Raw genomic sequence first — 57,366 nt, forward strand, 5'->3', positions numbered from 1 at the left:
CTGGCACGGCAACGAGATGAACACCTACGCCGACGACCTCGCCACCCTCATCGACACGCTCGACCTGCGCGACGTGACCCTCGTCGGCTTCTCCACCGGCGGCGGCGAAGTCGCCCGCTACATCGGGCGGCACGGCACCGCCCGTATCGCGCAGCTCGTGCTGGTCTCCGCCGTACCGCCCTTCATGCTCAAGACCGACGACAACCCCGCGGGCGTACCGATCGAGGTGTTCGACGCGATCCGCGCCGGGTCGCTCGCCGACCGCTCGCAGCTGTACCGGGACCTGGCGGACGGACCGTTCTTCGGCCACAACCGACCCGGCGCCGACGTCTCCCAGGGCATCCGGGACGCGTTCTGGCGCCAGGGCCTGCAGGCCGGGCACCGAGGCGCATACGAGTGCGTGGCGGCCTTCTCGGCCACCGACTTCCGCGCCGACCTGGACGCCGTCGACGTACCCACGCTGGTCATCCACGGCGACGACGACCAGGTCGTGCCCTTCGAGGTGGGCGGCAAGGCGTCGGCGGACCGCGTCAAGAACGCGACGCTGAAGGTCTACCCGGGAGCGCCGCACGGCATCACGGACACGCACAAGGAACAGCTCGGCGCCGACCTGCTGGACTTCCTCAACTCCTGACCACGGAAGGAACCGCCGCATGACTCCCGAAGGTCAGCCGCGCCGTCGCGTTCTCGGCGGCCTGCTCGTGGCGGGAGCGGTCACGCTCGGCGCCGCCCCCGCCTCGGCTTCCGCCCGCTCGGGCGGCGGTACGAAACCGACCGTCGTGCTCGTGCACGGCGTGTTCGCCGACTCCTCCGGCTGGAACGACGTCATCGCCCGGCTGCTGAGGGCCGGGTTCACGGTCATCGCCCCGGCCAACCCGCTGCGCGACCTGGCGGGCGACTCAGCGTACGTATCCAGCGTCATCGACGCCATCTCCGGCCCGGTCATCCTGGTCGGCCACTCCTACGGCGGCGAGGTCATCACCAACGCCGGGCGCGGGCACGCCAACGTCAAGGCACTGGTGTACGTCGGGGCGTTCGCGCCTGACGAGGGCGAGAGCGCGCTGCAACTGGCTGGCATGTTCCCGGGCAGCAAACTGCCGGACGCACTGGTGACCCACCCGTTCCCGCTGCCCGACGGCACGACCGGCACGGACGGCTACATCGACCCGGCGAAGTTCCACGAGGTCTTCGCCAAGGACCTGCCGACCTCCGTGACGCGGCTCATGGCGGCCACCCAGCGCCCCGGCAGCGTAGGGGGACTGGCGTCCGCCAGCGGCGTGCCGGCCTGGAAGAGCCTGCCGTCCTGGTACGTGATCCCCTCCGCAGACAACGTCATCCCGGCCGCAGTGCAACGCTTCATGGCCAAGCGCGCCGGGAGCACGACCGTCGAGGTGAAGGGCTCCTCCCACGTCGTGATGATGTCCCACCCCGACGCCGTCGTCCGCCAGATCCTGGCCGCTCACGCCGCCACCCGTTGACGCCCGGGAAGGAACACCGATGACCGCACCGGACACCATCGTCCTGATCCACGGCTTCTGGGTGACGCCACGCAGCTGGGAGCACTGGATCGACCGCTACGAGAAGCAGGGCTACCGCGTGCTCGCGCCCGCCTACCCCGGCTTCGAGGTCGAGGTCGAGTCCCTGAACGCCGACCCGACCCCGATCGAGAAGGTCACTGCCCCGCAGATCATCGAAAGCCTGGCGAACGTGATCCGCGGGCTCGACAAGCCGCCCATACTGATCGGCCACTCGGCGGGCGGGGCGTTCACCCAGGTCCTGCTCGACCACGGCTTCGGCGCGGCGGGAGTGGCCATCAACTCCGCGCCCACCGAAGGCGTGAAGGTGGTCCCGCTGAGCCAGGTGAAGGCCACCTTCCCCGTGCTGAAGAACCCCGCCAACCACCACAAGGCGGTCGGCCTCAGCCATGAGCAGTGGCACTACGCCTTCACCAACACCTTCTCCGAAGACGAGTCCCGGGCGCTCTACGAGCGTTACGCCATCCCCGCGTCGGGCCGCATCCTGTGGAACAGCGTGCTGGCCAACCTCCAGCCCGGCCATCAGGACGTCTGGGTGAACTACCACAACGACGACCGCGCACCGCTGCTGTTCCTCTCCGGCGAGCTGGACCATCTCATGCCGCCCCAGGTCCAGCAGTCCAATGCCAAGCACTACATGTCGAACACCGTCACGGAGGTCAAGGTGTATCCGGGGCAGCCGCACCTGATGCCGGCCTCACCGGGCTGGGAGGAGGTCGCGGACCACGCACTGTCGTGGGCCCTGTCGCAGGCCCGGTAGCCACCAGCACGCCCGGGACGGCGGCCCTGCCCGCCGTCCCGGGCCATCGGAAGGGATCACCGCATGACCGACGTCCGCGTCACCCACATCGGCGGCCCGACCACACTGATCGAGGTCGGCGGCTGGCGGCTGCTGACCGATCCGACATTCGATCCGCCGGGGCGCCGCTACTCGTTCGGCTGGGGAACCTCCTCCCGCAAGACGTCCGGCCCCGCCCTCGCCGCCGCGGACCTGCCGCCGGTCGACGCCGTCCTGCTCACCCACGACCACCACGGCGACAACCTCGACTCGGCCGGGCGCTCCCTGCTGCCGACCGCGGACGTCGTACTCACCACACCGTCCGGAGCACGACGACTCAGCGGCAATGCCCGTGGCCTCGCACCCTGGTCGAGCACACGCCTGCAGGCCCCAGGACGCACGACGATCGATGTCACCGCGACCCCCGCCCGCCACGGACCGCCGCTGTCCCGGCCGATCACCGGGGACGTCACCGGCTTCGCGCTCCACTGGACGGGGCAAGAACACGGGGCGCTGTGGATCTCCGGAGACACCGTCCTCTACGACGGCGTACGACACATCGCCCGTCGCCTGAACGTGGGCACCGCCCTGTTGCACATGGGCGGCGTACGCTTTCCCCTGACGGGTCCGATCCGCTACACCATGACGGCCACTCAAGCTGTCGAACTATGCCGTCTGCTCACTCCGCGAACCGCCTTCCCCATCCACTACGAGGGCTGGCACCACTTCCGCGAGAACCGTGAAGCCATCGAACGGCACCTGGCCTCGGCCCCGGCCGAGATCCGGGACCGCTTCTGCTGGCTGCCTGCCGGAACGGGCATTGACGTCAGCGTGTGACGGTGCCGGTCAGTTCTGATGAAAAACAATCCCCGCGCCGAGGACCCTGACGACCTTGTTCACACCGCCCGCCTGCCGCTGTCGACCTCTACCCTGAACTACTCCGCCGACCTGATACGCAGCCACCTGAAGAAGATCGGCTCCCGGTGGCGGACCCTGGCCGCCGGGAGAATCGCCGCCATCGTGCTGGCGGTGCTGCGCTGTGACCAGCAGCCCGGCGACCTGGCCGGCGGCAACGAGATACACCGCACCACCGTCACCCGCTGGGTGCGGGAAGTCGTCGTCCTGCTGGCAGCCCGCGCCCCCCGACCGGTAAAAGGCCAGTTCAGTGGGGGCCTCGCTGGCCTTCCTCGGCTCCGCTTCCGGGATTCGAACCCGAGACTTACGCATTACAAATGCGTAAGCCACTCCGGTCCCGTCTTGGACCCATCCAGCCCTCGAGCGGGCCTCGCAGGGGCAGTGGTATAGACCGCGAATCAATCAAAGAAATGAGAAAAGCCCAGGTCAGATGGGGTCCAACCTGGCTTTCCATGGAGCCGCTTTCGGGATTCGAACCCGAGACCTACGCATTACGAGTGCGTTGCTCTGGCCATCTGAGCTAAAGCGGCGCGTCGCCCGCACTATGGTGCGATCAGCGACTTCGGTAAGTCTACACAGTTTCCGGGGGTGCTCCGTACACGCCCCGGAGCAGGGGCTCCGGGGCCCGGCGCAGGGGTTATGAGCAGCGCTTTCCCTCTGCCGGCGGGGTGCCGTGGAGGAGGTAGGTGTTGATCGCGGAGTCGATGCAGGTGCTGCCCCGGCCGTAGGCGGTGTGGCCGTCGCCGACGTACGTGAGGAGGCGGCCCGAGGAGAGCTGGCGGGCCAGGGACTGCGCCCAGGGGTAGGGGGTCGCCGGGTCGCGGGTGGTGCCGACCACGACGATGGGGGCGGCGCCCTTCGCCACGATCCGGTGCGGCTCGCCGGTGGCCCGCACCGGCCAGTACGCGCAGTTCAGCGACGCCCACGCCAGGTTCGGGCCGAACACCGGGGACGCCTTCTCGAACTCGGGCAGCGCCTTCTCGACCCCCTCGGGGCTGGTGAAGGCGGGCGGCAGGTCCAGGCAGTTCACCGCGGCGTTGGCGAACATCAGGTTCGAGTAGCGGCCGTCGGCGTCCCGCTCGTAGTAGCTGTCGGAGAGGGCGAGCAGACCCGCGCCGTCGTTGTCCTTCATCGCCGCGTGCAGGGCGTCGCGCAGCTGCTCCCACTCGGCCTGGTCGTACATCGCCGCGATCACGCCGGTCGTCGCGAGGGACTCGGTCAGCTTGCGGCCGTCGGGGTCGCCGGTCGGGACGGGGTGTGCGTCGAGCTTCTTGAAGAAGGTGCTGAGGTTGTCGGCGATCTGCGTCGGGGTGCTGCCCTTGTCGCCGAGCGGGCAGTCGGTGCGCTTCGCGCAGTCCCTGGCGAAGGACTGGAACGCCGTCTCGAAGCCCGCCGTCTGCTGGAGGTTCAGCTCGCGCGCCGACAGGGACGGGTTCATCGCGCCGTCCAGGACCATCCGGCCGACCCGGTCCGGGAAGAGGCCGGCGTAGGTCGCGCCGAGGAAGGTGCCGTAGGACGCCCCGACGTAGTTCAGCTTCGGGTCGCCGAGGACCGCCCGCAGGATGTCCATGTCCCGCGCCGAGTCGACGGTGGAGACATGGCGCAGCAGCTGGGCCGAATGCTTCCCGCAGGCCTCCGCGAACGTCTTGAACTCCTCGACCAGCCGGTCCGTCTCCTGCTGGTCGTCGGGGGTCATGTCGGTCTCGGTGAACGTGTCCATCTGCGGCCCGTCCAGGCACTCGACGGGCTCGCTGCGGGCGACTCCGCGCGGGTCCACGGCGACCATGTCGTAGCGCGCCCGCACCTCGGCGGGGTAGCCGATGCCCGCGTACTGCTGGAGGTAGTCCACCGCCGAGCCGCCGGGTCCGCCGGGGTTGACCAGCAGTGATCCCAGCGGTTTCGCCTTGCCTGTGGCCTTCTTGCGGGCGACCGCCAGCCGGACGTCACCCGCGCCGGGCTCGGCGTAGTCCAGCGGGGCCTTCATCGTCGAGCACTGGAAACCGGGGACGCCGCAGTCGCGCCAGGTGAGCTTCTGGTCGTAGTACGGCGCCAGCGCGGACGGTGTCGAGCGGGGCAGCGCGGCCAGCTGGGCGGTGCCGGCCGACGCGGACGTGGACGCCGACGTCGCCGTCGACGCGCTCCCCGCGGAGGAGCACGCGGAGGCGAGCAGGGCGGCGGCCGAGAGCAGGGCGGCCGCCATGGTCCGGGTGCGGGCCCGGGGTCGAATTCGGTGCTGGCGGGGGATTCGCCTGATGTGCATCAATCGAGCGTAACGCCGAGAAATGATCTCCGTGCGGTGCGTGGTGACTGTGGCTCGTACGGGTGACCCCGGTCAACGCCGTGCACGCCAAAGGCGCCGGAGGCCGCCGGAGGTCCGGGGGGCGCCTCCGGATGCCGCCGGATGCGCCGTCAGCCCGCTCTGAGGGCCATCGTCATCGCCTCCACCGCCAGCAGCGGCGCCACGTTGCGGTCCAGGGCCCCCCGGCAGGCGGCGATCGCCTCGATCCGGCGCAGTGTGGCCTCGGGCGAGCCGGCGCGGGCGAGCCGCTCCAGGGAGTCCTCGGCGTCCGCGTTGGCGATAGCGACCCTGGAGCCCAGCTGGAGCGCGAGGACGTCGCGGTAGAAGCCGGTCAGGTCGGTGAGGGCGACGTCGAGACTGTCGCGCTGGGTCCTGGTGCGGCGGCGCTTCTGCATCTCCTCCAGGTCCTTCATCACGCCCGCCGTACCCCGCGGAAGGCGACCGCCCTGGGCCGCGCCGAGCGCCGCCTTCAGCTCCTCGGTCTCCTTGCCGTCCATCTCCTCGGCGAGCTGCTTGGCGTCCTCCGCCGCAGCGTCCACCAGCTCCTGGGCGGCCTTCAGGCACGCGCCGACCTCGTCCAGCCGCAACGGCAGCTTCAGCACGGCCGCGCGGCGCTCGCGGGCGGCCGGGTCGGTGGCCAGCCGGCGGGCCCGGTCGACGTGCCCCTGGGTGGCACGGGCCGCGGCCGCGGCGGCCTGCGGCTCGACGCCCTCGCGCCGGACGAGCATGTCGGCGACCGCGTCCACCGAGGGCGTGCGCAGGTTCAGGTGGCGGCAGCGGGAGCGGATGGTGGGCAGCACGTCCTCCAGCGAGGGCGCGCAGAGCAGCCAGACCGTGCGGGGGGCGGGCTCCTCGACTGCCTTGAGGACGGCGTTGGCCGACTTCTCGTTCAGCCGCTCGGCGTCCTCGACCAGGATGATCTGCCAGCGGCCGGTCGCCGGGGCCGTGTACGACTTGCGGACCGTGTCGCGCATGTCCCTGACCAGGATCTCGGCGCCGACGGCGGCGACCGTGGCGACGTCCGCGTGGGTGCCGACCAGCGCGGTGTGACATCCGTCGCAGAAGCCGCAGCCGGGGACACCGCCCAGGGCGCGGTCGGGGCTCACGCACTGGAGAGCGGCGGCGAAGGCCCGCGCCGTCCGGTTGCGGCCGGCGCCGGGCGGGCCGGTGAACAGCCAGGCGTGCGTCATCTTCGACGACTCGGGCGGCGGCTGGCCGGTCGCGGCGGCGGTGACCAGGGCGTCGGCGTCCCGGGCGGCGGCGGTGAGCACCTCACTCACCCGCTCCTGCCCGACCAGGTCGTCCCACACGGTCATGGGTCACGCCGCCCTTTCGTCACATGTGCCGAATACGTACCGGTTCACATGTACCGGTTCATTTGTGCCGGTACGAGGATCCGGGCCCGGGCCCGTCGGTCTCCGTGGGCCGAAGTCCGCCGGGTCCGTGGTCCGGCCCTCACAGGCCGGTTCCGTGATCCGGATTCCACGGGCCGGATCAGTGCTCCGGCCTCCATTGTGCGGGTGCCCACTGACAACGGGGGGCGGCGCCGGCCGGCATCCCCGACCCGCACCGCCCCCGCGGCAGAACCCTCAGCCGCGCCGGCCGCGGCCCCGGCGGCCCCGCTCGTCGTCGTGGTCCGGCTCCTCGTACGACCCCAGCAGCTCGTCCGCCAGCGACGGCAGGTCGTCCAGCGGGGTCTCCTCGGCCCAGTCGGGCCGGGGGCGCCGGCGCCGGGCCGAGCCGTCGGTGCCTGCGTCCGCGTCGACCTGGGGCATCTCGCGGGTGCGGCTCTCGGAGCCGTCGGGGTTCCCGCCCGCCCGCTCGTCCCGGAAGAAGCCGGGCGGCATCCGGTCCGCCGGGGCGTCGGCGGGAGCACCGGCGTCGTCGCGCACGGAAGGCAGCACCGCGGTCTCGTCCGCCGCTCGCGGCGGCACCGGCGGCAGTACGGCCGTCTCGTCGGCGGCGCCCACGGGAGGCAGCACCGCCGTCTCGTCGGCGGCGCCCGGCGTCACCGGCGCCAGGACCGCCGTCTCGTCGGCCGCGCCCACGGGCCGCACCGGCGGCTGCGGCAGCTCCGCCGTCACCTCGGCGTCGGACTCCGTGGCGGACTCCCGGGGAGCGGGCGCCCGCTCGTCGCGCACCGGGCGCAGCACCTTCGTCTCGTCGTCCCGGGCCTCCGGCTTGCCGTGCCCTGCCGCTGCCTCCGGCTTCACCACCGGCGTCGGCATGGTCGTCGCCTCCGGGGTGACGCCGGGAGCCGTCGGCGGGCGGGTGGCGGACTGCTGGGCGGCCACGTCGGCCGCTGCCGCCGCCTCCGCCGCGGCGCGCCGCGCCTGCTCGGCCTTGAGCAGGGCCTCCTCGGCCTTGCGCTGCTTCTCCAGGCGCCGTTCCTCGGCCTCGGCACGCAGCCGGGCCTCCTCCTCGGCCTGCCTGCGGCGCTGTTCCTCCTCGGCCTTGCGGCGGGCCTCGGCCTCCGCGCGGGTCTTCTCCTCGGCGAGCAGCCGGGCCTGCTCCTCCTCGGCCCGCCTGCGCGCCTCCTCGGCCCGCAGCCGGGCCTCCTCCGCCTGCCGTTCGGCCTCGCGGCGCTGCGCCTCCTCCAGCTCGCGGCGCTTGCGCTCCTCCTCCTCGGCACGGAGCTTGGCGAGCTGCTCCTGGCGCTCGCGCTCCAGGCGCTCCTCCTCGGCCTTGCGCGCGGCCTCTTCCTCGGCCTTGCGGCGGGCCTCCTCCTCGGCCTTCTTGCGCGCCTCCTCGGCGGCCTTGACCTCGGCCTCGGAGAGCGGCAGCACGGTGTCGAGCCGGGCCCGGATGACGGTGGTCACCGACTCGGGCTCCTGGCCGGCGTCGACCACCAGGTAGCGGCCGGGGTCGGAGGCGGCGAGGGTGAGGAATCCGGCCCGTACGCGCGCGTGGAACTCGGCGGGCTCGGACTCCAGCCGGTCGGGCGCCTCGGTGAACCGCTCGCGGGCGGTCTCCGGCTCGACGTCCAGCAGGACGGTCAGGTGCGGGACGAGTCCGGCGGTCGCCCAGCGGTTGATGCGGGCGACCTCGGTCGGGGACAGGTCGCGGCCCGCGCCCTGGTAGGCGACGGAGGAGTCGATGTACCGGTCGGAGATGACGACCGCGCCGCGCTCCAGGGCGGGCCGGACGACGGTGTCGACGTGCTCCGCGCGGTCGGCGGCGTAGAGCAGGGCCTCCGCCCGGTGCGAGAGGCCGGCGGACGAGACGTCGAGGAGGATCGAGCGCAGCCGCTTGCCGACCGGGGTGGCGCCGGGCTCGCGGGTGAGGACGACCTCGTGGCCCTTGGCCCGGATCCACTCGGCGAGGGCCTCGGCCTGGGTGGACTTGCCGGCGCCGTCGCCGCCCTCCAGGGCGATGAAGAAACCGTTGGCCGTGGGGGCCTGCACCGGGTCGTCGCCGCCGAGCAGCGCGTCCCGCAGGTCGTGGCGGAGCGGTACGCCCGCGCGGTCGTCGACCTTGGCGAGCACCAGGGCGGCCACCGGCAGCAGCAGCGCGCCGACCAGCATCAGCGTGAACGCTGCACCGCCGTGCGCGAACACGAACCTGCCGTTCTCCAGGCGGTGCGGTCCGATCAGCGAGGCCACCAGGGGCGCGATCAGCGCGCCGAGCGCCACGGCGACCCGGACCACAGCGTGCAGGTGCTCGGTCGTCCGCGTCCGGCGGGAGTCCTCGGTCTCCTGGTCGAGCAGGGTGTGCCCGGTGTTCGCGGCCACGCCCGCGCCGATGCCGGCCAGCGCGACGATCAGCAGCACGCTGGTGACGTCGGGAACCAGGCCCGCGGCCAGCAGTGCGACGCCGGTGAAGGCGATCGCCAGGAACAGCAGGCGCCGGCGGGAGAGCGTCGGGAGCAGTGCGGGGGCCGTACGGATGCCGACGGCGACGCCGCCGGTCAGGGCGAGCACCAGCAGGCCGTACAGCACCGGGCCGCCGCCCAGGTCCGCGGCGTGCAGCACGGCGACGGCGACGGCGGCGGAGATCGCCCCGGCGACGGCCGCGCAGGCCAGCACCAGGATCGGGATGGCGCCGGTGCGGCCGGTATCGGTGCCGGCGGCGGTCTTGGGGCGGCGCAGGCCCTCCAGCGGCGACCGCGCGCGCGGGGTGCGCGTGCCGGGCACCTCCAGGTAGACCAGGACCGAGAGGGACGCGGCGAACAGGCCCGCCGCCAGGTACGAGCCGAGGGCCGCCTGGTGCTGGGCGAACCAGGCGATGCCGGTGCCCAGCAGGTTGTTGACCAGCGACGCGACGACCAGGGCGGCGGCCGCGACCGGGACCGTCAGGAACGTCGTCCGCAGCGAGAGGCGGCGCAGGGCGTCCAGGTGGTCGGGCAGCGGTCGTACCGTCGCGCCCTCCGGGGGCGGGGCGGGCAGCAGCGCGGGGGCCGCGCTCTCCCGGCAGACGGTCCAGAAGCGCTCGGCGATCCCGGTGACGAAGGCCGTCGCCAGGACGAGCGTCAGGGCGTCCGCCGGGGTCCAGTCGATCCACAGGGGCGCGATGATCAGCAGGACCGTGCGCAGGCCGTCGGCGCCGACCATGGTCCAGCGGCGGTCGAGCGGACCGTCCTGCGCGGTCAGCGTGGTGAGCGGGCCCAGCAGGACCGCGCCGAAGAGCAGGGTGGCGAGAATGCGCACCCCGAAGACGACCGTCACGGCGAGCGCCGCACCGCGGTAGCCGCCGCCGAAGGAGCCCTGGGCGACGGCCGCCTGGAGCGTGAGCACGACAAGGACGAGCAGCGCGAGGCTGTCGCCGATCCCGCTCACGAGCTGGGCGCCCCACAAGCGCCTCAGGTCGGGTCGGCGCAGCAGCGCACGGACGGCGCGCTCGCGGGAATCCGCTACCAGCGCGTCGTCCGGGTCTGTCTGGGGGGCCGTTGGCTGCTCGGCTCGCGTCATGCTTTCAGCCTATCGGCAGCCGCAGACAGCCTGTCGCGACCGTCCACAGGTAGACACGCCCCGACACCAAGTTGATGCCGGGGCGTGCACAATGCGAAGCCGACGTGAGGACCCGAGAGCGCCTCGGCCGTCCCGGGACGGCCGGTTCGGCGACTCCGCGACCGCCGCTCGAAGACGGGCCGACGGGTCGGCTCAGTCCTCTCCGACCGTCTTGGCGGCCGTGGCCTTCTTGGCGGCCGTCTTCTTCGCGGCCGTCGCCGTGGTCGTCTTCTTCGCGGCGGTCTTCTTGGCCGCCGTCTTCTTCGCCGGTGCCGCCTTCTTGGCAGCCGCGGTCTTCTTCGCGGGCGCCTTCTTCGCCGTCTTCTTGGCGGGCGCCTTGGCCCGCTTCTCGGCGAGCAGCTCGTAGCCGCGCTCCGGGGTGATCTCCTCGACGCTGTCGCCGGAGCGCAGGGTCGCGTTGGTCTCCCCGTCGGTGACGTACGGACCGAAGCGGCCGTCCTTCACCACCACCGGCTTCTCGCTGACCGGGTCGGTGCCCAGCTCCTTCAGCGGCGGCTTGGCGGCGGCCCGGCCGCGCTGCTTGGGCTGGGCGTAGATCGCCAGCGCCTCTTCGAGGGTGATCGTGAAGAGCTGGTCCTCGGAGGTGAGCGAACGCGAGTCCGTGCCCTTCTTCAGGTACGGCCCGTAGCGCCCGTTCTGCGCGGTGATCTCCTGGCCCTCGGCGTCGGCGCCGACGACGCGCGGCAGCGACATCAGCTTGAGCGCGTCCGCCAGGGTGACCGTGTCCAGGGACATGGACTTGAAGAGCGAGGCCGTGCGCGGCTTGACCGCGTTCTTGCCGGTCTTCGGGGTGCCCTCGGGGAGCACCTCGGTGACGTACGGGCCGTAGCGGCCGTCACGGGCGATGATCTGGTGGCCGGTCTCCGGGTCGGCGCCCAGCTCGAAGTCGCCGCTCGGCTTGGCGAGCAGCTCCTCCGCGAGCTCGACGGAGAGCTCGTCGGGGGCCAGGTCCTCCGGGACGTCCGCGCGCTGGTGGCCCTCGGAGTCCTTCTCGCCGCGCTCGATGTACGGGCCGTAGCGCCCGACCCGCAGCACGATGCCGTTGCCCACCGGGAACGACGACACCTCGCGCGCGTCGATCGCGCCCAGGTCGGTCACCAGCTCCTTGAGGCCGCCGAGGTGGTCCCCGTCGCCGTTGCCCGCGTCGGCCGCGCCGCCGGTGGCGGTGTCCTCGCCGCCCTCGCCGAAGTAGAAGCGCTTCAGCCACGGCACGGCCTGGGCCTGGCCGGCGGCGATGCGGTCGAGGTCGTCCTCCATCCGGGCGGTGAAGTCGTAGTCGACCAGCCGGCCGAAGTGCTTCTCCAGGAGGTTGACCACGGCGAAGGAGAGGAACGACGGCACGAGGGCCGTGCCCTTCTTGAAGACGTAGCCGCGGTCGAGGATCGTGCCGATGATCGACGCGTACGTCGACGGGCGGCCGATCTCGCGCTCTTCCAGCTCCTTGACCAGCGAGGCCTCGGTGTAGCGGGCCGGGGGCTTGGTGGCGTGCCCGTCGACCGTGATCTCCTCGGCGGACAGCGGGTCGCCCTCGGTGACCTGCGGCAGCCGGCGCTCGCGGTCGTCCAGCTCGGCGTTCGGGTCGTCGGCGCCCTCGACGTAGGCCTTGAGGAAGCCGTGGAAGGTGATCGTCTTGCCGGAGGCGCTGAACTCGACGTCCCGGCCGTCGGCGGCGGCGCCGGCGATCTTGACCGTCACGCTGTTGCCGGTCGCGTCCTTCATCTGGGAGGCGACGGTCCGCTTCCAGATCAGCTCGTAGAGCTTGAACTGGTCGCCGGTGAGACCCGTCTCGGCGGGGGTGCGGAAACGATCTCCCGAGGGGCGGATCGCCTCGTGCGCCTCCTGCGCGTTCTTCACCTTCGCGGCGTACGTCCGCGGCTGGGCCGGCAGGTAGTCGGCGCCGTACAGCTGCGTGACCTGGGCGCGGGCCGCCGCGATGGCGGTCTCGCTCAGCGTCGTGGAGTCCGTACGCATGTACGTGATGTAGCCGTTCTCGTACAGCTTCTGGGCCACCTGCATGGTGGCCTTCGCGCCGAAGCCGAGCTTGCGGCTCGCCTCCTGCTGCAGCGTCGTCGTACGGAACGGGGCGTAGGGCGAGCGGCGGTACGGCTTGGACTCGACCGAGCGGACCGAGAACCGGGTGTTCTCCAGGGCGGCGGCGAGCGCGCGGGCGTTCGCCTCGTCGAGGTGGAGGGTGTTCGCGCTCTTGAGCTGCCCCAGCGAGTCGAAGTCACGGCCCTGGGCGACGCGCTTGCCGTCCACCGCCTGGAGGCGGGCGACCAGCGACGACGGGTCGCTCGGGTCACCGGCCCGGCCGGTCCCGAAGGTGCCGGTCAGGTCCCAGTACTCGGCGGACCGGAACGCGATGCGCTCGCGCTCCCGCTCCACCACGAGCCGGGTCGCCACGGACTGGACACGGCCGGCCGACAGGCGCGGCATGACCTTCTTCCACAGGACCGGCGAGACCTCGTAGCCGTAGAGGCGGTCGAGGATGCGTCGGGTCTCCTGGGCGTCGACGAGCTTCTGGTTGAGCTGGCGCGGGTTGGCGACGGCGGCCCGGATCGCGTCCTTGGTGATCTCGTGGAAGACCATCCGCTTGACGGGGATCTTCGGCTTGAGGACCTCCTGGAGGTGCCAGGCGATGGCCTCGCCCTCGCGGTCCTCATCGGTGGCGAGGAAGAGCTCGTCGGACTCCTTGAGCAGGTCCTTGAGCTTCTTGACCTGCGCCTTCTTGTCGGCGTTGATCACGTAGATGGGCTGGAAGTCGTGCTCGACGTCCACGCCGAGGCGCCGGACCTCGCCGGTGTACTGCTCGGGCACCTCCGCGGCGCCGTTGGGAAGGTCACGGATGTGCCCGACGCTCGCTTCGACGACGTATCCGGGGCCCAGATAGCCCTTGATCGTCTTCGCCTTGGCAGGGGACTCGACGATGACGAGTCGGCGGCCGCCCTGTGCGGTCTCGCTGGTCGGGGACAACTTCGCTCTTCTCTCCGGTCGACGCTGGGGCCTCCCCAGGCCTTGCTCCCGGGGTCGTGGCACGGGCACGGATGCCCGCTCACTTGGTGACGCTGCGGAGTGTGACGGTACATCCCGCCCCCGTGTCAAACGGGAAAAGCCCACAACGGCCACTCGAACGGTAACCCGACTACCGCCATTCCTGCCGCCCGGAGTCCCGGGTCGCCCCCCGGGCCCTGTCCGGAGCGTGATGCTCCGATTACCGGCGGGGCGCCTTCAGAGGCGGGTCAGGCAGTACGTCCCGAGGCCCAGCGCGATCACCGCGGCGAGGCTCGCGAGGGTCGCCGATGCGACTTGACTCACACCCTGGGCGACGGGTTCGCCACGCCGGATCCGGATGCCGGTCCACACCAGCAGCGCACCTCCGAACAGGGCGAACACCACCCCCGCGAAGATCGCCGGTCCGCTCTCCATGGCCCGCGCGCCCCTTCCCTGCCGCCCGTGACTGCCCAGCGCCCGGAGACTGGCACGGGCGGGCGGCGGGTGGGAGGCCGACGGGCGAAATCGAGGTGAACGAGCGGCCGGAGGTCACTCGAACATCCGATCTGCGGACGAGTCGCGGACCGGCGATGGACCGGCGCGGGACCGGCCATGGACCGACCGTGGACCGGCGACGGACCAGCGACGAACCGCGGTGCGAACGTTCCGACCAGATTTTTCCGGCCTTTTTCTTCTCCCGGCGTGTCTCGCGGGCCGCCGGACACGTCTTCCGGTCCGTCAGACCGCCGGCTCCAGGAACCCCTGCTCCACCAGCAGCCGGATCTGAGCGGGCGTACGGTCGCGCAGCAACACCGGATCCTCGCCCGTCAGTTGCGCGATGGCGTCGAGAATCCGCCCCGCGCTCAGCGAGCCGTCGCACACCCCTGCGAACCCGGCGCCCACCGTGTCCACCTTGGTCGCGCGGCGCATCCCGCGGTGCTGGCGCAGCACCACGTGCTCCGGGTCCTCGGCGCCGGGCAGCCCGACCTGCTCCTGGACCACCTCGACGGCGAGCCTGAAGTGACCTTCCAGGAGGTCCGCGTCGTCGTGGTCACGGAGGTAGTCGAGGCGGTCGAAGTGCGCGCGGATCGCCTCGCCGAGCGGCTGTTCGATCGGATGCGGCCACTCCTCGACGGTGACCGAGGGCACGGCGGCGCCGGTCCTGCGCAACGTGATCCAGCCGAATCCCACCCCCTTCACCTTGCGCGCCTCGAACTCGTCCAGCCACGCGTCGTACCGCGCCTGGTACTCCGCCGGGTCGCCGCGGTGGTCGCCGGAGTCCCGGAGCCACAGCTCGGCGTACTGGTTGACGTCCTGCACCTCGCGCTGCACGATCCACGCGTCGCAGCCGCGCGGCACCCACGACCGGACCCTGTCCTGCCAGTCCTCCCCCGCGACGTGCTGCCAGTTGGCGAGGAACTGCGCGAACCCGCCCTCGTTCAGCCGTTCCCCGGCCTGTTGAACGAGCGAGCGGCACAGATCGTCCCCGCTCATCCCGCCGTCCCGGTATGTCAGCCGGACTCCGGGAGAGATGACGAACGGCGGGTTGGACACGATCAGGTCGTACGTCTCGTCCTCCTTCACCGGCTCAAACAGCGAGCCCTCGCGCAGGTCGGCCGCCGGTGCGCCGGAGAGCGCCAGCGTGAGCGCCGTGATGTGCAGCGCGCGGGGGTTGAGGTCCGTCGCCGTCACGCGCGTGGCGTGCTGGGCGGCGTGCAGCGCCTGGATGCCGGAGCCGGTGCCGAGGTCGAGGGCGGCGGCCACGGGCGTGCGGACGGTGATGCCGGCCAGGGTCGTGGACGCGCCGCCGACCCCGAGGACGACGCCTTCGTGCCGCTGGCCGATGCCGCCCGCGCCGCCGACGGCGCACCCGAGGTCGGAGACGATGAACCAGTCCTCGCCGTCGGGCCCGCCGTAGGGCCGTACGTCCACGGTGGCCGTGACCTCGTCGCCGCCGACACGGGTCAGCCAGCCGCTGTCCAGGAGGTCGTCGACGGGCAGGACGCCGGCCACGCGCGCGTGCGGCACGGGCTGCTGGAGAAGGAACAGCCGGACGAGCGTCTCCAGCGGCGTGTCCCCGCGGGTCGCCCGCAGCGCGGGCACCGTCTCGCTGCGGGCCAGCGCCGCGTAGGCGGGCGCGCCGAGCAGGTCGAGCAGGCCGTCGGCGGTGAACGAGGAGCCCAGCAGGGCGGCGCGCAGCCGGGCGGCGGCGTCGGGGCGGTCGGAGGCGGGCAGGGTGGCGAGGCCGGAGTCAGTCACGCCCTCCATTGTGGCCCGTGGCCGGGCCCGGCCACGGGCTCAGCACACGGCCGCAGGCCACCGGAGCCGGTACGGCACACCGCCCCGGTTCCCACCTCTGCCTCTGCCTCGGCCCCGGCGCGGTCCCCGGGGCTCGGCCTCGCCTCAGCCCGAGGTCGACGCGGAGGACGAGGCCGACGACGAAGCGGTCGACGACGGAACCGACCCTCCGGTCGACGTCGTGGCGGAGACCTTCTTGCAGCTGGCCTGCTCGGCGATCGCATCCTTGACCTCGCCCTGCTCCAGGGCGTTCAGGGCCGCGGTCCCGCTCTTGCTCTGTGCCTCCAGCTGTGTCGTCTGGGAGGCGATGTCCTGCAGACCGGAGGCGAACTTCGCCTGGTTCTTGGTGTCGAGCGCGTCGACCTTCTTCTTCAGGTCGGCGTAGGACGCGGAGAGGCTGTTGAGGGTCGTGACGACGTTCTGCTGGCGCTTGGCGCCGTCGTCCACCCCGGGGGGCGCGCCGGCGCTGCTGATGGCCGCGGCGAGCGCCTTGTAGCCGTCGGACATGTCCTGGAAGGCCTGGGAGTCGGTCTTCTGGATGGTCGCGGCCGAACTCGTGGTGTCCGAGGCCGTCGTGGAGATCGCCTCGTTCGCCGCCTTGATCTTCGCGTCCTGCGCCGGAACCGCGTCGCACACGGTCTTGGCCCAGGCGATCAGCTTCGGGTCGGGGCCCTTGTCACCGCTGCTGCACCCGGACAGCGCTCCTGCCAGTACCGCACCGCCGGACAGTGCGGCCGCGAGCTTCTTGTTCACCGGATCGGTCCCTTCCATGGCTCTCGGCCCCCGGAATCTACACGGCGGACGGACAGCACCATCATGGAAGCACCCATTAAATATGCTTTTGGGTAGATTCGCTCCAGGGAGAGAAGGCTCACGACGAGACGACGCGCACACCCCCGCCCCCAGGCACGAGCGCGCACGACCGCGCTCCGGCACACTCCGGCGCGCTCCCGCGTGCGGCAAACCGGAAGCGCCCCGGCACACGAAACGGGCGGACGGCGTGTCAGCACGCGCCGTCCGCCCGCTCCTTGGCCGGTCCCCTCTCGCGAGGGACCGGTGGGCGTCGTAAGACCGCCTACGAAACCACCGCGGGATCGGCCGACTTGGCCACCCGTTCGGCACTGTCCTCGTCGTCGCCGACGGCGATGCCGCGCCGCTTGGAGACGTAGACCGCACCGACGATCACGAGCAGCGCGAGGACCGCGATCACGATCCGGACACCGATGCTCTTGTCATGGCCGTAGGAGAACTTGATCACCGCGGGAGCGATGAGCAGGGAGACCAGGTTCATGACCTTGAGCAGCGGGTTGATCGCGGGGCCCGCGGTGTCCTTGAAGGGGTCGCCGACCGTGTCGCCGATGACCGTGGCGGCGTGGGCCTCACTGCCCTTGCCGCCGTGGTGGCCGTCCTCGACGAGTTTCTTGGCGTTGTCCCAGGCACCACCGGAGTTGGCCAGGAACACCGCCATCAGGGTGCCCGCGCCGATCGCGCCCGCGAGGTAGGAACCGAGCGCGCCGACACCGAGGGTGAACCCGATGAAGATGGGCGCCATCACGGCGAGCAGTCCCGGCGTGGCCAGCTCGCGCAGGGCGTCCTTGGTGCAGATGTCGACGACCTTGCCGTACTCCGGCTGCTCCGTGTAGTCCATGATCCCGGGGTGCTCGCGGAACTGCCGCCGCACCTCGTAGACCACCGAACCCGCCGACCGCGACACGGCGTTGATGGCCAGTCCGGAGAAGAGGAAGACGACCGCCGCGCCGGCGATGAGGCCGACCAGGTTGTTGGGCTGCGAGATGTCCATCGACAACGTCAACGGGGAGCCCGCACCACTGAGTTTCGCGCCCACGTCCTGCACGTTCGTGGTGATCGCGTCCCGGTACGACCCGAAGAGCGCCGACGCCGCGAGGACGGCGGTGGCGATGGCGATGCCCTTGGTGATGGCCTTGGTGGTGTTGCCGACGGCGTCCAGGTTGGTGAGCACCTGCGCGCCCGCGCCCTCGACGTCCCCGGACATCTCGGCGATGCCCTGGGCGTTGTCGGAGACCGGCCCGAAGGTGTCCATGGCGACGATGACACCGACCGTGGTGAGCAGGCCGGTGCCGGCCAGCGCCACCGCGAACAGCGCGAGCATGATCGACGTACCGCCGAGCAGGAACGCGCCGTAGACGCCGAGGCCGATCAGCAGCGCGGTGTAGACGGCCGATTCCAGACCGACCGAGATGCCGGCGAGGACCACGGTGGCCGGGCCGGTCAGCGAGGTCTTGCCGATGTCCATGACCGGACGCCGGTTGGTCTCGGTGAAGTAGCCGGTCAGCTGCTGGATGACGGCCGCGAGCAGGATGCCGATGGCGACCGCGACGAGCGCGAGGATCCGCGGGTCGCCGTCCTTGGCCCGGATGGCCGCGTCGGAGATCCCGTCGAGGTCGGAGTACTTCCCGGGCAGATAGACGAAGACCGCGATCGCGACCAGCACCAGCGAGATCACCGCGGAGATGAAGAAGCCGCGGTTGATGGCGCTCATGCCGCTGCGGTCGGTGCGGCGCGGGGCGACCGCGAAGATGCCGACCATCGCGGTGAGCACGCCGATCGCCGGCACCAGGAGCGGGAAGGCCAGTCCGGAGTCGCCGAAGGCCGCCTTGCCGAGGATCAGCGCGGCGACCAGGGTCACGGCGTACGACTCGAAGAGGTCGGCCGCCATGCCCGCGCAGTCGCCGACGTTGTCGCCCACGTTGTCGGCGATGGTCGCGGCATTGCGCGGGTCGTCCTCCGGAATGCCCTGCTCGACCTTGCCGACCAGGTCGGCGCCGACGTCGGCGGCCTTGGTGAAGATGCCGCCGCCGACACGCATGAACATGGCGATCAGGGCGGCACCGAGACCGAAGCCTTCGAGCACCTTCGGCGCGTCGGCCGCGTACACCAGCACCACACAGGAGGCGCCGAGCAGGCCGAGCCCCACCGTGAACATGCCGACGACGCCGCCCGTGCGGAAAGCGATCTTCATGGCCTTGTGCGAGACGGCGGTGAGATCCTTTTCCGGTTCGCCTTCCGCCGGGGTGGCTTCCCGGGCCGCCGCGGCGACGCGCACATTGCTGCGCACGGCGAGCCACATGCCGATATAACCGGTGGTCGCCGAGAACACCGCGCCGATCAGGAAGAAGATCGACCGGCCGGCGCGCTGATTCCAGTCGTCCGCGGGCAGCAGCAGGAGCAGGAAGAACACCACGACGGCGAATACGCCGAGCGTGCGCAACTGCCGGCCCAGATAGGCGTTGGCGCCTTCCTGGACCGCCGCCGCGATCTTCTTCATGCTGTCGGTGCCCTCGCCCGCCGCGAGTACCTGGCGCACCAGGATCCAGGCGACCACGAGCGCGGCCAGCGCCACGACGGCGATGACCGCCACCAGGACCCGGTTGTCGTCGGTCAGGACTGCGGCTGCGAGGGTTGTGGGGTGATGGCCCAACTGATGAGGGGTAGAAAGCCCCGCCATTCGTCCTCCTTGACGCTTGGGCTGAGCTCAAGATGTGGACGGATTCTAGGTACCCGCGAGTGATCTAAACAGGGGACGGTAAACGGAATTGGCCTACTCGTGCTCTTCAGCAAATGATCGAGGCCATGCCGGCGAACCCGAAAGCGGTAATGCCCTAAAAGCATTGACGGCGGCGTTTACTTGATCGAATTACGGCCCTATTGATCGTGAAAGAATTCACTAAATCCATAACACGAGATCACTGTACGACCAGCCGCAGGTGGCGCGGGGCGCGGACGTCCGGACACGCCGAAGGGCCCCCACGCAGGGGGCCCTTCGGTACGCAGACGGGGTGACGCGGAGCAGCTCTCAGGTGAGCGCGACTCCGGGCGGGGTCGTCGGCCAGGTCATGCGGATCAACCCGCCGTACTCCCCGGCCGTGACCTCCACGTCGTCCACAAGACCGCTGATGACCGCGAGGCCCATCTCGTCCTCCTCGGCCTCCACGTCCGCGTCCGCCGTGCCACCGGATGACCGGTCGCCGGGAACGGAACGGGGTGCCTCGTCGCCGACCTCGATGGAGAACTGTTTCTCCTCTTCGATCAGCGCCACCCGCACCGGCTCCGTGATGCCGGCGGCCTGGTGCAGACCCACGGCACGGGAACAGGCCTCGCCGACGGCCAGCCGGACCTCGTCCAGCACGGCCTCGTCCACTCCGGCCCTGCGAGCCACCGCCGCCGCCACCAGTCGGGCGGTGCGGACGTGCTCGGGCAGCGCGCTGAAGCGGAGTTCAACGGTGGCCATACGTCCCCCTCGGAACTACGGGCGTGCGGTGGGGGGCCGGGCCGCCGAAGAACCCGGATCCCCCCGATGAATTGCGTCCGCCGCGGGCACTGCGGCCCGTGCACGGCTGCCGGCACGGACACGCGGGCCCGAACGGGCGGGGGTGACACGGACGTCCGTACAGCGCTTGGCGCGTGCGGGGACGAGGCCGTGCCGAGGGCCGGCCGGACGGCACGGACCGATCGGCGGTCCGGGGTACGTCGGCCGGCCCGGGGTCAGTCGGTGGCCGCCACCGCTTCCTCGACCGAGGTGTGGATCGGGAACACCTTGGTGAGGCCGGTGATACGGAAGATCTTCAGAATGCGCTCCTGGTTGCAGACCAGGCGCAGCGAGCCCTCATGGGCACGCACCCGCTTCAGGCCGCCGACCAGTACGCCGAGCCCGGTGGAGTCGAGGAAGTCCACGCCCTCCATGTCGACGACGAGGTGAAAATTCCCGTCGTTAACCAGCTCGACCAGCTGCTCGCGCAGCTTGGGCGCGGTATATACGTCGATTTCGCCACCGACCTCGACGACCGTACGATCGCCGACTGTACGGGTCGACAGGGACAGGTCCACGGATCCTCCAGCACCTTGCTATCGAGCGGTCGCCCCTCGGGACACCTCGGCTTGCGGCCCCTGGGACGGTTCGCCAGCCGCGATGGCATTCAATCACTTACGGCAGGCGTGCACGACGCCTTGGCCCCATTGTCCGTCACGCCAGTGACACACTCGGTCCCGATGGCCATAAATCACCGATCCGATCGACCGCCGGTTCCGGCCGGGTCCGGGTTCTCTCCGGGCACCGTCCTGGACCGGCTCGCCGCCGGGCCGAGCCGGGCTTCGCGCATCACTCATACGGAGCACTTGCCCCCGCGGGCGGGTCGGCATGCCGTCTGGCCTGACCGGATTCGTTCGGAGGTCGTCGCGGCCGTCCAGGCGTGCGGCATCGAACATCCCTGGGAACACCAGGCGCTGGCCGCCGAGCACGCCCTGGACGGCGACTCGGTGGTGGTCGCCACCGGCACCGCGTCCGGCAAGTCCCTGGCCTACCTCGTACCGGTCCTGTCCACCCTGCTGGACGGCTCCGAGGCCGCCAACGGCCGTGGCGCCACCGCCCTCTACCTGGCGCCCACCAAGGCGCTGGCGGCCGACCAGTGCCGATCTGTGAAGGAACTTTCACAACCGCTGGGAAACTCGGTCCGCCCCGCGGTCTACGACGGCGACACCCCGTACGAGGAGCGGGAGTGGATCCGCCAGTACGCCAACTACGTGCTGACCAACCCGGACATGCTGCACCGCGGCATCCTTCCCGGGCACCCGCGCTGGTCCTCCTTCCTGAAGTCGCTGAAGTACGTCGTCGTCGACGAGTGCCACACCTACCGGGGCGTCTTCGGCTCGCACGTCGCCCAGGTGCTGCGCCGCCTTCGCCGCCTGTGCGCCCGCTACGGCGCCTCCCCGGTCTTCCTGCTGGCCTCCGCGACCGCCGCCGAACCGGCCGTGGCCGCGGGGCGCCTGACCGGCCTGCCGGTCGTGGAGATCGCCGACGACGCCTCCCCGCGCGGCGAGCTGGTCTTCGCCCTCTGGGAGCCGCCGCTGACCGAGCTGCACGGCGAGAAGGGCGCCCCCGTCCGCCGTACCGCCACCGCCGAGACCGCCGACCTGCTGACCGACCTCGCCGTGCAGGGCGTGCGCTCGGTCGCCTTCGTGCGCTCCAGACGCGGCGCGGAGCTGATCGCCGTCATCACCCAGGAGCGGCTGGCCGAGGTCGACCGTTCCCTCGCCCGGCGTGTCGCGGCCTACCGCGGCGGCTACCTCCCCGAGGAGCGGCGCGCCCTGGAACGCGCGCTGCACTCCGGGGAGCTCCTCGGACTTGCCGCCACGACGGCCCTGGAGCTGGGCGTGGACGTCTCCGGGCTGGACGCCGTACTGATCGCCGGGTACCCGGGTACGAGGGCCTCTGTGTGGCAGCAGGCGGGCCGCGCGGGCCGCGCCGGGCAGGGCGCCCTCGCGGTCCTGGTCGCCCGTGACGACCCGCTGGACACCTTCCTCGTCCATCATCCCGAGGCCCTGTTCGACCAACCGGTGGAATCGACCGTCCTCGACCCCGACAACCCGTACGTCCTCGCCCCGCACCTGTGCGCCGCCGCGGCCGAGATCCCGCTCACCGACGACGACCTCGACCTCTTCGGCCCCGCCTGCAAGGAGCTGCTGCCGCAGCTGGAGGCCGCGAAGCTGCTGCGCCGCCGGACCAAGGCCTGGCACTGGACCCGGCGGGAGCGGGCCGCCGAGCTGACCGACATCCGCGGCGAGGGCGGCCGTCCGGTGCAGGTCGTGGAGGCGGGCACGGGTCGCCTGCTCGGTACCGTGGACGCGAGCGCCGCCCACTCCACGGTCCACGAGGGCGCGGTCCACCTGCACCAGGGCCGCACCTACCTGGTGCGCTCCCTCGACCTGGAGGACTCGGTGGCCCTGGTCGAACAGGCCGAGCCGCCGTACTCCACGGTCGCCCGCGACACCACGGCCATCTCCGTCCTGGAGACCGACACCGAGATCCCCTGGGGCGACGGCCGCCTCTGCTACGGCTCCGTCGAGGTCACCAACCAGGTGGTCTCCTTCCTGCGCCGCCGGCTCATCACCGGCGAGGTGCTCGGCGAGACGAAACTCGACCTCCCTCCCCGTACGCTGCGCACCCGCGCGGTGTGGTGGACCGTCACCGAGGACCAGCTCGACGAGGCCCGGATCAACCCGGAGATCCTCGGCGGCGCCCTGCACGCCGCCGAACACGCCTCCATCGGCCTGCTCCCGCTCTTCGCGACCTGCGACCGCTGGGACATCGGCGGCGTCTCGATCCCGCTGCACCCCGACACCCTCCTGCCGACCGTCTTCGTCTACGACGGCCACCCCGGCGGCGCCGGCTTCGCGGAGCGCGCCTTCCACACGGCCCGCACCTGGCTGACGGCGACCCGTGAGGCCATCGCCGCGTGCGAGTGCGATGCCGGGTGCCCGTCCTGCATCCAGTCCCCCAAGTGCGGGAACGGGAACGAGCCGTTGCACAAGCGGGGGGCGGTGCGACTCCTCACTGTGCTGTTGAAGGGGGCGCCGGTGGGGTAGCCGTCCGGCTGCGGGTCGGTGGGGGCTGGTCGCGCAGTTCCCCGCGCCCCTTTGGGGCACGGTGTCAGGGGGTGCGGTGTCAGGGGTGCGGTGTCAGGGGTGCGGTGTCAGGGGTGCGGTGTCAGGGGTGCGGTGCAGCGGGGCCGGCTCTGGCCCTGACCTCCGCCGCGAACGGTCCGGCACCGGACGCCGCCGAGACATCCGAGACGTCCCCGACGATCACGCAACGCGTCAGCCGCGTGTCCTGGGCCCGTGCCACGCGGCCCGCCTCGGCGCATGCCGCCGACGTCCCCTCGGCCCAGTGGTCCGCCGCCGCGAGGGCCGCCATGTCGGCGCCACCGGCCGCGCGATGCCGGACCACAACGGCTTGCCCGAGGCCGAGCACCACCCCGAACACCACACACAGCACGGCGATCGCACCGACACTCCAGACAGTGGCCGAGCCTCGATCAAGCTCCTCGCTGCAACGCGCCCCATAGGGGCGCGGGGAACTGCGCGACCAGCCCCCACCGGCCCGCAGCCGAACGACCACCGCACGCCCCCTCACGCCACCTCCCCCATCGGCCCCTCCGCCAACGCGACCGCCGACTCCCGTACCTCGAACGGCAACGCGCCGAGCACCGGCGGCCTCGCCACCACCGTCACCCGCACCTCGTCACCCTCCCGGCCCACCGTCACCGTCGCCCCGTCCGGCGCCGCCTCCTTCGCCACGGCGATCACCGCGTCATCGGCGTCCTGCCGCGCCGCGGCCCGCGCCCCGGTGCGGGCGGCGTCCACGCACCGGATCTGGGCGGCCACCACGAGCAGCCCCCACACCAGCGCCATCGTGAACGCCACCAGCACCGGCAGCACCACGGCCGCCTCCGCGGTCACGAACCCCCGGTCCGCCCCGCGCCCCCGCTCACATCCGCGCACTGAGTGCTCGTTTCACGATGGCCTGGAGCTCCGCGCTGACCTGCCCGCTCGTCACGACCGCGTAGAGGACCGCCGCGAACCCGACGGCGGCGATGATCCCCATCGCGTACTCGGAGGTGACCATTCCGGCGTCCCGGCGCCCCAGCTTCCACATCTTCCAGCACATCTCACGCATGTCGACTCCCTCGAACTCGCTCGGTTTTGACTTCAGTTGGATCAGACTTCAGTTCCTGTCGGCGGCCCCGCCTGGCCCTCCCTTCAGCCACCACCCCCTCGCAGCACCCCGCCCGCGAGTCCGATCACCACGGGCAGCACACCGACGGAGATGAACGCGGGCAGGAAGCACAGCCCCACCGGCGCCGAGATCAGCACGGCGGCCCGTCGGGCCCGCTCGGTCGCGCTCCTCGCCCAGTCGGCGCGGGCGTCCGAGGCGAGCCGGGCGACGGGGGCGGCCGCCGGCATCCCGGACTCGTCCGCGTGTGCCAGCAGCCGGGCCAGGGCGGCGGCACCCGGCAGTCCCGCCAACCGCCGCCAGGCGACAGCCGGTTCGCTGCCCAGCCGGACCTCCGCCGCGCCCCGCGCCAGCGCCTCCCCGACAGGCCCGCCGAGGGCCTCTCCGACGGCCTGGGCGGCGACCACCGGACCGGCCCCGGCGGCGATGCAGGCGGCCAGGAGGTCGGCGGCGAGCGGGAGTTGACGCGCGGCCTCGGCCGCCTCCGCCTCGGCCGTCCGGTCGGTGGCGCCCGCCCCGCTCCGCCACCGCCACAGCCCCGCCGCGACGCCCAGCCCCAGCAACGCCCCGACGACCCCGCCGACCAGCACCCAGCCGCCGCACGCCACCCCGACGACCGGCAGCCAGCTGCGGACGGCACCGCCGACGGCGGAGTGCCTCTCCGCCTGCTCCAGCCGGTCCAGCCGCTCCAGGCCGAGCAGTTCGGCCACCTTGCGCCGGGCCCAGCGCCTGCGCCTGGCCCGCTCCAGCCGCCATGCCGACCAGCCCAGGGCCACCAGCACCGCGACCGTCACCCCCAGCCTGTGGACAACCTCCGCGCTCATGCCGCCTCGGCTCCCCGCACGATCCGGGCCGCCCACCACATCCCGGCGCCCTCGAACACCGCGCCGACGGCCAGGCAGCCCAGGCCCGCCCCGGTGTGCAGCAGCACCCGCAGCGGGTCGGCGCCCATGGCCGAGCCGAGCAGGAGACCGAGGGCGGGCAGCGCGGCGAGCAGCACCGCGGTGGCCCGGGCACCCGACAACTGGGCGCGCAGGTCGGCGCGTTGATCGCGCTCGGCGCGCAGGGCGGCGTCCAGGCGGTCGAGACCGGCCGCGAGTCCGGCACCCTGGTCGACCGCCACCCGCCAGCAGGCCGCGAGCCCCAGCAGGCCGTCGGCGCCGGGCTGCCGCGCCGCCACCGCCAGCGCCCCCGGCACGTCCCCGCCGAAGCGGGCCGCCGCGACCACGGCCGGCCGGGCCTCGCCGAGCCCGCCGGAGTCCCGTGCGGCCCGCAGCAGCGCCTCACCCGGCTGCCGTCCCGTGCGCACCTCACCGGCGAGCGCCCCGCACAGCGCGATCACCGCGTCGGCGCGCGCCTGCCGGGTCCGTCGCGCCTGCCGGGCCAGCCGCACCCGGCGCAGCACCGGCACCCCGGCCGCCCCCGCGAGGGCCGGAAGGACCGAGGCGGCGAGGAGCGCGAGCGCGACACCGGCGGCCAGGGCCCACCACTCGCCCCGCCAACGGCGGTGCAGCCGCCGTAGTTCCCCGAGCGCCTGCTCCCAGGAGGGCGGCCCGGTGGTCACCACCCCTCCTCCGGCGAGCAGCAGCCGCGTCCGCCGTACCTCACGGTGCCGCTCGGCCAGCAGCCAGGCCATGACCCCACCGCACACCAAGGCCGCACCGATCGTCGTCTCACCCATCACACACACCCCTTTCAAGTCACGGATCACTGATGTCGGTTCGGACCGGAGCTCACGGCTCCCCCACGTCACCGCCGAGCAGCCCCCGCAGCCGCTCCCATCCCTGCTCCCGCGCGAACGCCGCCGCGTCCCAGCGCAGTGCCGGTACCGTGCGCACCAGCCCGGCGGAGTCCCGCTCCAGGACGTGCACCTCGGCGATCCGCCGCCGGCCCGCGCGGTCCCGTACGAGGTGCAGCACCACCGACAGCGCGGCGGCGAGCTGGCTGTGCAGGGCCGCCCGGTCGAGCCCGGCGGCCGTGCCGAGGGCCTCCAGGCGGGCCGGTACGTCCGCGGCCGCGTTGGCGTGCACGGTGCCGCAGCCGCCCTCGTGGCCGGTGTTGAGCGCGGCCAGCAGGTGCACCACCTCGGGCCCGCGGACCTCGCCGACGACGAGCCGGTCGGGCCGCATCCGCAGGGCCTGCCGGACCAGGTCCTCCAGGGTGACCAGGCCGGCGCCCTCCTGGTTGGCGGGTCTGGTCTCCAGCCGTACGACGTGCGGGTGTTCGGGCCTGAGCTCCGCCGAGTCCTCGGCGAGCACGATCCGCTCGCCCGGGCCGACGAGACCGAGCAGGGCACTCAGGAGGGTCGTCTTGCCTGTGCCGGTGCCCCCGCTGACCAGGAAGGACAGCCGGGCCGCGAGGAGGGCCCGCAGGATCCGGTCGCCGCCCGGGGGCACCGTCCCGGCCGCGACCAGTTCGTCGAGGGTGAACGCCCGCGGACGGACCACCCGCAGGGACAGGCAGGTGCAGCCGACGGCCACCGGAGGCAGGACCGCGTGCAGGCGGGTGCCGTCGGGCAGCCGGGCGTCCGCCCAGGGACGCGCGTCGTCCAGGCGCCGGCCGGCCACCGCGGCCAGCCGCTGCGCGAGGCGCCGTACCGCCGCCGCGTCCGGGAAGCCGACTCCGGTCAGTTCGAGTCCGCCGCCGCGGTCCACCCAGACCCGGTCCGGGGCGGTCACCAGCACGTCGGTGACCGTGGGGTCGGCGAGCAGGGGCTCCAGAGGGCCGCTGCCGACCAGTTCGGAGCGCAGCCGCTCGGCCGCGCCGAGGACTTCGGCGTCGCCGAGGACCCGTCCCTGGGCGCGGAGCGCCTGTGCCACCCGCGCGGGTGTCGGTTCGGCGCCGCTCTCGGCGAGCCAGCGCCGTACTCCGTCGAGCAGGGCCGGGCCGTCCGCGCCCGCGGTACCGGGCCTCATGCGACACCGCCGGCCTCGACCAGGGTGCGTTCCCAGAAGCCCTTGCAGAAGCGGGCCAGCGGTCCGCGGGGGACGGCCCCGGGCGGTTTGCGGTTCGGGCGGGACAGGCCGGGTTCGGCGGGTACCTCGCCGGCCAGCGGCAGGCCGAGCAGCCGGGCCACCTCGCGGTCGTCCAGACCCGGCGCGTAGGGCCCGCGTACCGCCACCCTGAGGTCGCGCACGACCATGCCGACGGTGGCCGCCACCCGTCCGGCCGCGGCGACGGCGCGGAGTTCGGCGGGAACCACGAGAACGGCGAGGTCGAGCTGGGTGAGGACCTCGGCGACCTCGTCGTCCAGGCGGCGCGGCAGGTCGACGACGACCGTGCCGCCGCGCCGCCGGGCGGCGGCGAGCACCGCGCGGACGGCGGGCGGCGGGATCGCCACGCAGTCGCCGCGGTCCCAGCTGAGGATCCGCAGCGAGTGCAGCTCGGGCAGGGACTCCTCAAGGGCGCCGCTGCCGAGCCGGCCGCGCGAGGCGGCGAAGGCCGGCCAGCGCAGGCCCTCGGCGGTCTCGCCGCCGAGGAGTACGTCGATTCCGCCGCCCAGCGGATCCGCGTCCACGAGCAGGGTGCGCAGTCCCTCCCGCGCGGAGGTGACGGCGAGCGCGCAGGCCAGCGTGGAGGCGCCGGCCCCGCCCCGGCCGCCGATGACGCCGACGGTGAGGGCCGGGCGGCCCACGCCCTCGACGACGTCGGCGATCCGGTCCACGAGCCACTGCTCGCCGTCGGGCAGCATCAGGACGTGGTCCGCGCCGATCTCCACGGCCCGTTTCCACACGTCGGGGTCGTCCTGGTCGAGGCCCACCAGGACCACCCCGCGCCTGCGGGTGGCCCCGCGCACCCGTCGTGCGGCGTCGTCGCCGACCAGGACGAGCGGGGCGGACTCCCAGCCGCCGCCGCGTTCCGGCGGGCCGTGGTGGACCTCCGGTTTGGCGCCGGCCGCGGCGCACAGGCGCAGCAGGTCGTCGAGGAGTTCGGCGTCCTCGGTGACGATCATCGGGCGTCCGGGCCGTCCCGAGGCGGCGGACGGCGGGTCGTGGGTGACGGTTCCGGCCACGTGAGCTTCCCCCTTGGCTGCGTTCTCCCGCGTGGCCCCTGCGGCCACGCGATTCCCAAACGTGCGAAGAACCGGCAAGCGGCTCCTTATGCACGGCCGACAGAAACCGGCCATTGGCGCCCGACAAACGGAACCGGCCATGAACTCGCCGCCGCCGGAGCGCGCTGGAATCACCGTGCAGCGAACCCGGAAATCGTGTGGATCTTGGTCCAAAACTGTGGACAACTCGACGGCTGTGAATATCGCCGTCACCCCTGCCGGTGAGGCCCGTTCCGGAGCCCGCGCGACTTCCACAGCGCAGCGCTTCGACTACCCAACGTGACGGATCATGGGTATGCGAGAGGGGCGACCGAAGCCGCCCGACCTGGGCCCACGGCCCGCGAGAGAGGAGGAAAAACCCGTCCGGACATGCGACGACCCCCACCGGGGGGGAGAGTGGGGGTCGTCTCCACGGCCGACTCGGGGGGGGAGGAGCCGGACCGGGTTAGCACGGTCGCGAACGATCCGTGACTTCCATGGTGTACCCGAGAGCCCTCTCAGGCAAACCCACGCGCCACACCTTACGCCGAATGGTGGGCGCCTATGCTCGGGGGCGTGGAAAGCCACTCCTTGCCCCGCACAGCGGCCTTCTTTGACCTGGACAAGACGGTCATTGCGAAGTCGAGCACGCTCACGTTCAGCAAGTCGTTCTACCAAGGCGGTCTGATCAACCGCAGGGCGGCGCTGCGCAACGCGTACTCCCAGTTCGTGTTCCTGGTCGGCGGTATGGACCACGACCAGATGGAGCGCACGCGCGCGTACCTGTCCGGCCTGGTCCGTGGCTGGAATGTCCAGCAGGTCAAGGAGATCGTCGCCGAGACCCTGCACGACCTGATCGACCCGATCATCTACGACGAGGCCGCCTCCCTCATCGAGGAGCACCACAAGGCCGGCCGGGACGTCGTCATCGTCTCCACCTCGGGCGCCGAGGTGGTCGAGCCGATCGGCGAACTCCTCGGCGCCGACCGGGTGGTGGCCACCCGCATGGTCGTCGGCGACGACGGCTGCTACACCGGCGAGGTGGAGTACTACGCGTACGGGCCGACCAAGGCCGAGGCCGTCCGCGAACTGGCCGCCTCCGAGGGGTACGACCTCGACCGCAGCTACGCCTACAGCGACTCGGCGACCGACGTGCCGATGCTCCAGGCCGTCGGGCATCCGCACGCCGTGAACCCGGACCGCGCGCTGCGCCGCGAGGCGCTCGCCCGCGGCTGGCCGATCCTGGACTTCCACCGGCCGGTGCGGCTCAAGCAGCGGATCTCCGCGCCCCCGCGCCCGGCCCTGGTCGCCGCGGCGGCCATAGGGGCGGCCGCCGCCACCGCGGGCCTGGTCTGGTACGCGAGCCGGCGCCGGAGCACGGTCGGCTGAACCGGCCACCGGCGCCCGCTTGGTGCGTCTTTGAACCTAAAAGTAAAGAACTGTAGGCAGGACTTCCGCTTGCTCCGGGCTTGCAGTACAAAGGGGTTAGCGGCCCGCGAGACCAAAGGACATCCGAGAGGATCACCTTTAAAACGCATTTGGCCCCACGGACCCAGCATGGACACCGGGCACCCACGCGACGTCGACCCGTCGATTACGGGCCAGCCGCACCAGGTGACGGGCAAAGTTCCCGACCTGATGGGCAACATATCGAGGACGCTTGGTAACCCGGTGAGCATGCCAGCGGCGGTACGAGATCTCGTACCGCCGCAACCCTTTTCCGGGTCCTACGCCGCCCCGCGCTGGAGCGCCTCGCACACCGCCGTCGACTCGCGCACGCCGAGTTCCACCGCGCGCCCGCAGTGCGCGATCCAGGCCGCCATCCCGTCCGGAGTACCGGAGACATAGCCGTCCAGGGCCGCCAGATAGGAGGCGCGGCCCAGTTCGGCATGGCCGACCTCGGCGGGGCAGACGGCCTTGGGGTCGAGGCCGCTGCCGATCAGCACGATCCTCTCGGCCGCGCGGGCGACCAGCCCGTTGCCCGAGGTGAAGGGCCGCAGCGCGAGCAGTTCACCGTGCACGACGGCGGCCGTCACCAGCGCGGGCGCCTCGCTGCCCGCGACGATCAGTCCGGAGAGGCCCTCCAGGCGCCCCGACACCTCGTCGGCGTCCGGCAGCGCCAGTTCCACCAGCGGCTCGTCGACGGCCTCGCCGGCCCGGCGCGGCCTGCCGACCTCGTCGCCGCCCGTCGCGGCCGCCACGAGGTGCAGCCGGGCCAGCACCCGCAGCGGCGACTGGCGCCAGATGGACAGCAGCTGGCCGGCCTCCGCGGTCAGCCGCAGGGCCGCGCCGACCACGCGCGCGTCGTCGTCCACACCGAAGTCGGAGCGCCGCCGCACCTCCTCCAGCGCCCAGTCGGCACCGGACAGCGCGGCGCTGCCCCGGGCGGCCCGCAGTGCGGCCTCCGAGGTGACGGCGTTGCTGCGGCGCCGCATGATCCGGTGCCCGTAGACCCGGTCCACGGCCTTGCGCACGGACTCCACGGACTCGGCCACCCCGGGCAGCGAACCCAGGGCCGCGAGCGGATCGGCGGTCGCACCAGTCGTACTCATGAGTACGACAGTACGCACCCTGCCCCAGGGCCCCACGAAGGAGTGGTCTTCTTCACTTCTCGTGACACGTACAGCTACCGCACGACTACCGTTCGTGAACATGAAAATTGCTTTCGTCGGAAAGGGCGGCAGCGGCAAGACCACGCTCTCCTCCCTGTTCGTCCGCCATCTCGCGGCCGGCGGCGCGCCGGTCGTCGCCGTCGACGCCGACATCAACCAGCACCTGGGCCCCGCGCTCGGCCTCGACGAGACGGAGGCGGAGGCACTGCCCGCGATGGGCGAGCGGCTCTCCCTGATCAAGGACTACCTGCGCGGCCACAACCCGCGCATCGCCTCCGCCGCGACGATGATCAAGACCACCCCGCCCGGCGAGGGTTCGCGGCTGGTCCGGGTCCGGGAGCCCAATCCGGTGTACGACGCCTGCGCACGGCCGGTGGAACTCGACGGCGGCGCCGTCCGCTTGATGGTCACCGGGCCCTTCACGGACGCCGACCTGGGGGTCTCCTGCTACCACTCCAAGACGGGAGCGGTGGAGCTGTTCCTGAACCACCTCGTCGACGGCCCCGACGAGTACGTCGTGGTGGACATGACGGCGGGCTCGGACTCCTTCGCCTCCGGCATGTTCACCCGCTTCGACATCACGTTCCTCGTCGCCGAGCCGACCCGGAAGGGAGTCTCCGTCTACCGCCAGTACAAGGAGTACGCCCGGGACTTCGGCGTCGTCCTGAAGGTCGTCGGCAACAAGGTGCAGGGGCAGGAGGACATCGACTTCCTGCGCTCGGAGGTCGGGGACGACCTGCTGGTCACGGTCGGGCACTCGGACTGGGTGCGCGCCATGGAGAAGGGCCGGCCGCCCCGGTTCGAGCTCCTGGAGATCCCCAACTCCCGTGCCCTGCGCGCCCTCAAGGTGGCCACCGACGCGACGTACGAGCTGCGGGACTGGGAGCGCTACACCCGGCAGATGGTCCACTTCCACCTGAAGAACGCCCTGTCATGGGGCAACGAGCGCACCGGAGCCGACCTGGCGGCACAGATCGACCCCGGTTTCGTGCTCGGCGAGGGGGTGGCCACCCCCGCCTGACGGGTGGCCGGCCCCGGCTGCGCGCCTACTGCTTGGCGGCCGGCGCCCCTGGCACCCCCTTCGGTGCCGGGGCGGGACGGCCGGACAGGAAGGACTCCCAGCCCGGCCGCGGGGCCTCGCCCACGTTCAGGGTGCGCAGCTTCGCCAGGACCTGCGGGTCCTGGGCGTCCAGCCAGTCGGCGAGCTGGCGGAAGGAGACACAGCGCACCTCGGGCTTGTTGCAGACGTCCGCGACGACCTCGTCGAGGGCGCGCATGTACGTGCCGCCGTTCCAGGACTCGAAGTGGTTGCCGATGACGAGCGGTGCGCGGTTGCCGTTGTAGGCCCGGTTGAAGCCCTGGAGCAGCCCGTCGCGCATCTGGTCGCCCCAGTAGTCGTACTTGTCGGGGTCACCCTGGGTCGACGTGCCGGACTGGTTGACCATGAAGTTGTAGTCCATGGTCAACTGCTCGTAGGTGTGGCCGGGGAAGGGGACGAGCTGCATCGACAGGTCCCACAGCCCCTCCCTCTTCTTCGGCCAGACCTGGTCGTTGACGCCGCTGGTGTCGTAGCGGAAGCCCAGTTGGCTCGCCGCCTTCACGAAGTTCTTCTGCCCCTCCAGGCAGGGGGTGCGGGCGCCGATGAGCTCCTTGTCGTAGTCGAAGGGCAGCGGTGCGGCGTTCTTCATGCCGGTGTTGGTCTTCCAGGTCTTCACGAACTGCTTGGCCTGGGCGATCTCGCTCTTCCACTCGGCCACCGACCACTCGCCGACCCCGCCGTCGGGGCCGCAGAAGTGCCCGTTGAAGTGGGTGCCGATCTCGTTGCCCTCCAGCCAGGCCAGCCGTAGCTGCTTGACCGTGTCGGTGATGCCCTGCTCGTCGTTGAAGCCGATCTCGGAGCTGCCGGGCGAGTGCTGCGGAGGCCGGTACAGGTCGCGCTTCTCCTCGGGCAGCATGTAGACGCCGCTGAGGAAGAACGTCATGTTCGCGCGGTTCTCCTTGGCGACCTTGCGGAAGTGCGAGAACAGCTTCTGGCTGTCCTCGCCCGAACCGTCCCAGGAGAACACCACGAACTGCGGTGGCTTCTCACCGGCCTTGAGCCGCTCGGGGCGGGGCAGATGCGGCTGCGCCCCGGTGTACGCGGTGGACCCGTCGCCGATCAGACGGACCACGCTCTGGGGCGCCGGCGCTCCCTTCTGCGGCCCGGACGCCCCTTGTTCGGAGTTGGTACCGGTCGCGCAACCGGCGACCGACGCGGCACAGGCCGCGGCGGCCACGGCACCGACCGCAATCCTCTGGGTGGCGGCCAATTCCGCTCACCTTCTTCCTTCTCTCGGCGAACGCCGGTGACGGCGTTTTATGGCGATGTGCCGGGTATCTGCCGACAGCGCGGCCAAGATCGCATAGGACCGAGAGAGGGATTAATACGACAAGCCGATGAACTGCTCACTTCATCCATTGAGGTGAACGGGTGCCCCATTTGCGACGAAAATCCATGCCCGACCTTTACTCTGCATTACGATTCGTTTACTGAACGTTGGTTCATCCCGCCCAGATCCGCGACCGCGCTGCCCCGGAGGAGACGGGAAACATGTCATCAGCCTGCGTACCCACCCACCCCGAGGGCCTCGGCCTGGCCCGGGCCACAACTCCCAAGGCCGTCACCGGCACTGACCGGCAGCCGCAGCACCCGTCCGCCCCGACGCCTCCGCGCCGCCGCTTCTCCGTCGCGGGCGCCGACCTGTCCGCGGCCGTCGCGGTGTTCCTGATCGCCCTGCCGCTCTCCCTCGGCATCGCTCTCGCCACCGGCGCCCCGCTCCAGGCCGGCCTGGTCGCGGCGGCCGTCGGCGGCCTGGTCGCCGGACGGCTCGGCGGCTGTCCGCTCCAGGTCAGCGGCCCCGCCGCGGGACTCACCGTGGTCACCGCCGACCTGATCCACCGGTACGGCTGGCGGGCCACCTGCGGCATCACCGTCCTCGCCGGGCTGGCCCAACTGGGCCTCGGCTGCCTGCGCGTGGCCCGCACCGCGCTCGCCGTCAGCCCCGCCGTGGTGCACGGCATGCTCGCCGGCATCGGCGTCACCATCGCCGTCGCCCAGCTGCACATCGTCCTCGGCGGCACCCCGCAGAGCTCGGTCCTCGCCAACGTCCGCGCGCTGCCCGCCCAGTTGGCGAACCTGCACCCGGCCGCCGTAGCGATGAGCACACTGACCCTGGCCCTGCTGCTGGGCTGGCCCCGGATCCCTGGCAGAGCGGGCCGCCTGCTGCACACGGTCCCGGCCGCCCTGGTCGCCGTCGCCGGTGCCACCGCGACCGCCGCGCTCACCGGGCTCGCCCTGCCCCGGGTCGACCTGCCGTCCTGGAGCAGCCATGCCCTGGCCGGGCTGCCCGAAGGGCCCGCGCTCGGCCTCGTCGCCGCCGTGCTCACCACCACGCTGGTGTGCAGCGTGCAGTCGCTGCTGGGTGCGGTCGCCGTGGACAAACTGGTGGCCGGCCGCACCGGACCCCAGTCCCGGCTCGGCCGCTCCGACCTGGACCGGGAGCTGCTCGGTCAGGGCGCGGCCAACATCGCGTCGGGGGCGCTCGGCGGGCTGCCGGTCGCGGGGGTCGCGGTGCGGAGTTCGGCGAATGTGCGATCAGGTGCCGTGAGCCGGAACTCCACGATGCTGCACGGCGTTTTCGTAGTAGTCGCCGCGCTGCTGATGGTCCCGGTCCTGGACCTCATCCCGCTCGCCTCGCTCGCCGCCCTGGTGATGGCCGTCGGCATCCAGATGGTGTCCCTGCACCACATCCGCACGGTGACCCGCCACCGAGAAGTGCTGGTGTACGCAGTCACCACGCTCGGGGTGGCCCTCATCGGCGTCCTGGAGGGCGTGGTCCTCGGGGTCTCCGTGGCCGTCGCCGTCGCCCTGCACCGCCTCACCCGCACCCGCATCACCCACGAGGAGAAGGAAGGAGTCCATCACGTACACGTAAGGGGACAGCTCACGTTCCTCGCGGTGCCCCGGCTCAGCAGAGTCCTGCATCTCGTTCCCCAAGGCGCCCGCGCCTTGGTGGAGTTGGACGGTTCGTTCATGGACCACGCGGCGTACGAGTCACTGCGGGACTGGCGCAGGGCCCACACCGCGCAGGGCGGCTCCGCAGAACTGACCGGCTGCCGCGCGGGCGTCCGCGCACCGGAGTACGGCCACAGACCAGAGCCCGACCGCCACGCCGAGCCGCACACGGGTCACGGTCCCGAGCCGCACACGGGTCACGGTCCCGGTCCGCACATGGGGCACGGTCCCGGCCCGCGTGCGGGTCACGGTCCCTGGCGCCGGCCCGGGAGACCGGCCGGCGCGGGTCATGAACTCGCCCGCGGGATCAGCGCGTTCCAGCGTGACACCGCGCCCCTGGTCCGGGCGGAGCTGGCCCGGCTGGCGCGCGAGGGGCAGCGGCCGTCGCAGCTCTTCCTCACCTGCGCCGACTCCCGGCTCGTCACCTCGATGATCACCTCCAGTGGTCCCGGTGACCTGTTCGTGGTCCGCAACGTCGGCAACCTGGTCCCTCTTCCGGGTGAGGAGAACGGCGACGACTCGGTGGCGGCCGCGATCGAGTACGCGGTGGACGTGCTGAAGGTGCGGTCCATCACGGTGTGCGGGCACTCCGGGTGCGGGGCGATGCAGGCGCTGCTCGGCTCCGGGACCGGGGGTGCGGCGACCCCGCTCGGGCGCTGGCTGCGGCACGGGCTGCCGAGCCTGGCGCGGCTGGCCGACGAGGGCGGAGCGGGGGCCCGGCTGGCAGGTCGGGCCGCGGCGGACACGGTGGAGCGCCTGTGCCTGACCAACGTGGTCCAGCAGTTGGAGCACCTGCGGGCGCACGACTCGGTGGCGCGGGCGCTGGCGGCGGGTGCGCTGGAGCTGCACGGAATGTACTTCCATGTGGGCGAGGCACAGGCGTACCTGCTCAGCAGGGGCGGTGCGGACGAAGAGGGAGGGGTGTTCCAGGGGGTGCCCGGTGCGGAGGAGCTGCCCAGCCCGGCGTGACAGGTCTAAACCAATTATTCTGCGGCCCTTGTCACCGGGGCCCCAGGTCTGATGAGCTGTGGCCTGGGACACAACGGACACCCTTCGAAAGGGAGATGTCGTGAGCAACGAAAGCCTGGCCAACCTCTTGAGGGAGGAGCGACGCTTCGCGCCGCCCGCTGACCTGGCCGAGAGCGCCAATGTCACGGCCGAGGCGTACGAACAGGCCAAGGCTGACAGGCTCGGCTTCTGGGCCGCGCAGGCCCGTCGGCTGGCCTGGGCCAAGGAGCCGACCGAGACGCTGGACTGGTCGAACCCGCCGTTCGCCAAGTGGTTCAAGGACGGCGCGCTCAACGTCGCGTACAACTGCGTGGACCGGCACGTGGAGGCCGGGCTCGGCGACCGGGTCGCCATCCACTTCGAGGGCGAGCCCGGCGACAGCCGCGCGATCACCTATGCCGAGCTGAAGGACGAGGTCTCCAGGGCGGCCAACGCCCTGCTGGAGCTCGGAGTCCAGAAGGGCGACCGGGTCGCGGTCTACATGCCGATGATCCCGGAGACCGCGGTCGCGATGCTCGCCTGCGCCCGGATCGGCGCCGCGCACTCCGTCGTCTTCGGCGGCTTCTCGGCGGACGCGCTGGCCACCCGCATCCAGGACGCGGACGCCAGGGTCGTCATCACCTCCGACGGCGGCTACCGGCGCGGCAAGCCGTCCGCGCTCAAGCCGGCCGTCGACGAGGCGGTCGGCAAGGTGGACAACGTCGAGCACGTGCTGGTCGTACGCCGCACCGGGCAGGAAGTGGCCTGGGACGACTCGCGGGACGTGTGGTGGCACGAGATCGTCGCGCGGCAGCCGGCCGAGCACACGCCGGAGGCCTTCGACGCCGAGCACCCGCTCTTCATCCTCTACACGTCCGGCACGACGGGTAAGCCGAAGGGCATCCTGCACACCTCGGGCGGCTACCTCACCCAGGCGTCGTACACGCACTGGGCGGTGTTCGACCTCAAGCCGGAGACGGACGTGTACTGGTGCACGGCCGACGTCGGCTGGGTGACCGGCCACTCCTACATCGTGTACGGGCCGCTGGCCAACGGCGCGACGCAGGTGATGTACGAGGGCACCCCGGACACCCCGCACCAGGGCCGGTTCTGGGAGATCGTGCAGAAGTACGGGGTGACGATCCTGTACACGGCGCCCACCGCGATCCGCACGTTCATGAAGTGGGGCGACGACATCCCCGCCAAGTTCGACCTGAGCAGCCTGCGGGTGCTGGGTTCGGTCGGGGAGCCGATCAACCCCGAGGCGTGGATCTGGTACCGCAAGCACATCGGTGCCGACCGGACGCCGATCGTGGACACCTGGTGGCAGACCGAGACCGGCGCGATGATGATCTCGCCGCTGCCGGGCGTCACCGCGACCAAGCCCGGTTCGGCGCAGACCCCGCTGCCCGGCATCTCGGCGACGGTCGTCGACGACGAGGCGCACGAGGTGCCGAACGGCGGTGGCGGCTACCTGGTGCTGACCGAGCCGTGGCCGTCGATGCTGCGCACGATCTGGGGCGACGACCAGCGGTTCCTGGACACGTACTGGTCGCGGTTCGAGGGCAAGTACTTCGCGGGTGACGGCGCGAAGAGGGACGACGACGGCGACATCTGGCTGCTCGGCCGGGTGGACGACGTCATGCTCGTCTCCGGCCACAACATCTCGACGACCGAGGTGGAGTCGGCGCTGGTGTCCCACCCGTCGGTCGCCGAGGCGGCCGTGGTCGGCGCGGCGGACGAGACGACCGGTCAGGCGATCGTCGCCTTCGTGATCCTGCGCGGCACGGCGAACGCCGAGGACGAGAACCTCATCGCCGACCTGCGCAACCACGTCGGCGCGACGCTCGGCCCGATCGCCAAGCCGAAGCGGGTCCTGCCGGTGGCGGAGCTGCCGAAGACCCGCTCCGGCAAGATCATGCGCCGGCTGCTCCGCGACGTCGCGGAGAACCGGCAGCTGGGCGATGTCACGACCCTGACCGACTCGACGGTGATGGACCTCATCCAGGCGAAGCTGCCCGCGGCGCCCAGCGAGGACTGACCCCGACCGGTACGGCCCCGAGAGGGCGCCCGGCGCGAAACGCGCCGGGCGCCCTTTTTGCACCTACCGTGAAACCCACCTGGCAACCCCCGCCACATATTAGGTAAACTAAGCAAAGTAGCGTGATCCAAAGGTGTCGAGATCCAAAGGTGTGCCGGGAAGTCTGGTCGGCAAGTAGCCCTGTCCTGCCCACCGACCGGAGGTACCCCGTGTCCGCGCCCCGCACCACCCCCGTCCGGAAGTTCCTCGGGCGGCTCTCGCTGCCCGAGCGGACCATCGTGGCGGACGCGCTGCGGACCGAGACCGTCGGCGGTGTGCTGCTGCTCGTCGCCGCGATAGCCGCGCTGGTCTGGGCGAACATACCCGCGCTCCATCACAGCTACGAGAGCGTCGCCGACTTCCACTTCGGCCCCGGCACCCTCGGCCTGAACCTCTCCGTCGCCCACTGGGCCGCCGACGGGCTGCTCGCCGTCTTCTTCTTCGTCGCCGGCATCGAACTCAAGCGCGAGCTGGTGGCCGGCGACCTGCGGGACCCGAAGGCGGCCGTCCTCCCGGTGGTCGCCGCCCTGTGCGGAATGGCCGTACCGGCGCTCGTCTACGTCCTCACCAACCTCGTCGGCGGCGGCTCCACGCAGGGCTGGGCGGTGCCCACGGCCACCGACATCGCCTTCGCGCTGGCCGTGCTGGCCGTGATCGGTACCTCGCTGCCGGGCGCCCTGCGCGCCTTCCTGCTCACCCTCGCGGTCGTCGACGACCTGTTCGCGATCCTGATCATCGCGATCTTCTTCACCGAGCGGATCCACTTCGCCGCGCTCGGCGGCGCGGTCCTCGGCCTCGCCGTCTTCTGGCTGCTGCTGCGCAGGGGCGTGCGCGGCTGGTACGTGTACGTCCCGCTCGCGGTCGTGATCTGGGCACTGATGTACAACAGCGGCGTGCACGCGACCATCGCCGGTGTCGCCATGGGCCTGATGCTGCGCTGCACCACCCGCGAGGACGAGCAGCACTCCCCCGGCGAGCACGTCGAGCATCTGGTGCGCCCGTTGTCGGCGGGGCTGGCCGTGCCCCTGTTCGCGCTCTTCAGCGCCGGCGTGAAGGTGTCCGGAGGGGCGCTCGGCGACGTCTTCACCAGGCCGGAGACGCTCGGGGTCGTCCTCGGCCTGGTGGTCGGCAAGGCGGTCGGGATATTCGGCGGGACCTGGCTGACCGCCCGCTTCACCCGGGCCACGCTCAGCGAGGACCTCGAATGGGCGGACGTCTTCGCGGTGGCCTCGCTGGCCGGCATCGGCTTCACGGTCTCGCTGCTCATCGACGAACTCGCCTTCGCCGGCGACAGCGTGCTCACCGACGAGGTCAAGGCCGCCGTGCTCACCGGCTCGCTCATCGCGGCCCTGTGCGCCACGGTGCTGCTGAAGATACGCAACACCCGCTACCGCGGACTGGTCGAGGCCGAGGAGCGGGACGACGACCTCGACGGCATCCCGGACGTGTACGAGCAGGACGACCCGGCGTACCACCTGCGGATGGCGGAGATCTACGAGCGGAAGGCCGCCGAACACCGCAGGATCGCGGAGGAGAAGGCCGCCTCCTAGGGGGCCGGCGGGCGGGACGCGGTTGCCGAAGTGCCGGGCGGGGCAGGCGCGCAGGGCGACCGTCCGGCATGATCTGACGAGACGGTACAAAAGGACCGGCGCAAAAAGGCCGGCGCACAACGGGCCGGTCCCAAGAGACCGGTGCAGAAGACGACGAAGACGCAGAGGGAGACCGCGATGAGCGCACCCGACGGCAGCCCGGTCGGTGCCGAACGCAGCATCGGCCAGCTGTTCGCCTCGGCCACGGCCGAGATGTCGGAGCTGGTGCACGACGAGATCGCGCTGGCCAAGGCCCAGCTGAAGCAGGACGTCAAGCGGGGCGCGGTGAGCGGCGGCGCGCTCTCGGCGGCGGGTGTGCTGTTGCTGTTCTCCCTGCCGATGCTCAACTTCGCGCTGGCGTACGGCATTCGGACCTGGAGCCACTGGAACCTCGCGCTCTGCTTCCTGCTCTCCTTCGCGGCGAACCTCCTGGTGGCCGGCGTCCTCGCGCTGGTCAGCGTGGTGTTCGCGAAGAAGGCCAAGAAGGGCAAGGGCCCGCAGAAGGTGGCCGCGTCCATGAAGGAGTCGGCGGGCGTGCTGCAGAACGCCAGGCCGCATCCGCGTCCGGAACTCCCCCGGGACGACGTACGCGCCATCGAGGCCGCTGTGGGACGCTCGTCGTCATGACGGACCCCGCTCCCTCGGCCGTACGGCTGGAGGGCCCCTGGACGCACCGGGACGTCGCCGCCAACGGCGCGCGCTTCCACATCGCCGAGCTCGGCGACGGACCGCTGGTCATGCTGGTGCACGGCTTCCCGCAGTTCTGGTGGGCCTGGCGGCACCAGCTGGTCGCGCTCGCCGACGCCGGCTTCCGGGCCGTCGCCATGGACCTGCGGGGCGTCGGCGGCAGCGACCGCACCCCGCGCGGCTACGACCCGGCGAACCTCGCCCTCGACATCACCGGTGTGATCCGTTCCCTCGGTGAGCCGGACGCCGCGCTGGTCGGCCACGACCTGGGCGGCTACCTGGCGTGGACGGCGGCCGCGATGCGCCCCAAGCTGGTACGACGGCTCGCGGTGGTGTCCATGCCGCACCCGCGGCGCTGGCGCTCGGCGATGCTCCGGGACCGCCGGCAGACCGCCGCCGCCTCCTACATCTGGGGCTTCCAGCGGCCCTGGATCCCCGAGCGGCAGCTCACCGCCGACGACGGCGCGCTGGTCGCCCGGCTGATCCGGGACTGGTCCGGCCCGCGGCTGCCGGACGACGAGGCCGTGGAGACGTACCGGCGGGCCATGTGCATCCCGTCCACCGCGCACTGCTCGATCGAGCCGTACCGCTGGCTGGTGCGCTCCCTGGCACGCCCGGACGGCATCCAGTTCAACCGCAGGATGAAGCGCCCGGTGCGCGTCCCGACGCTCCACCTGCACGGCTCCCTGGACCCGGTGACCCGCACCCGCAGCGCGGCCGGCTCCGGCGAGTACGTCGAAGCGCCCTACCGCTGGCGGCTGTTCGACGGCCTGGGTCACTTCCCGCACGAGGAGGACCCGGTGGCCTTCTCGACCGAGCTGGTCAACTGGCTCAAGGATCCGGAGCCGGACCGTTGACGTGACGTTGCGTTCCGACCGGCTGGGGGTCCGGGGGTTATCCCCCGGGACAGCACAGCCCGCACGAGGAGGACCCGGTGGCCTTCTCGACCGAGCTGGTCAACTGGCTGAAAGACCCCGAACCCGATCGGTGACCGCGCCGATGCGCCCGGTATCCGGATCTGGACACCTGTTCCACGAACGGCCACATGCCCGGCGCATAGGCCGATTGGGGGGCGTGCGGGAGGTTATCGACCTTGGGGCAGGGGCAGACGTCGGGGTATGGGCTGGACGCACGACTACAGTGACGCACCCCGCAACCGCCGTACGACAGGCGGTCTGAACTCCCACCGAGGAGGTGCCCCGCAACTGCCGGGAACCGACCTCAGGGTGGGGATTCCGCACATCCTGCGCCGCCGGGCCCGCTGGGTCTCGGTACGTCTGCGCCATACCCGCGGCTGACCCCTCTCCCGCTCCCTAGAGAGCGCAGCTGTCGGTGCCCACCTGCTGGCGCGCGGTACGGCCCCGGGCGATGTCCGGCTGGATCTCGTCGGCCGTGAGGGCGTACCCGGTGTCGGCGTCGTCCAGTGACTTCGCGAAGACGACCCCGTACACCCTGCCCTCGGGCGTGAGCAGCGGGCCGCCGGAGTTGCCCTGGCGGACGGTCGCGTACAGCGAGTAGACGTCGCGGCGGACGGTGCCGCGGTGGTAGATGTCCGGGCCGTTGGCCGTGATCCGGCCGCGCACCCGGGCGGGCCGGACGTCGTACGAGCCGTTCTCGGGGAACCCGGCGACGATCGCGCTGTCGGTCGTCTCCGCGTCCTTGGCGGAGAACTTCAGGGCCTTGGCGCGCAGGTCCGGCACGTCCAGTACGGCGATGTCGCGCTGCCAGTCGTAGAGGACGACCTTGGCGTCGTACTTGCGGCCCTCGCCGCCGATCTGGACGGTGGGCTCGTCGACGCCGCCGACCACGTGCGCGTTGGTCATGACGCGGCGGTCGGCGAAGACGAAGCCGGTGCCCTCCAGGATCTTGCCGCAGCTCTGCGCGGTGCCCGTCACCTTGACGATGGACTGCTGGGCGGTGGTGGCCACCGCACTGTTGGCGAGGGCCGGGTCGGGCGGCGAGACGTCGGTGATCGGCTCGTTGGCGAAGGGGCTGAAAACCTGCGGGAAGCCGTTCTGCGCGAGGACCGCGGAGAAGTCCGCGAACCAGGTGTCGGCCTGGTTGGGCAGCGCTCTGGACACCCCGAGCAGCACCTTGGAGTTGCGTACCTCCTTGCCGAGCGTCGGCAGGGTGGTGCCCGCGAGGGCGGAGCCGATCAGCCAGGCGACCAGCAGCATCGCCACCACGTTGACCAGGGCGCCGCCGGTGGCGTCCAGGGCGCGGGCCGGGGACCAGGTGATGTACCGGCGCAGCTTGTTGCCCAGGTGGGTGGTGAGCGCCTGGCCGACGGAGGCGCAGACGATGACGACGACCACGGCGACGACCGCGGCGGTGGTGCTCACCTCTGCGTTGTCGGTCACCGCGTCCCAGATCACCGGCAGGACGTAGACGGCGACGAGTCCGCCGCCCAGGAAGCCGATCACCGACAGGATGCCGACGACGAACCCCTGGCGGTAGCCGACGATCGCGAACCACACGGCGGCGACCAGCAACAGGATGTCCAGCACATTCACGGTGGACACCCTGTCATGACCGCCAGTCGAGCGGGACCAGCTTCTCGCGGTCCCAGGAGCGCTCCCATCCCGCGTAGTGCAGCAGTCGGTCGATCACCCCGGCCGTGAACCCCCACACCAGGGTCGATTCGACCAGGAATGCCGGACCTCGGTGGCCGCTGGGGTGCACGGCCGTGGCCCGGTTGGCCGGATTCGTGAGATCCGCCACGGGGACCGTGAAGACCCTCGCCGTCTCGTTCGGATCGACCACGCCCACCGGTGTCGGCTCGCGCCACCAGCCCACCACCGGGGTGACCACGAACTTGCTCACCGGGATGTACAGCCTGGGAAGCACCCCGAAGAGCTGGACACCGGCCGGATCCAGCCCGGTCTCCTCCTCGGCCTCGCGGAGCGCGGCCCGCAGCGGCCCGTCGGCCTTCGGGTCGCCGTCCTCGGGGTCGAGGGCGCCGCCGGGGAACGAGGGCTGCCCCGCGTGCGAGCGCAGCGAACCTGCCCGCTCCATCAGCAGCAGCTCGGGCCCCTGCTCTCCCTCGCCGAACAGGATCAGCACGGCCGACTGCCGTCCCGCCCCGTTCTCCGGGGGCAGGAAGCGGCTCAGCTGGAGCGGCTGGACGGTCTCCGCGGCCCGCACCACCGGGTCCAGCCACTCCGGCAGCCCCTCCTTGTTGAGCGCCACATCCCCGCGCGGCCCGTCCGTCTGCGCCTTGCTGTGTGTCACGGCATCCCCCGTCCTGCCCTGCTCCCCCGTCCTGCTGCCCGTTCCAACGCCCGAAGTCTCCTTGATCGTTCCGTTCTCCGTCCCTGAGAAGACCCCTGGGTCATGTCCCTGATACGGCGCCGAGCGGCGGCGCCGGCCGGCCGCCCGCGTCCAGATACGCCTGCGGCGGCTTGAGCCGCTGGCCCGGGAAGCCGCCCTTCTCGTACTTGAGCAGCTTCTTCGCCTTCTCCGGGTCGGTCTCGCCCTCCCCGTAGGCCGGGCAGAGCGGGGCGATGGGGCAGGCGCCGCAGGCGGGCTTGCGGGCGTGGCAGATCCGGCGGCCGTGCCAGATCACGTGGTGCGAGAGGTCGGTCCAGTCGCTCTTGGGAAACAGCGCGCCGACGGCCGCCTCGATCTTGTCGGGGTCGGTCTCCGCGGTCCACCGCCACCGCCGGACCAGGCGCTGGAAGTGCGTGTCCACGGTGATGCCGGGGCGTCCGAAGGCGTTGCCGAGCACGACGAACGCGGTCTTGCGGCCGACGCCGGGCAGCTTGACGAGGTCTTCGAGCCGGCCGGGGACCTCGCCGCCGAACTCCTCCACCAGCCCCTTGGAGAGCCCTGTCACCGACCTGGTCTTGGCCCGGAAGAACCCGCACGGCCGCAGGATCTCCTCGACCTCCTCCGGGTTGGCGGCGGCCAGGTCCTCGGGGGTGGGGTACTTCGCGAACAGCGTCGGGGTGGTCTGGTTGACCCTGAGGTCGGTGGTCTGCGCGGACAGCACCGTGGCGACCAGGAGCTGGAAGGGGTTCTCGAAGTCCAGCTCGGGGTGGGCGTACGGGTACACCTCGGCGAGCTCGCGGTTGATCCGGCGCGCCCTGCGGACGAGCGCGGCCGGCGACTCGGGCTTCCCGACGGGCCGCGGCTGCCCGGCAGCGGGCTTCTCGACCACCGCTTTCCTGGCCGGCGCCTTCTTCACCGGCGCCTTCTTCACCGGCGCCTTCTTCACCGGCGCCTTCTTGGCCGGCGCGGTCTTCGCCGACGCGGTCTTCGCGGCCGCCACAGCCTTCGCGGCCGGCGCCGCCTTCTTCGCTGACGCCGCCTTCTTCACCGGCGCCGCCTTCTTCGCGGCAGCCGTCTTCGTGGTGGCCGTCTTCACCGCCGTCTTCTTGGCGGCTTTCACCGCTTTCGTCGCCTTCTTCGGCTCACCGGAGGCAGCATCGGACCCTTGTTCGCCCACAGCGGAATCACCTCGTACAACCACCCGCCCAGCCCCCTTGGCCTGTGCTCTCACCGGCGATTTGGACACCCGGCCAGCCTAAAGCCCGGCACCGACATCCGCCCCGGACCCGGAAGATCAGCCCCCGATTGGACCCCTGCCGCTTACCTAGGCACACCTGTGCGGCATCCTTGTGACAGATCACACTGTTTGGACGGTCCAGCAAAATGGGGAGCACGGTCCCCTGGTACCAAGGGGTAGCAAGATCCCCTGAGCAGGTCGACAAGGAGAGAACTCGTGGACGACGTTCTGCGGCGCAACCCGCTCTTCGCGGCGCTCGATGACGAGCAGTCCGCGGAGCTGCGTGCCTCCATGAGTGAGGTGACCCTCGCGCGTGGCGACTCCCTGTTCCATGAGGGCGACCCGGGCGACCGGCTCTATGTCGTCACCGAGGGCAAGGTCAAGCTCCACCGCACTTCCCCCGACGGCCGCGAGAACATGCTCGCCGTCGTCGGCCCCGGCGAGCTGATCGGCGAGCTGTCGCTGTTCGACCCGGGCCCGCGCACGGCGACCGCGACCGCGCTGACCGAGGTCAAGCTGCTGGGCCTCGGCCACGGCGACCTCCAGCCCTGGCTGAACGCGCGCCCCGAGGTGGCCACCGCCCTGCTGCGCGCCGTCGCCCGCCGACTGCGCAAGACCAACGACGCCATGTCCGACCTCGTCTTCTCCGACGTGCCGGGCCGGGTCGCGCGCGCCCTCCTCGACCTCTCCCGCCGCTTCGGCGTGCAGTCCGAGGAAGGCATCCACGTCGTCCACGACCTCACGCAGGAGGAGCTCGCCCAGCTGGTCGGCGCGTCCCGCGAGACCGTGAACAAGGCGCTGGCGGACTTCGCCCAGCGCGGCTGGCTGCGCCTGGAGGCGCGGGCCGTGATCCTGCTGGACGTCGAGCGGCTGGCGAAGCGGTCCCGGTAGGCGCCGATATCCGGGGGCGGCGGCCCCGGACGGGCTGGTATCTGGTTCCCCATGACTGAGACAGTCGCGTCCCGGGGTCTCGACCCCCTGGGCTTCATCGAGCGCGAGGGCTCGCACGCGCGCGTGCCGCACGTGTTCCGTCCCGTGGTCGCCACCGCCCGCGACCGGCTCCTGGACGTCTTCGGGGCGCGCCTGGACAGCGCCTACCTCTACGGCTCGATCCCGCGCGGCACCGCGCGGCCGGGACGCAGCGACCTGGATCTCGTGGCCGTCCTGCGCGAGGATCCGGCCGACGCCGACCGGGACGCGGCCCGCGCCCTCGGCGAGGCCGTCGACAAGGAGTTTCCGCAGATCGACGGGGTCGGCACCCTGCTCTACTCCCGTGGACGCGTGCTCAGCGACCTGGAGCGGTACGACATCGGCTGGTTCGTGGCCTGCCAGTGCACCCCGCTGCTCGGCGAGGACCTCGCCGAGTTCCTGCCCCGCTACCGCCCCGACTCGCTGCTCGCCCGCGAGACCAACGGCGACCTGGCCCGGTGGCTGCCGCGCTGGCGGGAGCGGATCGCGGCCGCCGAAGACACCGAGGAGGGCCTGCGGCCCCTGGTGCGCTTCATGTCACGGCATCTCGTCCGCACCGGCTTCACCCTCGTCATGCCCCGCTGGAACGGCTGGACCAGCGACCTGCGGGAGATGGCCGAGGCGTTCGCCGGCTACTACCCGGAGCGGGCCGACCAGCTGCGCCGCGCGGCCGGGCTGGGCTACGAGCCGGTCGGCGACCGCGCGGTGCTGCGCTCGTACGTCGACGACCTCGGCCCGTGGCTCGCCGCCGAGTACACGCGCGTGCACGGCGTGAAGGCGCCCCGGCCGGAGGGCTGGGACTAGGGCCCGGCGCTAGATCTCGGACTGGATCAGCCCGTGTTCGGTCAGGTACTCCAGCTGGGCCCGTACCGACAGTTCCGCCGCCGGCCACAGGGAGCGGTCCACGTCGGCGTAGACGTGGGCGACGACCTCGGCGGGATTGCGGTGGCCGTTCTCCACGGCCGTCTCGACCTGGGCCAGCCGGTGGGCACGGTGGGCCAGGTAGAACTCGACGGCGCCCTGGGCGTCCTCCAGGACGGGTCCATGGCCCGGCAGGACGGTGTGGACGCCGTCGTCGACGGTCAGCGAGCGCAGCCTCCGCAACGAGTCCAGGTAGTCGCCCAGCCGGCCGTCCGGGTGCGCCACGACCGTCGTACCGCGCCCCAGGATGGTGTCGCCGGTGAGGACGGCGCGGTCGGCCGGGAGGTGGAAGCACAGGGAGTCGGCGGTGTGGCCGGGCGTCGGCACGACCCGCAGCTCCAGCCCCCCGGTCGTGATCACGTCACCGGCGGCCAGGCCCTCGTCGCCGAGCCGCAGCGCCGGGTCGAGGGCACGCACGCGCGTGCCGGTGAGTTCCGCGAACCGTGCGGCGCCCTCGGCGTGGTCCGGGTGGCCGTGGGTGAGGAGGGTGAGCGCGATGCGTCTGCCGGCCTTCTCGGCCGTGTCGACGACGTTCTTGAGGTGGGCGTCGTCCAGCGGGCCCGGGTCGATCACGACGGCCAGGTCGGAGTCGGGCTCGGCGACGATCCAGGTGTTGGTGCCGTCCAGGGTCATCGCGGATGCGTTGGGCGCCAGCACGTTGACGGCCCGCGCGGTGGCGGGCCCCGGGAGGACTCCGCCGCGCGGCTGGCCGGGCAGGGCTGCTGCGTCCGTCATGGTCAGGCTCCACCGGTCGTCAGGTCGGTCGGTATGCGCTTGGTGAACTCGTCGTGGCCCGGCCAGGTCAGGACGATCTCGCCGTCCGCCAGCCGGGCGCGGGCCAGCACCGGGGTCATGTCCCGTGCGGGCGCCGCGGCGAGCGTCTCGGCGGCCGTGGCGTACGGCTGGAGCTGGCGCAGGGTGGAGATGGTGGGCGGCATCATCAGCAGCTCGCCCTTGTCGTAGCCGGCGGCGGCGTCCGCCGGGCGGATCCACACCGTGCGGTCGGCCTCCGTGGAGGCGTTGCGGGTGCGCTGGCCCGCGGGCAGGGCGGCGACGAAGAACCAGGTGTCGTAGCGGCGGCTCTCGAACTCCGGGGTGATCCAGCGCGTCCAGGCGCCCAGCAGGTCGGAGCGCAGGACCAGGCCCCGCCGGTCCAGGAACTGGGCGAAGGACAGGTCCCGGGCGACCAGGGCGGCGCGGTCGGCCTCCCAGTCGTCCCCCGTGGTGTCGCCGACGACGGCGTCCGGAGCGGGTCCGGCGAGCAGGACGCCCGCCTCCTCGTACGTCTCCCGGACGGCCGCGCAGACGATCGCCTGGGCGCCCGCCTCGTCGACGCCGAGCCGGTCGGCCCACCACGCGCGCGTGGGGCCCGCCCAGCGGACCTGGTGGTCGTCGTCGCGCGGGTCGACGCCGCCGCCCGGATACGCGTACGCGCCTCCGGCGAAGGCCATGGAGGCGCGTCTGCGCAGCATGTGGACGGCGGGACCGTCCGGGGTGTCCTTCAGGAGCAGCACGGTCGCCGCACGCTTCGGGGCCACCGGCACGAGGGTGCCCTCCGCGTGTGCGCGGATGCGGTCCGGCCACTCGGGGGGATACCACTGTCCATCGGCCATTACCGGAGGCTATCCCTTGGTGCGCGAATGTTCGAGAGGGGCTTCGGCGGACCACCCTTCACGGACCGTCCCGCGCGGACGACCCCTCGCGGACCGCCCCTCACGGACCGCCGCTCCGGCTCCGGCCGGCTACGGCTCCGGCCGGCTACGGCTCCAGCTCGACCTGGACCTCCACCTCGACCGGCGCGTCCAGCGGCAGCACCGCGACGCCCACCGCGCTGCGCGCGTGCACGCCCTTGTCGCCGAGGACCTCGCCGAGCAGTTCGCTGGCGCCGTTGATCACGCCCGGCTGCCCGGTGAAGTCGCTCGCGGAGGCGACGAAGCCGACGACCTTCACCACGCGCGCGACCCGGTCCAGGTCACCGGCGACGGACTTCACGGCGGCCAGGGCGTTCAGCGCGCAGACGCGGGCCAGCTCCTTGGCCTCCTCCGCGGTGACCTCGGCGCCGACCTTGCCGGTGACCGGAAGCTTGCCGTCCACCATCGGCAGCTGGCCGGAGGTGTAGACGTACGCACCGGACCGCACGGCCGGCTGGTAGGCGGCGAGCGGCGGGACGACCGCCGGCAGCGCGAGCCCGAGTTCGGCCAGCTTGGCCTCGACCGCGCTCATTACGGCTTCTCCCGCTTCAGGTAGGCCACGAGCTGCTCGGGGTTGTTGGGTCCGGGCACGACCTGGACGAGCTCCCAGCCGTCCTCGCCCCAGGTGTCCAGAATCTGCTTCGTGGCATGGACGAGCAGCGGCACGGTTGCGTATTCCCACTTGGTCATGTGGGCGACTGTATCCGCTGTGACGGACGGGACACGTGGCCCACCGCACGCACGGTTATCCACAGCCTCCCGCGTGAGTGTCCGGCCGACTGGTTAGTCTCGAAGGTGTGAGCAGGCTCCAGGTCGTCAGCGGCAAGGGCGGGACCGGAAAGACGACGGTCGCCGCCGCACTCGCGCTGGCCCTCGCGACCGAGGGGAAGCGGACGCTTCTCGTGGAGGTCGAGGGCCGGCAGGGCATCGCCCAGCTCTTCGAGACGGAGGCGTTGCCCTACGAAGAGCGGAAGATCGCCGTAGCGCCGGGAGGCGGTGAGGTCTACGCGCTGGCCATCGATCCCGAACTGGCCCTTCTGGACTACCTCCAGATGTTCTACAAGCTCGGCGGGGCGGGCCGGGCGCTGAAGAAGCTCGGCGCGATCGACTTCGCCACCACCGTCGCCCCCGGCCTCAGGGACGTGCTGCTGACCGGCAAGGCGTGCGAGGCGGTGCGCAGGAAGGACAAGGCCGGGCGGTTCATCTACGACTTCGTCGTCATGGACGCCCCGCCGACGGGCCGCATCACCCGCTTCCTGAACGTCAACGACGAGGTGGCCGGGCTCGCCAAGATCGGCCCGATACACAATCAGGCGCAGGCCGTGATGCGGGTGCTGAAGTCCCGGGAGACGGCCGTGCACCTGGTCACCCTGCTGGAGGAGATGCCGGTCCAGGAGACCGCCGACGGCATCGCCGAACTGCGGGCCGCGCGGCTGCCGGTGGGCCGGGTCATCGTGAACATGGTCCGTCCCGAGGTGTTGGACGCCGCCGATCTGGAACTCGTACGGACGGTGCCGCGCACCGCCGTGGCGCAGACGCTCTCGGCGGCCGGGCTCGGCGGGGCGCGGCGCGGCGGGAAGGCCGAGCAGCTGGTGGACCCGCTGCTCGCGCAGGCCGCCGAGTACGCCGAGCGGTACGCGCTGGAGCACGAGCAGCGCGCGGTCCTCGCCGAGCTGGACCTGGAGCGGCACGAGCTGCCGTTGCTCACCGAGGGCATGGACCTGGCGGGCCTGTACGAACTCGCCACCGAGCTGCGGAAACAGGGGATGTCATGACTCCGGATCCGGACCCGGCCAAGGAACCCGCAAGGGACCCCGCCAAGGAACCGGCGCAGGACGGCGCACGCCGGCTGGCCCACGCGCCCGTGCTCGACATCGATCCGCTGCTCGACGACCCGGAGACCCGGATCGTGGTGTGCTGCGGCTCGGGCGGCGTCGGGAAGACCACCACCGCGGCGGCCCTGGGCCTGCGGGCGGCCGAGCGCGGCCGCAAGGTCGTGGTGCTGACCATCGACCCGGCCCGGCGGCTCGCGCAGTCCATGGGCATCGACTCGCTGGACAACGTGCCGCGGAAGGTGAAGGGCACCGAGGGCCCCGGCGAACTGCACGCCATGATGCTCGACATGAAGCGCACCTTCGACGAGGTCGTGGAGGCGCACGCGGACGCCGAGCGGGCGGCCGCCATCCTGGCCAACCCCTTCTACCAGTCGCTCTCGGCGGGCTTCGCGGGCACGCAGGAGTACATGGCGATGGAGAAGCTGGGCCAGCTGCGGGCCCGGGACGAGTGGGACCTGATCGTGGTCGACACCCCGCCCTCCCGCTCCGCGCTGGACTTCCTCGACGCGCCGAAGCGGCTCGGCTCCTTCCTGGACGGCAAGCTGATCCGCCTGCTCACCGCCCCGGCCAAGCTGGGCGGCCGTGCGGGCATGGCCTTCCTGAACGTCGGCATGTCGATGATGACCGGCACGCTCGGCAAGCTGCTCGGCGGGCAACTGCTGAAGGACGTACAGACGTTCGTCGCGGCGATGGACACGACGTTCGGCGGGTTCCGCACGCGCGCGGACGCGACGTACAAGCTGCTTCAGGCGCCCGGTACGGCGTTCCTGGTGGTGGCGGCTCCGGAGCGGGACGCGCTGCGGGAGGCCGCGTACTTCGTGGAGCGGCTGGCCGCGGAGGACATGCCGCTGGTCGGTCTGGTCCTCAACAGGGTCCACGGCAGCGGCGCCGACCGGCTGTCGGCCGAGCGGGCACTCGCCGCCGCGGAAAATCTTGAGGAGCCCCGCATTGTGGATCAGAGGGGCGGGAAAGCTGGACTTCGTAACTCTCCCGACACGTACGGCAGTTCTGAATCACCCGCGCCTGTGCCGTCCGAGTCCCGGCCCGACGGATCCCCCTCGTCAGGGCCCGCGGACACGACTGCAGACACGACTCCGGACACGGTTGCGGACACGACTGACGAATCCCCCTCGTCAGAAGGTCCCGACCGCACCGTCGACCAGCTCACCGCAGGCCTGCTGAGGCTGCACGCCGAGCGCATGCGGCTGCTCTCCCGCGAGCAGCGCACACGTGACCGCTTCACCGCGCGCCACCCCGAGGTGGCCGTGGTCGAAGTGGCCGCGTTGCCCGGCGATGTACACGACCTCACGGGGCTGCGGGACATCGGCGACCGGCTCGCGGCCGGCCGGCCGGAGCTGCCGTAGACCTGTCCGGTCTACTCGTGGACCCGTCCGGTCTAGCTCACGGCCGCGTAGTTCTCGTACACCTCGTCGCTGTCGAGGGGGACGATTCCGGTCCCCCGCTCGTACTCCGAGCGCGCTGTCTCCAGGAGCCTGCGCCAGGAGGTCACGGTGGGCCGCCTGCGCAGCAGTGCGCGACGCTCCCGCTCCGTCATGCCTCCCCACACGCCGAACTCGACGCGATTGTCCAGCGCATCGGCCAGGCATTCGGTGCGTACCGGACATCCGGTGCACACCGCCTTGGCCCTGTTCTGCGCTGCTCCTTGAACGAACAGTTCATCCGGATCGGTAGTGCGGCAGGCAGCCTGCGCACTCCAGTCGGTTACCCAGCCCATACCGGCGCCGTCCTCTCCCGAATCGAGGCTCCCCCACGGCGGCAGCGGCATATTCACCGCCGCCAGTTGAGGACGTTACGGAAGGTGGGCACAGCGCAACACCCCCTTCGGGCCCAATCTTGAATGGCCCGAACGGACTATGGGTAAGCGGCAGATCACCCGCGGGAGTGAGCTGGCGACATGCGTGATCATCGCGGCAAACCGGGACAGCTGCGGTGTGCCACAACGGACGCCGAGTGACACACGAGGCGGATTCGGACACGCCATCAACACTTCACCCGAAAAAAAGTGGGCAGATTCCGAAACGATTCGGGGTCGCCGGACGTATTGATACGTGACCGCACTGCTGTGACAGTTGAGAGCAGCTTAGGCCAAGGCCTGTACGTGTGTCCGGCGAATGGCAAGGTAGACCGTTCATGTCGTCGTGCCGTCGGGCACGGTCGCCGGTGTCGCCCTCTATGTCACGATCCGGCACTCGAACATCCCGAGAGCCACCCGCTCACCCGGAATGCTCATCCCCACGGATTAGGCTGCCCCCATGCCAAAGAAGCGCTCGGGCGGTGGTCTGTCGACCACGCAGCAGGCCGCCAAGTTCCTCGGTGTCAGTGTGCTCGCGGGAGCCGTGATGGCGGGCATCGCGCTGCCCGCGGCCGGGGCACTGGGCCTCGCGGCCAAGGGTTCGGTGCAGGGGTTCGACGAGATCCCGGCCAACCTGAAGAGCCCGCAGCTGAGCCAGCGCACCAACATCCTCGACAGCGAGGGCAACCAGATCGCCCAGGTCTACTCCCGTGACCGCACGGTGGTGGAGCTCAAGGACGTCTCGCCGTACATGCAGAAGGCGATCGTCGCGATCGAGGACTCGCGCTACTACCAGCACGGCGCCATCGACCTGAAGGGCGTGCTGCGGGCGCTGAACAAGAACGCGCAGAGCGGCGGGGTCGCCCAGGGCGCGTCCACGCTCACCCAGCAGCTGGTGAAGAACTACTTCATCGAGGAGGCCGGCGACGACCCCACCAAGGTCGCCGAGGCCACCCAGCAGACCCTCGGCCGCAAGGTCAAGGAGCTGAAGTACGCGATCCAGCTGGAGGAGAAGCTCGGCAAGAAGAAGATCCTCGAGAACTACCTGAACATCACCTTCTTCGGCGAGCAGGCCTACGGCATCGAGGCCGCCTCCCAGCGTTACTTCTCCAAGCACGCCAAGGACCTCAGCCTCCAGCAGTCGGCGCTGCTCGCGGGCATCGTGCAGTCGCCGAGCCGCTACGACCCGGTCAACGACGAGGCCGAGGCCACCAAGCGGCGCAACGTCGTGCTCGAACGCATGGCCCAGCTCGGCGACATCTCCCAGGCGGAGGCCGACAAGGCCAAGGAGACCCCGCTGGGCCTGCACGTCACCCAGCCGAAGAACGGCTGCATCACCGCGGTCAAGGGCGCCGGGTTCTTCTGCAAGTACGTCGAGAACGTCTTCCTGACCGACCCGACCTTCGGCAAGACCCGCGAGGCGCGCGCCAAGCTCTGGAACCAGGGCGGCCTGACCATCCGCACCACCCTGGACCCGCAGGCCCAGGACTCGGTGCAGAGCTCGATCAAGGACCACGTCTACAAGGCCGACTCGGTCGCGGCAGCCGCCACCCTCGTGGAGCCCGGCACCGGCAAGATCCTGGCGATGGGCCAGTCGAAGCCGTACGGCTACAACAAGAACGAGACCGAGTACAACTTCTCGGTCGACCGGGACTACGGCGGCTCCAACTACGGCTTCCCGACGGGTTCGACGTTCAAGCCGTTCGTGGCCGCGGCGGCCATCGAGGGCGGCAAGTCGGCGACGCAGGAGTACTCGTCGCCGTACAAGATGAACTACCCGAGCCCCGTGCAGCAGTGCGACGGCAAGCAGTGGGTCAACACGACGGGCGAGCAGGTCCAGAACGAGAACGAGTCCGAGGTCGGGCCTTACCAGATGAAGAAGGCGATGGCGAAGTCCATCAACACCTACTTCGTCCAGCTGATCTCCGACATCGGCCTGTGCCCGGTGGTCAAGATGACCGACTCGCTCCACGTCCACCAGGGCGACGGCTCGAAGCTCCCGCAGACCCCGGCCATCGCCCTCGGCGCGATCGGCCTCTCCCCGCTGACCATGGCGAGCGCGTACGCCTCCTTCGCCGACCGGGGCATGTACTGCACGCCGGTCGCCATCGAGTCGATCACCCAGAAGGTCGGCAACGAGCAGAAGTCGATCCCGGTCCCGAAGTCGACCTGCTCGCGGGCGATGAGCGAGAAGACCGCGGACACCATCAACACCCTGCTGCGCGGCGTGATCGACTCCGGCACCGGTCAGCAGGCCGGTCTGGACGACCGGGAGAGCGCGGGCAAGACGGGTACGACGGACTCCCGCAGGAACGCCTGGTTCGTCGGCTACACGCCGAACCTCGCGGGCGCGGTCTGGGTCGGCAGCGCCAAGCAGAACATCGAGATGACCAACATCACGATCGGCGGCGTCTACCACTCCGAGGTCTTCGGCGCCGACACCCCGGGCCCGATCTGGAAGGACGCCATGACGGGCGCCCTGGAGGGCAAGCAGTCCGAGAACTTCAACCTCGTCGACATCCCGGACGAGAACGACCACAACAAGGGTCGCGGGAACGACAACGGAAACGACAACGGCGGCAACGACAACGGCGGCCTTATCGGCGGTCTCATCGGTGGCAACACCGACGGCGGCACCACCCCGACGCCGACCTTCTCCCTCCCCGACGGCTTCATCCAGGGGAACACGAACGGGGGCCGCAACGGGAACGGAGGGAACCGGGGCTGACGCTGATCGTCCGCTCCGACCCGGTACGACGGTGGGGCCGCACCTCTCGGAAGAGGTGCGGCCCCACCGTCGTACCGCCTGCCGCCGGCCCGCGCGCGCTCAGCCCTGGAGCCGCTTCTTCACCGCGGCGGCGACGCGGCCGCCCTCGGCCAGGCCGGACACCTTCGGGTTCACGATCTTCATCACGGCGCCCATGGCCCGCGGCCCCTCGGCGCCCGCCGCCTTCGCCTCCTCGACGGCCTGGGCGACGATCCCGTCCAGCTCCGCGTCGCTGAGCTGCTTCGGCAGGTAACCGGCGAGGACCTCGCCCTCCGCCTTCTCCCGCTCGGCGCTCTCGGCACGGCCGCCCTGGGTGAAGGCCTCAGCCGCCTCCCGGCGCTTCTTCGCCTCCTTGGCGATCACCTTGAGCACCTCGTCGTCGGAGAGCACACGCTTCTCCTTGCCCGCGACCTCTTCGTTGGTGATCGCGGCGAGCGTCATCCGGAGCGTGGCCGAGCGGAGCTCGTCACGTCCCTTGATCGCGGCGTTGAGGTCGTCCTGCAGCTTCGACTTGAGCGTGGTGGTCATGACACCGATTGTCGCAGGTGCCGCCTGCCCGACGCCCGCCGATTTACCCACCTCACGTACCGCCCGGTCTCTGGGCACCCGCCCGGTCTGACACGATGGTCGTATGCGCGCTCGATACGGAGTACCCCTGGGAATCGCGGCGTTCGGCGCCGCGGGTGTGTTGTACGCGGCCGGCTTCGAGGTCCGTTCCTTCCGCCTGCGCCGGGTGACGGTCCCGGTCCTCCCGCCGGGGATGCGTCCGCTGCGCGTGCTCCAGGTCTCCGACATCCACATGGTGAGCGGCCAGCGCAAGAAGCAGCGCTGGTTGCAGTCGCTGGCGGGCCTGCGCCCGGACTTCGTGATCAACACGGGCGACAACCTGTCCGACCCGGAGGGCATCCCCGAGGTGCTGGACGCGCTGGGCCCCCTGATGGAGTTCCCGGGCGCGTACGTCTTCGGCTCGAACGACTACTACGGCCCCAAGCCCCGCAACCCCGCCCGCTACCTGCTGGAGAAGGTGAACGGCAAGCACGGCCTGAACGGCAACCCGCCGGTCGTCGGCGCGATCCACCTCCCCTGGCAGGACCTGCGGGACGGCTTCGACGGGGCGGGCTGGCTGAACCTGACGAACACGCGGGGCACCCTGAAGATCGAGGGCGCCTCGGTGGAGCTGACAGGGCTGGACGACCCGCACATCAAGCGCGACCGCTATCCGCAGGTGGCGGGCGGCCCGTCCGGTACGGCCGACTTCTCGATGGGCGTGGTGCACGCCCCGTACCTGCGCGTCCTGGACTCCTTCACGGCCGACGGCTACCCCCTGGTCCTGGCCGGCCACACCCACGGCGGCCAGCTCTGCGTCCCCTTCTACGGCGCCCTGGTCACCAACTGCGACCTGGACGCGGACCGCGTGAAGGGCCTGTCCACGCACACGGCCGAGGGCCGTACGTCGTACCTGCACGTCTCGGCGGGCTGCGGCACCAACCGCTACACCCCGGTCCGCTTCGCCTGCCCCCCGGAGGCGACGCTGCTGACGCTGGTGGAACGCAAGTAGAGCGGGAGGCCGGGTTACCCGCCCGGGTAACCCGCCCGGCCCAGACCAAAATGCCGAACATGCCCCTTTCTCCCTAATTTGAGGGCATGACGACTCCTCCGATACCCAGGGACATACCCGACCTCCCCGCGGTGCCGGGCACGCCCGTGCTCATGCCCGGATACGTTCCGGCGACGGCCGTGGTCGCGCCCGTCCGCCGCCCCGCGACCGCGGTGTTCCGCCTCGTGACGGCCGCGCTGGCGTCGGCGGGCGTGGCGCTGGAGCTGCTGCTGGGCAGCCCGGACCGGATCATGGGCTACTTCGGAGTCCAGGCGGCGGTACTCCTGACCCTGGTGAGCCTCGCCTCGGCCCGCCGGGCCTGGCGGGCGGGCCGCCCCCTGCCCTCGTCCCTGACCGGCGCGGTACTCCTCTACGCCGTCGTCTCGTCCTTGGTCTACCACCTGCTCCTGGGCCACACGACTCCCCCGTTCTCCATGACGGGCTCGACGCACCTCCCGGTGGCCTGGCACGGCCAGTGGCTGGCCCTGCAGCTCCTCTACACGGCGGCCCCCGTGGCAGCACTCGTGGACTGGCTCGTCCTCACGCCCCCGGCCCGCCTGCACCTCCGCCAGACACCGGTGTGGATGCTGTACCCCCTGGCCTACCTGACCTTCACCCTCGTCCGCGCGGAGCTGCTCCTCCCCGGCACGCCGGGCCGCTACCTCTATCCCTTCCTCGACGCCGAGCAGCACAGCTACCGCGCCACCCTCGCCAACGCCCTCCTCCTGGGCCTCGCGTGCTACGCCCTCGCGGTCCTCCTGGTAGCCCTGGACCACACCCGCCCGAACCCGGTCGGACGCCGCCCCTAAACCGGATTTCGTCTCCAGCCACCAGTGGGCTAAAGTAAACGACGTCGCCGCGACAAGCAGCACAGCAGCGACACCGGGGTGTAGCGC

47 protein-coding genes, 3 tRNA genes and 1 pseudogene (2 of these 51 running past the window's edge) are annotated in these 57,366 nt (G+C 71.5%); 21 read left to right on the top strand and 30 right to left on the bottom strand.

The window, feature by feature from the left end:
- The 4 genes from ACGF5O_RS42355 to ACGF5O_RS42370 form a co-directional block, all read left to right on the top strand.
- A protein-coding gene (locus tag ACGF5O_RS42355; protein WP_393815270.1) for an alpha/beta fold hydrolase crosses the window boundary here: on the top strand, positions 1-634 show its 3' portion. 191 nt of this gene lie to the left of the window's left edge; the window shows 634 of its 825 coding nt (coding positions 192-825); its start codon lies off the left edge, out of view; the stop codon is at positions 632-634.
- Positions 635-653: 19 nt separating this feature from the next.
- Positions 654-1,478 carry an alpha/beta fold hydrolase gene (locus ACGF5O_RS42360; protein WP_393815271.1) on the top strand — a complete coding sequence of 275 codons (825 nt, stop codon included), beginning with the start codon at positions 654-656 and terminating at the stop codon, positions 1,476-1,478.
- A gap of 19 nt (positions 1,479-1,497) precedes the next feature.
- Positions 1,498-2,295, top strand: coding sequence for an alpha/beta hydrolase (locus ACGF5O_RS42365; protein ID WP_393815272.1), 798 nt, complete (start codon positions 1,498-1,500; stop codon positions 2,293-2,295).
- 63 nt (positions 2,296-2,358) lie between these two features.
- Complete coding sequence (locus ACGF5O_RS42370; RefSeq protein WP_393815273.1) at positions 2,359-3,150, top strand: MBL fold metallo-hydrolase; 792 nt, start codon at positions 2,359-2,361, stop codon at positions 3,148-3,150.
- A gap of 354 nt (positions 3,151-3,504) precedes the next feature.
- Here ACGF5O_RS42370 and ACGF5O_RS42375 read toward each other — a convergent pair.
- From ACGF5O_RS42375 to bldG, 12 genes are all read right to left on the bottom strand, one after another.
- Positions 3,505-3,596, bottom strand: a tRNA-Thr gene (locus ACGF5O_RS42375).
- A gap of 85 nt (positions 3,597-3,681) precedes the next feature.
- Positions 3,682-3,758: transfer RNA gene (locus ACGF5O_RS42380), tRNA-Thr, on the bottom strand.
- A 107-nt stretch (positions 3,759-3,865) separates the two neighbouring features.
- Positions 3,866-5,488 (bottom strand): alpha/beta hydrolase, encoded by a 1,623-nt coding sequence (locus tag ACGF5O_RS42385; RefSeq protein ID WP_393815274.1) that lies wholly within the window; start codon positions 5,486-5,488, stop codon positions 3,866-3,868.
- Between the two features lie 149 nt (positions 5,489-5,637).
- Complete coding sequence (locus tag ACGF5O_RS42390; protein WP_393815275.1) at positions 5,638-6,843, bottom strand: DNA polymerase III subunit delta'; 1,206 nt, start codon at positions 6,841-6,843, stop codon at positions 5,638-5,640.
- A 273-nt stretch (positions 6,844-7,116) separates the two neighbouring features.
- Positions 7,117-10,434: a dTMP kinase gene (gene tmk, locus ACGF5O_RS42395; protein WP_393815276.1), complete on the bottom strand. Its 3,318-nt coding sequence runs from the start codon at positions 10,432-10,434 to the stop codon at positions 7,117-7,119.
- 192 nt (positions 10,435-10,626) lie between these two features.
- Positions 10,627-13,467 (bottom strand): type I DNA topoisomerase, encoded by a 2,841-nt coding sequence (topA, locus tag ACGF5O_RS42400; RefSeq protein WP_393815277.1) that lies wholly within the window; start codon positions 13,465-13,467, stop codon positions 10,627-10,629.
- A gap of 255 nt (positions 13,468-13,722) precedes the next feature.
- On the bottom strand, positions 13,723-13,920 hold the full coding sequence (locus ACGF5O_RS42405) for a hypothetical protein (RefSeq protein WP_393815278.1): 198 nt from the start codon (positions 13,918-13,920) through the stop codon (positions 13,723-13,725).
- A 303-nt stretch (positions 13,921-14,223) separates the two neighbouring features.
- On the bottom strand, positions 14,224-15,753 hold the full coding sequence (locus tag ACGF5O_RS42410; protein ID WP_393815279.1) for a methyltransferase: 1,530 nt from the start codon (positions 15,751-15,753) through the stop codon (positions 14,224-14,226).
- A gap of 135 nt (positions 15,754-15,888) precedes the next feature.
- Entirely contained in the window at positions 15,889-16,554 is a 666-nt protein-coding gene (locus tag ACGF5O_RS42415; RefSeq protein ID WP_393815280.1) for a small secreted protein, read from the bottom strand.
- A gap of 304 nt (positions 16,555-16,858) precedes the next feature.
- Positions 16,859-19,270: a sodium-translocating pyrophosphatase gene (locus tag ACGF5O_RS42420; protein WP_393815281.1), complete on the bottom strand. Its 2,412-nt coding sequence runs from the start codon at positions 19,268-19,270 to the stop codon at positions 16,859-16,861.
- Positions 19,271-19,618: 348 nt separating this feature from the next.
- On the bottom strand, positions 19,619-20,053 hold the full coding sequence (locus tag ACGF5O_RS42425; RefSeq protein WP_393815282.1) for an ATP-binding protein: 435 nt from the start codon (positions 20,051-20,053) through the stop codon (positions 19,619-19,621).
- Positions 20,054-20,307: 254 nt separating this feature from the next.
- Positions 20,308-20,649, bottom strand: coding sequence for an anti-sigma factor antagonist BldG (bldG, locus tag ACGF5O_RS42430; RefSeq protein WP_010986038.1), 342 nt, complete (start codon positions 20,647-20,649; stop codon positions 20,308-20,310).
- Positions 20,650-20,811: 162 nt separating this feature from the next.
- On the opposite strand from bldG, the gene ACGF5O_RS42435 reads away from it, so the two are divergent.
- Positions 20,812-23,184 carry a DEAD/DEAH box helicase gene (locus ACGF5O_RS42435; protein WP_393815283.1) on the top strand — a complete coding sequence of 791 codons (2,373 nt, stop codon included), beginning with the start codon at positions 20,812-20,814 and terminating at the stop codon, positions 23,182-23,184.
- 121 nt (positions 23,185-23,305) lie between these two features.
- On the opposite strand, the gene ACGF5O_RS42440 is transcribed toward ACGF5O_RS42435, so the two are convergent.
- The 7 genes from ACGF5O_RS42440 to ssd all read right to left on the bottom strand — a co-directional run bounded on the left by ACGF5O_RS42440 (position 23,306) and on the right by ssd (position 28,343).
- Positions 23,306-23,731: an Rv3654c family TadE-like protein gene (locus tag ACGF5O_RS42440; protein ID WP_393815284.1), complete on the bottom strand. Its 426-nt coding sequence runs from the start codon at positions 23,729-23,731 to the stop codon at positions 23,306-23,308.
- Positions 23,728-24,057, bottom strand: coding sequence for a TadE family type IV pilus minor pilin (locus ACGF5O_RS42445; RefSeq protein ID WP_393815285.1), 330 nt, complete (start codon positions 24,055-24,057; stop codon positions 23,728-23,730). The genes ACGF5O_RS42440 and ACGF5O_RS42445 overlap by 4 nt, the downstream gene beginning before the upstream one ends.
- Before the next feature lie 28 nt (positions 24,058-24,085).
- Complete coding sequence (locus ACGF5O_RS42450; protein WP_393815286.1) at positions 24,086-24,274, bottom strand: DUF4244 domain-containing protein; 189 nt, start codon at positions 24,272-24,274, stop codon at positions 24,086-24,088.
- An 83-nt stretch (positions 24,275-24,357) separates the two neighbouring features.
- Positions 24,358-25,155: a type II secretion system F family protein gene (locus ACGF5O_RS42455; protein ID WP_393815287.1), complete on the bottom strand. Its 798-nt coding sequence runs from the start codon at positions 25,153-25,155 to the stop codon at positions 24,358-24,360.
- The gene (locus ACGF5O_RS42460; protein WP_393815288.1) at positions 25,152-26,012 is read right to left on the bottom strand and encodes a type II secretion system F family protein; all 861 of its coding nucleotides are present in this window, start codon (positions 26,010-26,012) and stop codon (positions 25,152-25,154) included. Before ACGF5O_RS42460 ends, ACGF5O_RS42455 begins: the two co-directional genes overlap by 4 nt.
- A 52-nt stretch (positions 26,013-26,064) precedes the next feature.
- Positions 26,065-27,246 carry a TadA family conjugal transfer-associated ATPase gene (locus ACGF5O_RS42465; RefSeq protein WP_393815289.1) on the bottom strand — a complete coding sequence of 394 codons (1,182 nt, stop codon included), beginning with the start codon at positions 27,244-27,246 and terminating at the stop codon, positions 26,065-26,067.
- Positions 27,243-28,343, bottom strand: a complete 1,101-nt coding sequence (gene ssd, locus ACGF5O_RS42470) for a septum site-determining protein Ssd (protein WP_393815290.1) — start codon at positions 28,341-28,343, stop codon at positions 27,243-27,245. Before ssd ends, ACGF5O_RS42465 begins: the two co-directional genes overlap by 4 nt.
- Positions 28,344-28,925: 582 nt before the next feature.
- On the opposite strand from ssd, the gene ACGF5O_RS42475 reads away from it, so the two are divergent.
- Complete coding sequence (locus ACGF5O_RS42475; protein ID WP_393815291.1) at positions 28,926-29,750, top strand: HAD family hydrolase; 825 nt, start codon at positions 28,926-28,928, stop codon at positions 29,748-29,750.
- Positions 29,751-30,088: 338 nt separating this feature from the next.
- Here ACGF5O_RS42475 and ACGF5O_RS42480 read toward each other — a convergent pair whose 3' ends face one another.
- Positions 30,089-30,913: a Fic family protein gene (locus ACGF5O_RS42480; protein WP_393815292.1), complete on the bottom strand. Its 825-nt coding sequence runs from the start codon at positions 30,911-30,913 to the stop codon at positions 30,089-30,091.
- 100 nt (positions 30,914-31,013) lie between these two features.
- On the opposite strand from ACGF5O_RS42480, the gene ACGF5O_RS42485 reads away from it, so the two are divergent.
- Complete coding sequence (locus ACGF5O_RS42485) at positions 31,014-31,994, top strand: ATP-binding protein (protein WP_393815293.1); 981 nt, start codon at positions 31,014-31,016, stop codon at positions 31,992-31,994.
- Positions 31,995-32,019: 25 nt separating this feature from the next.
- Here ACGF5O_RS42485 and ACGF5O_RS42490 read toward each other — a convergent pair whose 3' ends face one another.
- Positions 32,020-33,282: a hypothetical protein gene (locus ACGF5O_RS42490; protein WP_393815294.1), complete on the bottom strand. Its 1,263-nt coding sequence runs from the start codon at positions 33,280-33,282 to the stop codon at positions 32,020-32,022.
- A 281-nt stretch (positions 33,283-33,563) separates the two neighbouring features.
- On the opposite strand from ACGF5O_RS42490, the gene ACGF5O_RS42495 reads away from it, so the two are divergent.
- The 6 genes and pseudogenes from ACGF5O_RS42495 (at position 33,564) to ACGF5O_RS42520 (ending at position 41,668) form a co-directional block, all read left to right on the top strand.
- On the top strand, positions 33,564-35,996 hold the full coding sequence (locus tag ACGF5O_RS42495) for a SulP family inorganic anion transporter (protein WP_393815295.1): 2,433 nt from the start codon (positions 33,564-33,566) through the stop codon (positions 35,994-35,996).
- A gap of 100 nt (positions 35,997-36,096) precedes the next feature.
- On the top strand, positions 36,097-38,055 hold the full coding sequence (acs, locus tag ACGF5O_RS42500; RefSeq protein WP_393815296.1) for an acetate--CoA ligase: 1,959 nt from the start codon (positions 36,097-36,099) through the stop codon (positions 38,053-38,055).
- 209 nt (positions 38,056-38,264) lie between these two features.
- Positions 38,265-39,716, top strand: a pseudogene (nhaA, locus tag ACGF5O_RS42505) (Na+/H+ antiporter NhaA).
- A 105-nt stretch (positions 39,717-39,821) separates the two neighbouring features.
- Positions 39,822-40,310, top strand: a complete 489-nt coding sequence (locus ACGF5O_RS42510) for a phage holin family protein (RefSeq protein WP_393815297.1) — start codon at positions 39,822-39,824, stop codon at positions 40,308-40,310.
- Complete coding sequence (locus ACGF5O_RS42515) at positions 40,307-41,227, top strand: alpha/beta fold hydrolase (protein ID WP_393815298.1); 921 nt, start codon at positions 40,307-40,309, stop codon at positions 41,225-41,227. Before ACGF5O_RS42510 ends, ACGF5O_RS42515 begins: the two co-directional genes overlap by 4 nt.
- Before the next feature lie 261 nt (positions 41,228-41,488).
- Positions 41,489-41,668: a hypothetical protein gene (locus ACGF5O_RS42520; protein WP_351714250.1), complete on the top strand. Its 180-nt coding sequence runs from the start codon at positions 41,489-41,491 to the stop codon at positions 41,666-41,668.
- A gap of 15 nt (positions 41,669-41,683) precedes the next feature.
- Here the strand turns inward: ACGF5O_RS42520 and ACGF5O_RS42525 are convergent, their stop codons facing one another.
- From ACGF5O_RS42525 to nth, 3 genes are all read right to left on the bottom strand, one after another.
- A complete protein-coding gene (locus ACGF5O_RS42525) occupies positions 41,684-42,883 on the bottom strand; it encodes a MarP family serine protease (protein ID WP_393815299.1) in 1,200 nt (399 codons plus the stop codon).
- Positions 42,884-42,896: 13 nt separating this feature from the next.
- Positions 42,897-43,601 (bottom strand): NUDIX hydrolase, encoded by a 705-nt coding sequence (locus ACGF5O_RS42530; protein WP_393815300.1) that lies wholly within the window; start codon positions 43,599-43,601, stop codon positions 42,897-42,899.
- 100 nt (positions 43,602-43,701) lie between these two features.
- Entirely contained in the window at positions 43,702-44,817 is a 1,116-nt protein-coding gene (gene nth, locus ACGF5O_RS42535; protein WP_393815301.1) for an endonuclease III, read from the bottom strand.
- 276 nt (positions 44,818-45,093) lie between these two features.
- On the opposite strand from nth, the gene ACGF5O_RS42540 reads away from it, so the two are divergent.
- Positions 45,094-45,768 (top strand): Crp/Fnr family transcriptional regulator, encoded by a 675-nt coding sequence (locus ACGF5O_RS42540; RefSeq protein WP_018547939.1) that lies wholly within the window; start codon positions 45,094-45,096, stop codon positions 45,766-45,768.
- Positions 45,769-45,819: 51 nt separating this feature from the next.
- Positions 45,820-46,650 (top strand): nucleotidyltransferase domain-containing protein, encoded by an 831-nt coding sequence (locus ACGF5O_RS42545; RefSeq protein WP_393815302.1) that lies wholly within the window; start codon positions 45,820-45,822, stop codon positions 46,648-46,650.
- 9 nt (positions 46,651-46,659) lie between these two features.
- On the opposite strand, the gene ACGF5O_RS42550 is transcribed toward ACGF5O_RS42545, so the two are convergent.
- The 4 genes from ACGF5O_RS42550 to ACGF5O_RS42565 all read right to left on the bottom strand — a co-directional run bounded on the left by ACGF5O_RS42550 (position 46,660) and on the right by ACGF5O_RS42565 (position 49,148).
- Positions 46,660-47,502, bottom strand: a complete 843-nt coding sequence (locus tag ACGF5O_RS42550; RefSeq protein ID WP_393815303.1) for an MBL fold metallo-hydrolase — start codon at positions 47,500-47,502, stop codon at positions 46,660-46,662.
- Between the two features lie 2 nt (positions 47,503-47,504).
- Positions 47,505-48,380 carry an NUDIX hydrolase gene (locus ACGF5O_RS42555; protein WP_393815304.1) on the bottom strand — a complete coding sequence of 292 codons (876 nt, stop codon included), beginning with the start codon at positions 48,378-48,380 and terminating at the stop codon, positions 47,505-47,507.
- A gap of 145 nt (positions 48,381-48,525) precedes the next feature.
- Entirely contained in the window at positions 48,526-48,990 is a 465-nt protein-coding gene (locus ACGF5O_RS42560; RefSeq protein WP_393815305.1) for a RidA family protein, read from the bottom strand.
- Entirely contained in the window at positions 48,990-49,148 is a 159-nt protein-coding gene (locus ACGF5O_RS42565; protein WP_019992579.1) for a DUF4177 domain-containing protein, read from the bottom strand. The genes ACGF5O_RS42560 and ACGF5O_RS42565 overlap by 1 nt, the downstream gene beginning before the upstream one ends.
- Positions 49,149-49,255: 107 nt before the next feature.
- On the opposite strand from ACGF5O_RS42565, the gene ACGF5O_RS42570 reads away from it, so the two are divergent.
- Together ACGF5O_RS42570 and ACGF5O_RS42575 are read left to right on the top strand one after the other, a co-directional pair.
- A complete protein-coding gene (locus tag ACGF5O_RS42570; protein WP_393815306.1) occupies positions 49,256-50,233 on the top strand; it encodes an ArsA-related P-loop ATPase in 978 nt (325 codons plus the stop codon).
- Positions 50,230-51,657: an ArsA family ATPase gene (locus ACGF5O_RS42575; RefSeq protein WP_393815307.1), complete on the top strand. Its 1,428-nt coding sequence runs from the start codon at positions 50,230-50,232 to the stop codon at positions 51,655-51,657. The genes ACGF5O_RS42570 and ACGF5O_RS42575 overlap by 4 nt, the downstream gene beginning before the upstream one ends.
- Positions 51,658-51,689: 32 nt before the next feature.
- On the opposite strand, the gene wblA is transcribed toward ACGF5O_RS42575, so the two are convergent.
- On the bottom strand, positions 51,690-52,028 hold the full coding sequence (wblA, locus tag ACGF5O_RS42580) for a transcriptional regulator WblA (protein ID WP_132856581.1): 339 nt from the start codon (positions 52,026-52,028) through the stop codon (positions 51,690-51,692).
- 538 nt (positions 52,029-52,566) lie between these two features.
- Here wblA and ACGF5O_RS42585 point away from each other — a divergent pair.
- Positions 52,567-54,834 (top strand): transglycosylase domain-containing protein, encoded by a 2,268-nt coding sequence (locus ACGF5O_RS42585; protein WP_393815308.1) that lies wholly within the window; start codon positions 52,567-52,569, stop codon positions 54,832-54,834.
- A gap of 99 nt (positions 54,835-54,933) precedes the next feature.
- On the opposite strand, the gene ACGF5O_RS42590 is transcribed toward ACGF5O_RS42585, so the two are convergent.
- Entirely contained in the window at positions 54,934-55,401 is a 468-nt protein-coding gene (locus ACGF5O_RS42590) for a GatB/YqeY domain-containing protein (RefSeq protein ID WP_393815309.1), read from the bottom strand.
- A 103-nt stretch (positions 55,402-55,504) separates the two neighbouring features.
- On the opposite strand from ACGF5O_RS42590, the gene ACGF5O_RS42595 reads away from it, so the two are divergent.
- The 3 genes from ACGF5O_RS42595 to ACGF5O_RS42605 form a co-directional block, all read left to right on the top strand.
- Complete coding sequence (locus ACGF5O_RS42595) at positions 55,505-56,431, top strand: metallophosphoesterase (protein WP_362593184.1); 927 nt, start codon at positions 55,505-55,507, stop codon at positions 56,429-56,431.
- Positions 56,432-56,517: 86 nt separating this feature from the next.
- Positions 56,518-57,279 carry a Pr6Pr family membrane protein gene (locus ACGF5O_RS42600; protein ID WP_393815310.1) on the top strand — a complete coding sequence of 254 codons (762 nt, stop codon included), beginning with the start codon at positions 56,518-56,520 and terminating at the stop codon, positions 57,277-57,279.
- A gap of 74 nt (positions 57,280-57,353) precedes the next feature.
- Positions 57,354-57,366 (top strand) — tRNA-Pro (locus ACGF5O_RS42605); it runs 61 nt beyond the window's last position.

This window comes from Streptomyces sp. NPDC048291 (assembly GCF_043201715.1).
GTDB lineage: Bacteria > Actinomycetota > Actinomycetes > Streptomycetales > Streptomycetaceae > Streptomyces.

What these genes read in the sequence shown, in the direction of transcription:
- ACGF5O_RS42360 (WP_393815271.1), top strand. Translation starts at nt 654, where the DNA reads ATGACTCCCGAAGGTCAGCCGCGCCGTCGCGTTCTCGGCGGCCTGCTC.
- ACGF5O_RS42365 (WP_393815272.1), top strand. Translation starts at nt 1,498, where the DNA reads ATGACCGCACCGGACACCATCGTCCTGATCCACGGCTTCTGGGTGACG.
- ACGF5O_RS42370 (WP_393815273.1), top strand. Translation starts at nt 2,359, where the DNA reads ATGACCGACGTCCGCGTCACCCACATCGGCGGCCCGACCACACTGATC.
- ACGF5O_RS42385 (WP_393815274.1), bottom strand. Translation starts at nt 5,488, where the DNA reads ATGCACATCAGGCGAATCCCCCGCCAGCACCGAATTCGACCCCGGGCC.
- ACGF5O_RS42390 (WP_393815275.1), bottom strand. Translation starts at nt 6,843, where the DNA reads ATGACCGTGTGGGACGACCTGGTCGGGCAGGAGCGGGTGAGTGAGGTG.
- tmk (WP_393815276.1), bottom strand. Translation starts at nt 10,434, where the DNA reads ATGACGCGAGCCGAGCAGCCAACGGCCCCCCAGACAGACCCGGACGAC.
- ACGF5O_RS42405 (WP_393815278.1), bottom strand. Translation starts at nt 13,920, where the DNA reads ATGGAGAGCGGACCGGCGATCTTCGCGGGGGTGGTGTTCGCCCTGTTC.
- ACGF5O_RS42410 (WP_393815279.1), bottom strand. Translation starts at nt 15,753, where the DNA reads ATGGAGGGCGTGACTGACTCCGGCCTCGCCACCCTGCCCGCCTCCGAC.
- ACGF5O_RS42415 (WP_393815280.1), bottom strand. Translation starts at nt 16,554, where the DNA reads ATGGAAGGGACCGATCCGGTGAACAAGAAGCTCGCGGCCGCACTGTCC.
- ACGF5O_RS42420 (WP_393815281.1), bottom strand. Translation starts at nt 19,270, where the DNA reads ATGGCGGGGCTTTCTACCCCTCATCAGTTGGGCCATCACCCCACAACC.
- ACGF5O_RS42425 (WP_393815282.1), bottom strand. Translation starts at nt 20,053, where the DNA reads ATGGCCACCGTTGAACTCCGCTTCAGCGCGCTGCCCGAGCACGTCCGC.
- ACGF5O_RS42435 (WP_393815283.1), top strand. Translation starts at nt 20,812, where the DNA reads ATGGCCATAAATCACCGATCCGATCGACCGCCGGTTCCGGCCGGGTCC.
- ACGF5O_RS42450 (WP_393815286.1), bottom strand. Translation starts at nt 24,274, where the DNA reads ATGCGTGAGATGTGCTGGAAGATGTGGAAGCTGGGGCGCCGGGACGCC.
- ACGF5O_RS42455 (WP_393815287.1), bottom strand. Translation starts at nt 25,155, where the DNA reads ATGAGCGCGGAGGTTGTCCACAGGCTGGGGGTGACGGTCGCGGTGCTG.
- ACGF5O_RS42460 (WP_393815288.1), bottom strand. Translation starts at nt 26,012, where the DNA reads ATGGGTGAGACGACGATCGGTGCGGCCTTGGTGTGCGGTGGGGTCATG.
- ACGF5O_RS42465 (WP_393815289.1), bottom strand. Translation starts at nt 27,246, where the DNA reads ATGAGGCCCGGTACCGCGGGCGCGGACGGCCCGGCCCTGCTCGACGGA.
- ACGF5O_RS42475 (WP_393815291.1), top strand. Translation starts at nt 28,926, where the DNA reads ATGCTCGGGGGCGTGGAAAGCCACTCCTTGCCCCGCACAGCGGCCTTC.
- ACGF5O_RS42480 (WP_393815292.1), bottom strand. Translation starts at nt 30,913, where the DNA reads ATGAGTACGACTGGTGCGACCGCCGATCCGCTCGCGGCCCTGGGTTCG.
- ACGF5O_RS42485 (WP_393815293.1), top strand. Translation starts at nt 31,014, where the DNA reads ATGAAAATTGCTTTCGTCGGAAAGGGCGGCAGCGGCAAGACCACGCTC.
- ACGF5O_RS42495 (WP_393815295.1), top strand. Translation starts at nt 33,564, where the DNA reads ATGTCATCAGCCTGCGTACCCACCCACCCCGAGGGCCTCGGCCTGGCC.
- ACGF5O_RS42510 (WP_393815297.1), top strand. Translation starts at nt 39,822, where the DNA reads ATGAGCGCACCCGACGGCAGCCCGGTCGGTGCCGAACGCAGCATCGGC.
- ACGF5O_RS42515 (WP_393815298.1), top strand. Translation starts at nt 40,307, where the DNA reads ATGACGGACCCCGCTCCCTCGGCCGTACGGCTGGAGGGCCCCTGGACG.
- ACGF5O_RS42520 (WP_351714250.1), top strand. Translation starts at nt 41,489, where the DNA reads ATGGGCTGGACGCACGACTACAGTGACGCACCCCGCAACCGCCGTACG.
- ACGF5O_RS42545 (WP_393815302.1), top strand. Translation starts at nt 45,820, where the DNA reads ATGACTGAGACAGTCGCGTCCCGGGGTCTCGACCCCCTGGGCTTCATC.
- ACGF5O_RS42550 (WP_393815303.1), bottom strand. Translation starts at nt 47,502, where the DNA reads ATGACGGACGCAGCAGCCCTGCCCGGCCAGCCGCGCGGCGGAGTCCTC.
- ACGF5O_RS42555 (WP_393815304.1), bottom strand. Translation starts at nt 48,380, where the DNA reads ATGGCCGATGGACAGTGGTATCCCCCCGAGTGGCCGGACCGCATCCGC.
- ACGF5O_RS42560 (WP_393815305.1), bottom strand. Translation starts at nt 48,990, where the DNA reads ATGAGCGCGGTCGAGGCCAAGCTGGCCGAACTCGGGCTCGCGCTGCCG.
- ACGF5O_RS42565 (WP_019992579.1), bottom strand. Translation starts at nt 49,148, where the DNA reads ATGACCAAGTGGGAATACGCAACCGTGCCGCTGCTCGTCCATGCCACG.
- ACGF5O_RS42575 (WP_393815307.1), top strand. Translation starts at nt 50,230, where the DNA reads ATGACTCCGGATCCGGACCCGGCCAAGGAACCCGCAAGGGACCCCGCC.
- wblA (WP_132856581.1), bottom strand. Translation starts at nt 52,028, where the DNA reads ATGGGCTGGGTAACCGACTGGAGTGCGCAGGCTGCCTGCCGCACTACC.
- ACGF5O_RS42585 (WP_393815308.1), top strand. Translation starts at nt 52,567, where the DNA reads ATGCCAAAGAAGCGCTCGGGCGGTGGTCTGTCGACCACGCAGCAGGCC.
- ACGF5O_RS42590 (WP_393815309.1), bottom strand. Translation starts at nt 55,401, where the DNA reads ATGACCACCACGCTCAAGTCGAAGCTGCAGGACGACCTCAACGCCGCG.
- ACGF5O_RS42595 (WP_362593184.1), top strand. Translation starts at nt 55,505, where the DNA reads ATGCGCGCTCGATACGGAGTACCCCTGGGAATCGCGGCGTTCGGCGCC.
- ACGF5O_RS42600 (WP_393815310.1), top strand. Translation starts at nt 56,518, where the DNA reads ATGACGACTCCTCCGATACCCAGGGACATACCCGACCTCCCCGCGGTG.